This is a genomic window from Coleofasciculus sp. LEGE 07092 (assembly GCF_015207375.1).
In the GTDB taxonomy this organism is placed as follows: domain Bacteria; phylum Cyanobacteriota; class Cyanobacteriia; order Cyanobacteriales; family Coleofasciculaceae; genus LEGE-07092.
Map to the genome: position 1 here is coordinate 1 of NZ_JADEWY010000027.1, position 55,573 is coordinate 55,573.

Sequence of the window (55,573 nt, forward strand, 5' to 3'; positions counted from 1 at the left end):
GAGCAGGGGAGCGGGGGAGCGGGGGAGAGAATTTTCCCGCTTTTATTTTGTTTCCCAGATATGCAAGTTATCGCTCTTGTGTCAAACTCGGTGAGCGCAAATACTGAAACCCTGATGTGACAGGTGTTTTTTCGCTTCTGATAGAAATTCATACGCTCTCGTAGGTATTTTAAGATGGAAATCAATAATAATCCTTTCTTTTTCGTTTGATGAGCGTCAACTATGACCCTAAAGACCACAAGAATGTAGAAGCCTCGTTCCGAAGGGCTATCGAACTTAATCCCAATGAGCCAGAAGCTTACATTAACTTGGGAATTGTTCTCTACGATTGTGGCAAGCTAGAAGATGCGATCAATCACTACCAACAAGCCCTTAACCTCGACCCCAATCGAGCCAATGCTTACTATCAGTTAGGAATAATCTTTGCAGAGCAAGGTGATGTAGAGTCGGCAATTACTCATTACCAACAAGCAATTTCGATTAATCCTAGCGAGGCACAGCCTCATACTGGCATGGCGGCGGTTTTAACCCAACTTGGCGATCGCGAAGCTGCTATTATCCAACTCCAGGAAGCCATTCGCCTTAACCCTAATCTAGTCCATACTCATACAAACTCCATACTAGCTCTCAAAAGACCCGACCAATTAGAATCTGAGATTTCCCAACTCAAGGAAACCATCCGCCTTAATCCTAACGATGTAGAAGCTCATCTTAATTTAGGAAAGGCACTGCGACAACACAGCAAGCTACAAGAAGCGATCTCGTCTTACCAGGAAGCGATTCGCCTTGAGGAGAATAATGCTATAGCTTACTGTAAGCTTAGTGCCATCCTGTGTGAGCAACGCCAGTTCAGGGAAGCGCTCAGTGCCTGCCGCCGCGCCATTCAACTTGATGCTACATTTGCGATTGCCCATAATAATTTGGGAATTATCCTGGACATCCAAAGAAAAAAGGACGAGGCGATCGCAGCCTACACCGAAGCCATAAGGCTCGATCCGAATCTAGCACTAGCTCACAATAATCTCGGATATATCTTATTCCAGCAGCGTCAACGTTATCTCGCTAGCATTAAGTTCAGGCAAGCAATCCGGCTCGATCCTAATCTTGCTGTTGCTTACTACAACTTAGGAACAGTTTTTTTTCTACAAAAAGAAAGCGCTCAAGCCGTTGCCAAATTTCAGCAAGCACTTTGCTTTAACCCTAATCTAAGAATCGCTCGTTGGAATTTGTGGTGGGCGCAGTTAAAGCAAAACAAAAAGGTCAAAACTGTTGTCGCGGTAGGAGTCGTTGCTTATTTCGTTTCTTTCGGTTGGGTGCTATTGGTAGAAAATTCCCAGCAAAACCCTAACTTAGCCCGTTTTTTACTCTCACTTAATCCGAATAATGCCAACATTCATTTGAACTTAGGATTAGCTCTAGAGCAGGAAGGTAAGTTAGAAGATGCGGTTTTTCACTATCAAGAATCTATGCGATTGAATCCCCAAAATGCCTTAGTCTACAATACTGTTGGTGGAGTTTTATTCAAACAAGGCAATATAGAGGATGCCATTTCACGATACAGAGAATCTATTCAACTCAATCCCAACGATCCCTCAGCTCACTTTAACTTAGGGCTAGCTTTAGAAACTCAAGGTGAAGTAAATTCAGCAATTTATGAGTATAAAGAGGCGATTCGTCTTGAACCTAAATTTACAGATGCTTACAATAATTTAGGAATTCTTTTACAAGAACAAGGTAAGCTCGAAGAATCCATCACCCAACTTAAGGAAGCGGTTCGTCGCCATCCCCATGATGCAGTTGCTAGCAATAACTTAGCCGGTCTTTCCTATAACTTCGGAATTCAGTTAAACGAGCAAGGAAAAACACAGGAGGCTATTGCTGCATATCGTGAAGCTCTTCGTCTGGCTCCCAACTACACACCACCCTACAATAATTTGGCACTAATTCTCGAATCTCAGGGCAAAAGCGCTGAAGCGATTTCACTATATAAAAAGGCAGTTAGGATTAATCCTAACCTGTGGCTAACTCAAACTAACTTGGGGGATGCTCTCTTGCGCCAAGGGAAATTAGACGAAGCGATCAAGCACTATCGAGAAGCTATTCGCAGCAATCCCAACTTTGCTAGACCTTATTATAACTTAAGCTATGTTCTATCTCAAAAAGGTCAACAAGAGGAAGCGAATGCCCTTAAGCAAAAAGCACGGGATTTGGAGGGAAAAACTCAGAGTATTCCCCAGAATCAGTAGATGAGCTTAGTCCTGTCTCAATACTGCAAGGGATAGGGGGAAAGGAAAAATTCTCCTTTAACCTTTTCCTAATGCGATGAGCCACAAAAAATCCCCAGAGGAGCGAACCATCTGGGGTATGGGAACTGTTAATTATTCTTTTCTTCGATATCAAAGCCCATTGCTCCGGAAAGAAACAGCCCCAGCGATCGCTACAACACTGCACAAATTCTTACACCTAAAACAACAACACTCAAGCATGATCAAACTGAGTGATTTCCTCTCTTGGGCGATTCTTTAAGGAGTTGCACTGAAGTCCTCAAACGATTCAGTTGCATGGCTCCCTATTTCTTAGCTGAGGAAATATCAGCAATCAAGTTGAGTGTTACTGTTGTTCGTTAGCGAGACAGATATTAGCTGAAACAGATGTTTTACCTCTTAAGTTGAACTGGACTGTTTTATCTGTCAGGGAAGCTTTACCGCTTCAATTCTCACTTTACTACTCTCAGTAAAACTTGCAAGGGGAATAGGGCAAATTTTAAAAAAGCTAAACAACCTGACACGTAAGTTCACATTACGGTTTTATATAGCGGTTCTCATTTACATGAGGTACAGCCCCATTCCCTACTCCCTACCTTCATCAGGGTGTACCTCACCAGACTGGGAAATGCTATAAGCTTTCTACAAAGGGCAACGTCGTCAAAACAAAAACTACAACAGCAACAATCGCTAACAATCCATCAATTAAGTTGCCAATCAGCGAGCCAACAACGGTTCCTACACTAGCTTTGAGTGCCGTTTTAACTTTAGATTCGCCTTCAATGTCCTGGCGAGAGAGGTATTCCCCAATAAACGCTCCGATAAAAGGACCAATCAAAATCCCCAGAATCGGTCCTCCTAGGGGTAAGGCAGGCAAAAGTCCCACCGCTCCGGCGACGAGTCCGATAATCGCTCCAAACTGCCCCCACTTACTCGCCCCAAACTGCTTGGCACCCCAATAGCTGGCTCCCAACTCGATCGCTGCACTCAAAATCAGAATGCCGAAAACGACGATAATAGACCAGCCAATGCCAGCAAACTTAGTCACAACCGCCCAAACCAAGATTGCCGCCAAAATCAAGCTAGCTCCTGGCATACCGGGAATCAGTTCGCCGATCGCACCGACTCCCATTACTGCCACCAACACCCAGTAGAGAATAGTCAAATTCATGTGTCCTCCATCGTTTCAGCGCAGTTGGGGTTGAACTATTTGAGCAAAGTCTCGTTCTCCCTCTTCTAAACTGGGAGGGATACCATTGGGATAGCTATCATTAATTAATTTTTCGAGTCGCGCAATCCGGTTGCTAGGGTTAGGATGAGTGTTCAAAAACTCCGGCGATCGCCCCCCTGATTGGGCTTCATTAAGAATTGCCATCAGTTCAACGATACCTTGCGGGTTATAGTCTGCTGCCGTCATGAACTGAAATCCTAAGCGATCGCTCTCTAACTCATCGTCACGAGAATAGTTGAGATTAACCAGTTGATTCACGGCTTGAGCAATTAAAGCAGTCTGTCGAGCATTTTGGGGATTGTCACTACTGGCAATTGCGATCGCGTTAACCAGTGCTGCACCAAGCTGCCGCCTTGCCAAATGCTCTGCACCATGACGTGCCACAACGTGTCCTACTTCGTGTCCTAACACTCCCGCCAATTGTGCTTCTGAATTGAGGCGACTCAGCAAACCCGAAGTAATAAAAATCTGTCCCCCAGGCAAAGCAAAGGCATTAACCGTCTCAGGGGCGTCAAGCAGATGAAACTCAAAGGGATAGGGAGAAGAGGAAGCCTCCGATTGATCCACGACTTGTTGTCCGACCTGATCGATATAGTTTTGTAAGGCTTCATTGGGATAAAGTCCTCCAAATTGAGCCGCCACCTCTTGACGCCCCTGTCGCCCCAAGACAATCTCTTGCTGCACAGATAGTGCAACCCGTTGTGATTCACCTGTAATCGGGTTCTCTGAAACAGTGCCACAGTAGTTCAACAGCCCAAAAACGGCAAACACTAGTCCCAGGACAAGACGAACAAGTAGCTTACTCACGTTGAGATACTTCTACAGTTTGAACCAGACAGTATCACGGATACGACAGAGTTGGCATCTAACTGAAGAATTACTCTATTATATATAGAGCTTGCTGAATAAACCGGAAACCCTTAACCATCAATGCTTTAAGCCGTATTCACAGTTGCTACTCTTCAAGGAAATCTGGTAAAAAAGGTTATCATCCGGGGACTTATTAACAACAATCACTCATCTTTTCTTCAGGATTAAATAACTAATTAATCCATCGGTTGTTTTTGCCGACTTATTCAGCAAGCCCTAATTAGGGTTAGATACCACCAGGTACGATATCCAAACAGCCCTCAATGTAATTCACTTCTGGGAGTTGACCAATAATAATCTCAGTGACTTTGTTTCCATCAGTGGCAAACTTGAGGCGCAAGTTTCTGTCTCGTTGACTTGTTGGTACAAACGTGAGGAAATGACCTTGAGCTGAATTAGGTAAGGAATTCACCTGAAGCCGCCCAGAATAAAGGGATTTAACCTGGTTTTCTGTATCACCAACCCTTGCACCACTGACGGTTTTTGGGCGAGAATCTCCAATATCTATTCTGGCAATGCGTCCGTTTCTAACCATAAACGTCGTAGCCCCCAGTCCTTCTGGAGTTTTAGCAGGCTGATAACTGGCACAAACAGGATTGGGATTGGAACTCAAGGGAACTAAATCAATACCCGCAGCCTGGGAAGCTTCGCTAACAGTCATTCCTAGCATGACGGGTCCAAAGCCATTAATCGCAACTTGGGATAGAGAAGTTAGCTTTTCAGGATTGGAACCTTTGCCCAGACAAATATTTTCGCCGCTTTCATCACCCAAACAGTTCCCGTTTTGGTCGAGGATTCTGACATAACTAACCGTAGAGAATTGCTTAAGGGTTGCCTCAAGTGCGCTCCTAGTTCGTGCTGAATCAAGAATGCCACCATGAATCATTTTTTTGCAAAATCGCAGTTCGGCAACGCCATCATTTATAGAGATGGTAAAATCTTGACCACAGTTAGAACTCCCACTAGGACGGGGAATGGCGGCGAGTCCCTGCTGTTTTTCTGAAGAGGTGGGACCGGCAATGAGTTGTGCGATCGCATATTGAGCAACCCCCGGACTAGATGTTGTTCGCCAAACGGGTCTAACTACAGTAGGAGCTTGAGATGCTGCTACTGGAAAAAAGACTTGAACTCGGCGTTGAACGGGGGATGCAGTCGCGCCTGAAGTTGGTGCAGGTGACTCCGATGGGGATATCTCAGCTTGGGATAATTCAGCGTCTGGTGAATCCGTTTCGGATAACTCAGTTTCAGATTGGAGTGCCTGAGTTGAAAGCTTACTCTGATTGATAGGTTGCCCACAAGCAGTAAGTCCTACCACAGAAACAAGTACGCATCCTACTAAGCGATGAAATCGTAGCTGGGTGTTGAGATTCAACTGATTTATGAAGGTCATTGGTGAAGGCTGTGCTAATTTAGTGGGTAAAATTGAGCGTGTTCAAAAAAAGGCTAATCCTCATCCTGGACAACCCCTAACCTCTAACTGATAAACTATCGCTCTACTGTCCATGGGGTTTGACTTTCATCAGTTGGCTATGATTTTACTTTTCCCAGAGTGACAGAAGAGCGATAGCGGTTAAGTCTGACTGAATTCAAGTTAATGTCATCAGCATCTTAATGATTCCAACCAGAGAACCTATCAGCAAAACCATCAACGATAAGCTATTAATCCCGAAACCAATAGTTCGTTTTTCAGCCGCTTGATAGTAACCCCAAGCGTAGATAATGCGTCCCACAATCCAAACTCCACCAATTCCAGCGCCCCAAATTGGGCTAACAAACAGAGAGAATAGCCACAAGCTGGGCAAAAATAATATGAGTTGTTCTGTAGTGTTTTGCTGCACGCGAAACACTCGCTCAAAATTCGGCTCTCCCGATGTTTGAGGAGGAGATACTTTATACTTTGCCCTGGCTCTGCCAACATTTAGGATGATAGCCAAGTAAACGATGAGAGTGACAACAGTTGCCAAACTGGGAAAGAGGAGGGGTTTAAGTTCAATCACGTTACAAAATTCCAATTTACACTGGCGATCCGCGTCTTTGCTAAATCGCGCCTATCGGTTAGTGTAAATCAGTTCAGGGGTTCACCGCAGGCGATCGCACGGGAGCAAGTAAGCTATTCCACATTAGATTAGTTAAATTATCCCCCCTGCCGCCTGAACCGGAAAATTAGATGTGCAATGCCCGAATTCGCTTGATTCCTAGAAAAGTCGCATGATAAGGAACCTGCCATAGGTGATCTAAACCCCAGACATATTGCAGATATCGGGTAAATTCTAAAAGTTTGAATCTTGAATTAACATTTTTGACGGCTCTTAAATATTGAAAATATCTAGGGGTTAAAGAGCCGAACATGGGTAAAGATTTAGTTGTTAAAACTTTATACTCACGCTGTTCAAATCCTGAAATATTGATGGTTTCAAGCGTTTCTAAAGTAGAAATTGGAATGGGAGCGTCGAGGCATTCTTGTAACTTAGTAAGCAGGATTTTTAAAGGCAGAACTAATTGATAAGTATGAGCCATACGAATCAACCGATGCCAATCAATCTCAGCCGAAGATGAGTTGAGAATTGTCATCGCGTCTGTTAGCCAATAAATTGGTAAGACTGGATTCCAGGGGTAGACCTGTACGCACAGAGCCAATAAGTGGTCAGTGGGGTTTAAAACATAGGTTGATACGTCCCTAACTTGAGTTAATAGTGAATCCTGCCAAAACTCATTATCAGCGTCATCTTGAAAACAACTCCAGAAAATATGCCAGTGGAGGTTGATAACTTGTCCCTCTGGGTTTTCAAATCTGAGGATATGAGAGACAGAGGTAAGATTTTCTGGTAGTTTGCCTTTAGGCTGCCAATCGAGTTGCTCTAATAAACGGATTGCTTTTAAAGCATCTGTTGTCGGAACCAGAATGTCAAACTCTGATAAATAACGGAGCCCTTTTTCTGAATAATACTGTGAAGCTAACGCTACCGCTTTGAGTAGCATTGTTTTTAGTCCTGCCTCCTGAAAGGACTTAAGAATAACGCCTAGTTTAGAAAATAGAAGTTGATTTTCACACCATTGGCGTCGGTAAACGCCTTTTAGCCTGACCAGATGAGGGTCGTCTACCTGATGAGCGGATAAATTCTGATACAGCAAAGGAAATAAATGAAATGATTCGGCATCGTGATCTTCTATATCAACGACTTCTTTCCACTGCTGCCACGCTTGGAGGGCTTTTTGTCCCTGGAGGAGAGAGGCTTGCAAAAGCAGTTGGTGTTCTGAAGTTAACTCAATCTTGTTTAAACTCTGATAAATATTCATGAAAGCTTCATTGAAATTACCGTGAACAAAGGGAGAGAAAGGCTACAATGCAATTGAGCTATATCTTTGTCGGGAAAAAATCACCTATCGGTGTGTAGAGATGGATTCAAAGCCTCTACTATGTTGATGACTCCATAAGATTCAATCAGTATCAAGAACTGCATAAATGACTCAACTCCTAGCCGAGCGGAAAATTCTAACCAAACCTTCACAAGTCGCCAAACCTCCAGAAATTGAGTTGTTGCTCTGTTGTAGCCGAACTTCTATCGATTCGGCAAGAGCCGAGCGGATCGAGAGCTTACTCCGACAAGAGATCGACTGGGACTACCTCACTAATACAGCCGCTCGACATGGAGTCATGCCGCTGCTTTATCAGAGTTTGAATGGGACTTGTCCTGGAGCAGTGCCAGAGGCAATTCTGAATCAGCTTAAAAAAGATTTCCGTACTAACGCGATACGCAATCTGCACCTGAGTAAGGAATTACTAAAACTTCTAGATTTGTTTGCGGCTCACAATATCCCGGTTCTCTGTTTCAAGGGACCCGTTTTAGCCGCCTCTATTTACGGTGATTTGTCTCTGCGACAGTTTAGTGATATCGATATCTTGGTAAGCGAGTCCAATATTCTGGAAGCACGGGATTTACTTGTTTCCCAAAATGCAAAGATGCGGTTTCATGTGATTGAACCAACTGAGGGAGAAGAGGAAGCATTTATCCAATCTCGCACTGTGCACCAGTTTGTGAGGGAAGCTGCCTATGAATTTGAATACAACCAGGGTAAAGTCATCGTAGAGTTGCACTGGGAAGTGATTCCCAAATACTTCTGTTTTCCCCTGAAGGTTAAGCATTTGCGAGAACACCTAGAGTCTGTCTCGATTCTAGATAGGACTGTACCGAATCTTGCACCGGAGGATTCATTGCTGTTGCTGTGCGGACATGGGACTAAGGATTGTTGGGATAAATTGGCACGGGTTTGTGACATAGCTGAACTGTTGCGGAGCTATCCCCAATTAGACTGGGGAAGGGTACTCAAACAAGCGAGACAACGGGGAGGGGAACGCATTCTCCTGCACGGACTGCTTTTAGCTCACAATTTATTGGGAGCAACGCTACCGGAACAGGTTTGGCAACGGATTCAGTGTGATCCTAAAATTGCAGCGATCGCTTCCCAGGCACAGGAGTGGTTATTTTGTCCCATTGATGAGCGTCCTGGACGTGTGGAACAGTTCTTTTTCCATCTCAGAACAAAGGAACGCCTGCGGGATAAAGTAGGGTTCGCTTTGAGTCTGGCGCTGACTCCCACGCCTTCAGACTGGGCATTGTTCCCTCGGTCTGCATTCCCTTCAGTCTACTACTATCTGCTCCGACCCCTACGGATGCTAGTGAATTGGGGATTGAAAAAATTCTAGGTTGTCTAAGGCATTTTGATACCGGGAATATTGACTCGAATCTTATACAGTGAAGTACGAGCAGTGATATAAAGACTCTGCCAATCTTCATCTCCCCAGGCACAATTGGCGGGTTCCTCCGGAGTGACAATGGTGCCTAAATGCTTCCCTTGGGAATCGAGTACCCACACACCACCTGCACCCGTGCAGTAGAGGTGTCCTTCTTGGTCAATCTTCATTCCGTCAGGTACACCAGGGGTTTTGATATTCATATCATAAAAGATGCGACCATTAGCCAGAGTGCCATCGGCTTGAACATCAAATGCTCGGACATGACGGCGTTGAGAATCGTCGATATAAAGGGTTGTTTCATCCGATGAAAAGGCTAAACCATTGGGTTTGTCAAAGTCATTGGCAACAACGGTTAGTTCCCTTCCATTCGGCGAAATCCGATAAACTCCTTGAATCGATTGTTCCTGCTGTTCGGGTTGGATACCATAGGGGGGGTCGGTGAAGTAGATAGCACCGTTGCTTTTCACAACGACATCATTGGGACTATTAAGCTTTTTCCCATGGAAGCGATCGGCTAAAACGGTGATTGAGCCGTCTTTTTCCGTGCGGGTAACTCGGCGATTGTGATGTTCACAGGCAATGAGCCGTCCTTGTTTGTCCCGCGTTAAACCGTTAGAGTTGCCACTGGGTTCTCTAAAGATTGTGACTTGACCGTTGAGAGTCAGCTTATAGATTTTATTGGCGGGAATGTCGCTGAAGAGGAGACACTGTTCTTCAGCCAACCAAAGCGGACCTTCTGTAAATTGAAATCCTGTAGCGACGCGCTTAACGGTTGCACTTTTAGGAAAAAGCGTTTTAAACACTGGTACTTTTTCTTCTAAGTGACCGATGGCTAAGGAAAATCTTATTTGTTCTATCTTTTGATTGAGCCAACTCCGAATGCTAATCATTTACTTTGAATTTTAATATTCCCAAATCAAGACAATTGAGGGGGGTGTTGCGCAACGCGATAGTTATACAGTGACAATCCTCCATCAATTCTCAACAGGGTTCCGGTGGTAAATTTTGAAAAATAGTCTGAAGCGAGATAAACAGCCGCTCTACCAATATAACGAGGATTGATTGAACTTCCGTACAGAGGAGCGTATTTATGATAGAGAGGATTTCCCTGTTCGTCTTCTATTACCCAACCCGGAGCAATACCGTTAACTCTGATTTGGTGGGAAGATAAGTCTATCGCTAGCTCTTTGATAATCATGTCTAATGCTGCCTTTGAAGAACTGTAACTCGGCCAACGGACAACCGTATTTTGGTGCATAGAAGTCATAAATATAATTGAGCCATGAGTCGAATTATCGATCATCATTTGAGCGATAAGTTTGGTAAGATAGATCGAACCGAATACATTGGTGTTGAATGTTTTGTGCCATTCAGATAATTCAAGATTGTTTAGACCTATTTTTGTAAACTGAATGCCAACATTATTGACTAAGACATCAATGTAAATATTATCCTGTACGAGTAAGCTATATAGGAAATCAGTATCTTCAGTATTAGATATATCTGCAACAAAACCTTTAGACTGAACTGGATAGATTGTTAATTCCTGTTCTAATTTTTCGCATCGTTCGAGAACGATATCAGTAAAAAAGACATTAGCTTCTTGTTTTGCCATTTCCAGGGCAATGCTTTTACCGATATTCTGTCCAGCGCCAGTGATGAGAACATTCTTTCCGGCTAAAAGCTGATTGTCTAGAACTTGGGAAGGTTCTGGAGCTTGGGACTGAATGACTACCTTGGGAGTTAGGTTGGGATTCAAGAAGGAATGTAAGGCAGCTTTTAGTCGAGTTTTTAAGCTCATAGTTATGTTTTAGCTTTCTCCTGAAAAGGTTCTAGGATAAGTTTATCCCTAACTACGAGCGAAATCCACTTCAGACGCCTTTCAAGATCCTAAATTAACTCAGTTGACCTATAGCGCGGCGTCGGTCGAGAGAAGCTTTAAGGATTCGGATATATTCCGTTTTATCTTGGCGTTGATTAACCCCTTTATTGGTTTTGTGTAGTCGTCGTTTTGCTACTAAGTTGGGTAACGTCATCATCTGAATTCCTAACTCAGTGGCACGTACATACCAACTAGGAAATTCTGCTAATTTCCAGTGGGTTTCAAATAAACCAACCCGGAAGAAAGATTCCCGTTTAATTACTATAGCAGAGGGTATATGTCCTGGCATTAAATCCGGCGGACAATATATCTTTGCCTTTATACTTTCATCCAATTCGGGACTGTGAAACTGTTGAACCTGTCCAGAGACAATATCTAACTCAGGATGGCTGGCAAATGCTGCCATCTGACGCTCTAATTTATCTGGCATCCAGAGGTCATCGGCATCCAGAAATGCCAAAAAGTTACCTTGGGCTAATTCTATCCCGTGATTGCGAGCAGCCGCCGTACCACTATTGGTTTGGTAACAGTAGTGTACTGCTTCCCCAAAGCGTTTGGCTACGTCTGCACTGTTATCGGTTGAACCATCATCGATTACAATAATTTCAACGGGTTGATAGGTTTGTGCTACTACACTTTCGATGGCTTGGGCTAGATAGCGATCGCTGTTATAAAATGGAATAATCACACTGACTAGGAGAGTCGTTTCCATTCTGATTACTTTGTAGTTGTCTGAGTGCGTTGACGTTTAATGGATTGTCTTAGGACTTTCAGCAAGTTCTGATTATTGTTCGTCGAATTTAAGGAAAGATTGCTTGTATGGATGCGCTTACATAACAACACTTGAGCCACTACCGCCATTGGAATGCCAGCATCTTTAGCACGGGCAAACCAATCAACATCTTCAGCCGTAGTTAAGTCATGATTAAACGTGCCAATCACTTCAAATAACGGCTTGCGTACCACCAATGTTCCAGGAATAGGCGCAACCGCAGCTTTCTCTAAAAGTTCCTTGCGGAACCCCGCAGGCATTTCGCATCCGGGTTCTAGAAACGACTTCATCTTGGCAATTGTGTACTGAATATCTGGATGACTGATGAGATAATTAACTTGAACTGTTAGTTTATCAGTTGTCCAAAAGTCATCATGGTCTAAAAAGGCAATCAATTCTCCCTTAGCCGCCTCAATACCAGAATTATATGCCGCTGCACTGCCTTGACCTTTAGCGCGAATATATCGCACCTGTGGATAAGATTTAGCAATCAGTTCGGTGTTATCCGTGGAGCGGTCATCAACTATAATAATTTCATATAGGCTATAGGTTTGAGAGAGAACGCTTTCAATGGCATTTGCCAAATAGGGTTCTCCATTGTTGACAGGGATAATCACACTAACTAGAGGACTATTCATCGCTTTAAACCTTATAGCTCTCCGGCGGCATACCAATATACTCAGAAATACTGAGCATACTTGGGGAAAGAGTAGCGGCTAACTTGCCATTCTTACGGCAGCGATCAAGATGCTTCTTAAAAATTCTGACAAAACCAACTTCAACTAGGTTTTTACCCGATGTCATGTTGGCTTGGTGCTTGCGATAATAAAGGTTCACTTGGTCAAGGACAACCTTTGACACTCCATTTTCCCAAGCCCGGAAAAACCAATCAACATCCTCACCGTAACTCATGGTTTCATCAAATAGACCGACTTTATCAAACACCAATTTGCGGTAAATGGCACTGCCTATATTAATATAGGAGTAAGGGGAATGGACTTCTTTAAATATCGCCTTACCCTCCCTTGTCCAAGTGGATAACTGCATCTGTTGGATCGAACCTTGTACGATTTCTACAGACGGATGTTCGGCTAAGTAAGTAAGCTGAAGTTTCAGTTTGTCATTTGACCAGAGATCGTCAGTGTCTAAAAAGGCAATAACATTTCCTGAAGCTAGCGTGATTCCTAGATTACGTGCGACTGCGGGTCCTTTGTTAGACTGATAAACGTAGCGAATCTCATCTTTGAATTGAGCCGCAATATCTGCCGTACCATCCGTTGAACCGTCATCAACCACAATAATTTCTAACGGATAATGACCTTGCTGTTGCACATTTTCAATGGCTTCAGCTAAAAATTTTTCTCCGTTGTAAACTGGAATAATGACGCTGACAAAAAATTGGTTGAGTTCCATGGGCTAGCCTTGAGATAGGAGTTTTAAAATCACGTCAGGAATTTGTCCGATATCCGTGCCAAGATTGAGAGAATAACACGGAATCTGCTTAACAATTCTCATCATCATTTGACACGCCTCTTTCCCTGCTCCTGGCAATTGTGCGATCGTGCTGGGAACTAATGCTGCTAATCCTACTGTTGAGGAAGTTGGTGTCAATGAAGTATCAGTTTTGCCAGTAATGCGGGGAATTAAAAGAGCCTTTAGGGGAAAACTGGATATGATTTTTTCAGGAAAATGCTCGTACAAAAAATAAAGTGCTTTTTCGGTATCCAAGCGATCGCTATTACTAATCACGGACTTGAGAAACGGCAACCGCTCCACATCATCTGACTTCTTTTTCCCCGTGTTGTAGATACTCAATGCGGTCGGACTAGGCTCAGACGCCAGCAGCGTATAATCATCGCTCGCATAAAACAGCTCAGAATTCAAGCAGCACAACGCTGTTGTTGATTTACCCGAACCTCCCCTACCCACTAGCAATACTCCACCACTAGGAAGTCCCACCGCACCCGCGTGTACCATTTGGATACCTCGCTGTCTCATCCAAACGTGAAAAATGATCCGCAGTGGCGAACCTGTTTCCCAGTAAGGAATCTGTTCGCTGGTATTCACCCAGTAAACGCCCAAATTGCGATCGCGATCTAAAAGACTTAACGCACTCACTCCCCATTGAAACGTCGTATGAATCCGCTCATCATTAAATCCATAAATTTCCCCGCGCTTGAGATGATGCTGTCCTTGCCAAGGAGGTGGCGGCATTTTAGTGTTTGTAGACTGACTATCCCACAAACAAATAGTCAGCGCCGGCTCGGGTACGGGTTCTATCGCTAAATGAGCCAAAGCAGGAGTTAGATAGGGTACTAATGCTGAACCTGCAAAGCGCAAACGAATAACATACCCACCGATGCGATAAAAACAATCTACCGACCCGCCAACGGCATTTTCAGCATTTTCATAAGCGTCATAAATCTCGTTAAAAAAAGCCAACGGTTCTTTAGCAACCGTTTTGGTTAAGACACTAGACTGCACGGATTGGTCTGTACTCACTGAATTTCTTTTACCCAAAAAACGCCAGATTGTTTAGGGAATTCCCAAAGATATCCATCGCTCAGGACGAGTTACCCTAGATTATCGGTTGTACTATTTTTTTGAATGATAACTGCTCCGGCATTGGCTATTTTTTGATTTAAAACTTTCTTAGAATACCTCTGCTTTGGCATTGGGCCAGCCCATTTCATCCACATCATGGATGGGGTCTAAGGCTAACAATTCTTCCATATCCGTATATTTTCCCAACGCAGGCGGCTCAAAGTTAGGCTTTTCTCCACTGGTATTTATAGTTGGTGCGTTGGATTTTGCTGTACCGTTCGAGGAATGAACGTTGTCAACGATAATAAGTTCTTCTTGCTGTAATTGCTCAATTAGAGTAGTCACCCCTTTTTCAATATCTTCGCGACTTCCTTCATAACGTTCAACCATTTCTTTAATAATCTTGTCTCTGGCAAGCCCTCGTTCTATCCCATTCCAAATATCAGCACCAGAGTTTAATAAACTATAATAATCTCCTTTTTCGAGATGCACAATGACCACTTCACCATCAATGGTTTCCTGGACAACAGTGGGACTGTTAATTCTAAACGTTGTGGACTGATTCATAAATGCCTAGAACAGATAGGTTAAACAAGCCGCAAAAAAATGCCGCTGAATTATTGTCGGGTTAATTTATTATTAATTTTTTCTTGACCTGCGCCATCTATCATATCCATCCCTAGAAGCAAATGTCATCTCCTTTCATGAAAACTTCACAGTATCAACAAAAAAAATAAATTTATGCATAAGCCCGTCAGCCCTCAGAAATAGAAATGGACAATCTAGCGATCGCTTGCCTGATAGCAACCCATGTCTGAAGCCCCAATGCGGAAAGTCCCTCTCTATAAGGCTTTCAGATTTTGATTTGGCGAAAATGACACAAGAGCGTTATAGGAACATCTGACATCAGTTAAATTCTTCCCCCTGCACTCCCGTTCCCCTGAGAACCTCATCGATCGCTTGCAGCAAATCCTGTGCTGTGTAGGGTTTCGACAAAAAGGCTTGGACACTAGACTTAGGAGATTGAGCTAATTGATTGTTAGAAACAAGTCCGCTGACTGCAATAATTTTGACTTGGGGATTAATTTTTTCTAGGGTGCGGATTGTAGTAGCGCCATCCATCAATGGCATCATCATATCCACTAAAACTAGCCCAACTTCCTCCTTGTGCTGGACGTAAAGCGCGATCGCTTCAATCCCATCATTAGCGGTTAGTACCCGATAATTGTAAGCCTCCAAAGAAGTCTTATTGGTTTCGCGAATAGCGGCTTCATCATCCACCACTAAAATTAACTCCCCTTGTCCTAAAGGCAATGCGCTCTCCTCAGTCTGGGGAGATTGCTCTGCCTCTATTGCTGGTAAGTATGCAGAAATTTGCGTTCCTTCGTCTACTGCACTCGTCACCTCCAAAAAACCGCCGTGACTTTTAACAATAGTCAGAACCGTCGAAAGTCCCAAACCCGTACCTTTACCCAACTCTTTGGTTGTGAAAAATGGCTCGAAAATTCGCTCCACGACTTCTGCCGACATTCCCATTCCTGTATCTGAGACAGTTATCGCCACATAAGAACCCACACGGGCATCAAGATTCATCCTCGCATAACTGTCATCAATCAGTCTATTCGTAGCACTTAACGTTAACGTTCCACCGTGAGGCATGGCATCACGAGCATTAACACACAAATTCATTAAAACCTGATGCAACTGTGTCGCATCTCCAGAAACCATCCACAGGTTTTGCGAGATATCGCTATGAAATTCAATAAATTTGGGAAATGTCTCATACACAATTTGCCGAATTTCTAGAACTAAATGCCGCATTTGAAGAGCAGTATGCTTGCCTTCAACACCCCGTGCAAAGGATAAAACTTGCTTGACTAAAGCTGCACCACGTCTGGCACTACTTTCAATTGTCTCAAGTAACATCGGCTTTTTATCCACCGGAACTTGTGCCTGTAACAGCAGTTGCGCTGATGCCAGAATGGGCGTTAAAATATTGTTAAGGTCGTGGGTAATACCACTAGCTAGAGTTCCGATACTCTCTAAGCGTTGGGCGCGGAGAAACTGAGCTTCGAGTTGTTTTTGTTCTGTAATGTCAGTATTAACCACTAGAATAGATGTGGGATTTTCCTTCTCATCAAGCATCAACGTCCAGCGGCTTTCAACCAAGATTGTCTTACCATTTTTTGTGACTTGAGGCAACTCACCCTGCCATTTACCGTTTAAAACAACAGTCTTGAAGGCTTCTGCCAATTGAGGCGTTTTTCGTTGATACAGGAGTTGTAAAGCATTTTTGCCCAGACTTTCCTCGGCTTGCCAACCGTATAGCCGACTAGCTCCTTGGTTCCAAAATAAAATTAGACCTTCTAAATCTCGAACCAGAATAGCGTCTGTTGTGATATCCAGTAAAGCCGCTTGGAAGCGAATCTTTTGTTCGGCTTGCTTGCGCTGGCTGATGTCTTGAAAATAAACAGACAAACCCTCTTTAGAAGGATAAGCATGGACGGCAAACCAGGTATTGAGAGGTGGATAGAATTCTTCAAATTCAACACTAATTTGTTGGGATACCGCTTTGTGATACTCAGGGTAAAATTTATACCCCACGGCTTCGGAAAACTTATCCCAAACAGTCTGCCCAAGCAGTTCCGCTCGCGTGCTTTGCAAAAGCCGCTCGGCTTGCAGGTTCAGGTAAGTAAATCGCCACTCCTTATCGAGGGCAAAGAATCCATCGGTAATGCTTTCAAGAATATTGATAATGCGTGTATTCGACTCCCGCAGCGCCACTTCAGCTTGTTTGCGTTCAGTGACATCAGTCTGAATGCCGACAAAGTAAAGTAAATCACCTTCGTCTGAAAAGACGGGCGAGATTTTCAGCTCGTTCCAGAAAGGCTGACCGTCTTTGCGGTAGTTTAGCAGCGTGACTGTTACTTCTTGACGATGAGCAGCAGCGTCACGAAGTTGAGCAACCGTTTGCTGATCGCTTCCTGCTCCTTGCAAAAAACGGCAGTTACGACCGATGATTTCCTCGGGACTGTATCCTGTCATCCGCGAGAAGGCGGAGTTGGAGTAGATAATAGGATTATCGGGTTGGTTTGGGTCGGTAATCAGAACTCCATCAGAGACGGAAGCTATGGCTAACGATAGGCGCAGATTCTCTGCCGCCGCTTCCTGTAAGGCTTGCTCGTGGCGCTGGCGTTCTGCCCGTGCTGCCAACTGTTCCGCCCATGTGAGCTGTTCCTGCCTGACTCTGGAATAGTAGTTTCGGAAGAAATATGCCAAATCTGGCTCGGACTCAACCAAGGCATCAAAATGGTCAATCACCCGCTTGTCGGCTTCCCACGCTACTTCTGGGTGAGCTTCCATCCAGGTATGACACATTTTGACATAAGCTATCAATATAACTAAGTGCTGGTAGTTAGCACTACCTAACACACGGCGCAGTTGTCTACGGCAATCTTCAGCCCGTTTTTGTTGGAGGGCGATCGCAATTGCACACCCCAGTACACTCGTTTCTAGTACTGAGTTAGACTTTGACCACACCCTCAGACTATTAGGCTGCCCTGCTAGAACCTTGAGGTATTCATCAATGTCATCTGCGGTTGGAGGAGGTAATTCAAGGAACTCCAACACCTCTTTCGCCTGCATCCCCAGAGAATACAGGGAACAACTGTGGCAAATCAGGCAATAGGGAACGGCACAGAAACGCGAGAGGTAGGCAGAAAGCTTTTCCTTAAATAGAACAGGCAGGGGATTGTTGATATAGGCATTCAGCGTCTGATTCCATAGGTTTTCTAGCACCTGGGGTGTCTGTACTGCTGGACTGAAGAAGGGTGGGAAAAAACCTAATTTTTCCTCTATTTTTACTTTAACTCGTTCCCTAGTCTGCATAAATTCTGTAGGCTTTTTTTAAACGTCGCTGTAAATTGCAAGTCTATTAAGGGGGCTGGAATTTCGCTGGGCTAACTTAGATGGTAGCTCCAGCTTTTTAAGAAGTTTAGAGGATTAAACTTTTAAGCACCTGTACTCGTTTTGGTTTGCAAGGGAATGACACCAATCGTTTCGATAGTGTCTTCTGGAGCGGCAGTAGAACCGTGCTTGTATTAAATTGAACCTACCGTTGATTAACCTCTCGAAAACGACAGTAACCTTGTGTTTTTCTATATAGGGTTGCTCTCGTGTGAATCAAAAGATAAAATCACCGCAGGTGCGGCTGTAGCCAGTTAGGAGCTAGGTTCAAATGCTTTACACCTATAACTGGGGAATGCAATCTGAGAATTTTTATCAGGTCAAACTGACAATCGCCTTACTCAGGGGTTATGATTTGATGTAAAGCAAACGGATTAGTAAAAGGAATTGGTAAAACTATCCTATAATATTACAATCCGTTCTTTCATCGGCTTAAGGTAAAAGCGATCGATATTAAAGGTCTACAATCCTACGTCTCTTAATTATTATAGCTCCTTAAGAAAGAGAGTTGCGGAGTGATCCCCGTAGCCTTCAAAAAACAAATTTTTAGGACTGGATTAAAAATTAAATCGTCCAGTCCGGATGAGTTGCAACCCAGCAAAGACTGAAGCAAAGGATAAAAAGAAATACCAGAGGCTAGTAGGTTTTAAAATCACGCTGCCACTTATAAAAACTAGCACAATACCCAATATCACTAAAATCCAGCCAAATCCACCCGTTTCCCGCCGAAAAAATAGAAGCGATACCAGTCCGGCTAAAATTGCCAGCACCGAGCCAGTCGCAGAGATATCACGCCACCAGTAGGGAGAGATTTGCGTCGTAAAGAAAATGTTCTGCCCCAAAAAGTAAATTCCGGCAAAAACTAAAGCCAAACCAACAAGCTTGATTAAAAGCCGCATGATAAATTCTCAGTCAATAACTCTCCCTATTCTGGCTTTATTCTGACTGAGACACCAGTGCTTCTGCCTGATACCGGATACCCGCTTGCTTGAATCGACGCAGCGCCTCACCCAAGCGATCGCACTCCGCAATCAAACTCACCCGCACGTATCCCTCACCCCCAACGCCAAAAGCATTCCCCGGCGTCACCACTACACCAGTTTGTTGTAAAAGATCCAGGGCAAAATCGGTAGAACCCACACCAAGGGGACAAGGCACCCAGAGATACATGGTTGCCTTCGATTTGGGAATCTTCCAACCTAATTCTCCTAACCCCTGAATCAGAAAATCCCGACGACGGCGGTAACGCGCTTGCACCTCATGGACGTAGACATCCGGTAATTCCAAGGCGGTTTCAGCAGCGGTTTGTAATGCGGCAAAAATGCCGTAATCCAGATTCGTCTTTAAGGTACGCAACCCTTGAATGATGTGGCGATTCCCAACAACAAAGCCGACTCGCCAGCCAGCCATATTGTAAGTCTTAGATAAGGTATGGAACTCGACGCCTATCTCCTTCGCACCGGGAATTTCTAATAAGCTAGTGGGTTGATAGCCATCAAAGGCAAGTTCGGCATAACATAGGTCGTGAACGAGTAAAATTTCGTACTTACGAGCAAAAGTAACAATTTCCTCAAAAAACTCGCGGGGGGCAGTGGCAGTAGTAGGATTACTGGGATAGTTGAAATAGAGAATTTTGGCGCGTTCGGCTATCTTATCGGGAATAGCCCCTAAATCAATGAGCCAATCCTTTTCAGGTTTGAGAATCAGGCTGTGAATTTCTCCACCCGCAATCAAGGGACCCCGGAAATGAGCCGGATATGCCGGACTTGGAACTAATACCAAGTCCCCTGGATTGACGTAGGCTAGCGCCAGGTGAGTCAACCCTTCCTTAGAACCCAACAAAGGTAGGGCTTCGCTATCCGGGTCTAAGTTTACATCGTAGCGGCGGCGATACCAACTAGTGATGGCGCGGCGGAAATTAGCGGTGCCTTCAAAGGGAGGATAACCGTGGTTGGCGGGATTTTGCAAGGCTGCGATCGCGGCTTCAATCACGGGTGCAGGTGCAGAACCGTCGGGATTGCCCATTCCCAAGTCAATCAAATCCAGTCCCTGTTCTCTGGCACGCGCCTTGAGTTCATCTAAACGGGCAAACACATAAGGAGGTAAGGCACTCAGGCGATCAGCAGGGGTAATCCAATCCAAGTTCATTAGAAAGCGGCGCTCTCCTTGTTAATTCAAGACCACCAAGACACAATTCTACAACTGCCGATGCACGCCTATACAGCCTGATGGTTGGTTTAGATGTCTTAGCAGTTTTCAACTGTATCAACCCTGTTCTCACTCGTCAATCGCTGGTGTTAAACTCAATGAGCTGCGATTTTTTTCTACAGGCGCTGTTGTAGATACCATTGCCGCCATAAGTTGCTCCGGCATCACCTCAAAGGGTAATCTGTGGATATCAGAATGTGGGGTGCAAGCAATTTCAGCCGCCTGTCGCAACTGTGCCAGGGTAATCGTCCCTAACCCCAAATCCTCAAGGGTTTTAGGCAAACCTATTTCAGTATAAAACTTCAACAACTGCTGCCGTGCCGATGCTGCTAGTTGATTGCCTTGCACCATTTCTTCTAAGCGCAGTTGCACGAGAATGCCATACGCTACTTTCTCACCATGTAGGGCATCATGAGCTTCTAGGAGATGAGTTAAACCATTATGAACTGCATGGGCGGCAACAGTTCGGCATTGGGCACCCCCCAATCCGCCGATGACACCCGCCAACAAGACGGTAGCATCAACAACTTCCCGCCAAACCTGACTACCTGGTTCGTTTAAAGCCGTAGCTGACTTTTGGAAGAGGATATCTCGCAGAACTCTTGCCTGTTGAACAGCGGCAATAATTAGGGTGTACTCCGAATGCCCACTGCTAACTGATGCTTCGTACCACTTCGCTAGGGCGTCGCCGATTCCTGCGACTAGGGTGCGTGGGGGTGCGGTTTGAATCAGGCTGTAATCAAGGATGAGCAAGTCGGGACACTGATCCAGACTAACATCGTATAGGAAAGCCCCTTGATCAGAATAGATATTGGAGAGGGCAGTCCAAGCGGCACAGGTTGCCCCAGATGTGGGGATGGTAACAACAGGGAACTGGCACTGATGCGCCAGGAGTTTAGCGGTGTCTAGGGCTTTACCGCCACCGATACCGATAATGAAGTCTGCCTGATGGGAGGTAGCGGTTTTTCGCAGGGATGCTAAGGATGCTTCGCTACAGTCTGGAGAGTAAAATGCTGTGGCAAAGTTGAGCTGTTGTTGTTCGAGTGCTGGTTCCAGGTGTGCTGCTAGGGTAGCCAGCGTATGTTTGCCGCCAACAATTAAGGGGCGATGCCCCAAACGAGCGATCGCTTTTCCGGATTCTGGCAATGCCTGGGAACCACGCAGCACCTGTGCTGGTGCTACGGTTAGAGATAGGAGGGGAGTTGGGTTGATTGTGGATTGAGCGGACAATTTGGGTGAGGATTGGTTAGGCATTCAATACCACTAGGCTGAGAACGAAATTTTTGTCAATAGATACAGGTATAAAATTGTACTACAAAATGCAAGCCCTGATCCCCTAACCCCTTTTCCCAAGCTTGGGAGAAGGAAAACTAAAACCTGCATTCGCTTAATGACTGGCTTTCCTCTCCCTTTCCCCCCCAGTTCTGGGGGGACTAAGGGGGGAACAAGAGAGACATCTAGTAAGCTTTAGGTTGAAGAATCAGGTAACTGGGCGAAGCTTTCCGGGTAAATATCAATTGCCATTTGCTCATCATCACGCCTAGCGAGCGATCGCTTTACCTGTCCCAAGAATAGGGGTTTAGAAACCCCAGGTTCTGGATGGATGACGGTGCGGACGCGAATAGTCATCTTGTTATCTGAACCCCCCAAGCGTCCGAATGAAAAAAAGTCACCGGCGGCTTGGCGCATAGTCGCCTCCAATTCAGATTCAGTGATGGTTGGTGGTACGGCAATGACCGTTTGATTGCCGCCGTTGTCGTAAACCAATGAGGAATGGATAGCACCGGGAATTGCTGTGCGGGTTAAGGGGACAAGACTCAGGGCAAATAAGCCGCCCGTTATAACAGCCATAAAGCCGGTTATTCCGACCAGTCGAAAGCGGATGCCCCATTTCAAAATGAAACCCAGTAGGGACAAAAGTCCACAGACTAGGGTAAGAATGCCTACCCATTGGGTATAAGTGAGAAAATTAGCGGTTGTCGGCATAGTTTGGAATAGCGTGTGGCTGCTTTAGAAGACGCCAACGGTTAATCTATCGAGAATTGTTAACTTTTTCCATCCTATCAGCGTCGTTACCCACCGCTTCTCCTTCTCCATCTGACTCGAATGCCCTAGAGTTACCCCCCAGGGCTTCTACAATGGTGCGGGTATTGACAATCAGCATTTTGACATAGGTATCCCCCTCACTCCCCGATGCGCCGATTGAGTCAGAATAGAGTTCTGTCGGTGCTAATGTCACCCCAGCTTCTTCAGCCACAGTTTTAATTAACGCTGGATTAATCGTAGTTTCGGCAAAAATGGTGGGGACACCGATTTTTTGGATGGAATCTGAGAGAGTTTTTACGGTTCGGGCGCTGGGCTGTTCCTCGGTGCTGATGCCAATGAGAGTGCCAGCAACATTTAATCCATAGGCACGGGCGTAGTATTGAAAAGCATCGTGGGTCGTGACAAGTTGGCGCTGGTTTCCTGGAATGGTTTGAATCTGTTCGGCAATCCAGGTATCGAGTTGCTGCAATTCTTGGGTTAACTGTGCGGCATTCTGGGTGAATTTCTCTTTGTCTTCGGGTGAGAGTTCGATCAATTCGTCTCGAATCGCATTAACCATAGCGATCGCATTTTTGGCATCACCCCACACATGAGGGTCGGGTTCTTTTTTCCCTTGATACTCAAAATCCAAAGGCTGCACCACTTCGCCAACTGCCAATTTCTTGGCGTTAACCCCAGCCGACTGCATCAGCTTAATCAGCCCTGGCTCTAAGTTATAGCCATTGTAGAAAATCAGGTCGGCTTCTTCCAATGCTTGAGAGTCGGCGGGTACGGGTTCGTAAACGTGAGGGTCAGCCCCTGGTTCTAGGATACCTGTCAACTCAATCTCATCTCCTCCGACCTGTTCAGTCCAGTCGGCAATGATGGTGCTAGTCGCTACAACATTAGGCTTGTCGTCAGCGCCTACACTCGTCCCATTGGTACTGGTCGTATCGCAGCCGCTGATCCAAAATCCTAGAATAACCCCAGCAATCGCCCTGCACAGGCGGTTTCTACCTTGGGGCTGAGGGTTCGCTTTCATAGAGTTGTTACATTGGTTTTCATATTGTTTTCATTTTTGAGCGTACAATATTTTCATATTCGTTTCATTTTTTCAGTCCCCCAACATTTCACCATGACAACTGTTACATTCTGCAACCTTGGTTCGAGCGACTATCCACTCAGCCACTCTACGACTCAGACCGGAATTATTAACATTGAACACCTTGGCGTGCAATACCGCCTGGTAGAAGCACTCCGGGATGTTACCTGCCCAGTCGAACCGGGACGGTTAACGGGAATCATCGGTCCAAATGGGGCGGGAAAAAGTACGCTGATGAAAGCGATGCTGGGATTGGTTTCCCCGACTAGCGGCACGGCAGTGTATCAGGGAAAACCCTTGATGGAACAATTGGACAGGGTGGCTTACGTGCCGCAGCGATCGCAAATTGACTGGACATACCCGGCAACGGTATGGGATGTGGTGTTGATGGGACGAGTGCGGAAAACCGGTTGGTTTCGTCGCTTTTCGACAGTATCGCGTCGGGTAGCAGCAGATGCCTTGGAACGGGTTGGCATGAGTGAGTATCGCAACCGTCCCATCGGTCAGCTATCGGGAGGACAGCAGCAACGGGTTTTTTTAGCCAAAGCGTTAACCGAAGAGGCAGAAATTTTCTGTTTCGATGAGCCGATGGCTGGGATTGATAAAAAGACTGAGGCGGTAGTGTTTGGGATTTTACACGAATTGGCTGACGCTGGCAAGATGGTGCTGGTGGTTCACCATGATTTAGGGGAAGCGGTAACTAATTTTGACGATTTGATTTTGCTGAATCGGGAGTTAATTGCTAGGGGTTCGCGCCAAGAGGTTTTGACGGGTGATAATTTGCAACGCGCTTATGGGGGGCAAGTAGTATTTTTCTCGGAAGCAGCGTAAGCCGATGTCTCCTGACTTCTCTCTACTTATCTCCTAAATTCTCATGCTTGACGTTTTAATTGAACCCCTGCAATACAGTTTCATGCAGCGATCGCTCATTGTTGCCGTTTTGGTAGGTATTGTATGCGCTTCGGTGGGGAGTTATTTGATGGTGCAGCGGTTGGCGTTGTTGGGGGATGCTATTAGTCACTCGGTTTTGCCTGGGTTAGCGATCGCTTATATTATCGGTGCGGATATTTTTGTGGGGGCGTTTATTGCTGGGGTTGTCAGTACGATGGTGATTACCTGGATCAGGACGCGATCGCAAATTAAAGAAGATGCAGCAATGGGCATTGTCTTTTCGGCTTTCTTTGCCCTCGGTATTACCTTAATCACAGTTATTCAAAAAGACAATAAGATTGACCTGAATCACTTTCTCTTTGGCAATATTCTGAGTGTTACGAGGGAGGAAGTTCTTAATACAGCCGTTATTACAGCAGTTGTGCTAGCGGTGGTTGTGTTGCTGTATAAAGAGTTGATGTTTTATACCTTTGACCCTATAGGGGCAAAAGCGGCTGGATTGCCAACGAATTTACTTAACTTTGGTTTGATGATTTTGATTGCCTTGACAATTGTTGCCAGTCTCAAGGCGGTTGGGGTAATTTTGGTGTTGGCGATGCTGATTACTCCCGGCGCAACGGCTTATTTATTAGTGACTCGGTTGCATCATATGATGATTTTGGGTTCGGTGATTGGGGTAGTTGCTAGTATTAGTGGGATGTATTTGAGCTATTTTTTCAATTTGCCATCGGGACCGGCAATTGTGTTAGTGACGTTTGGCTTTTTTATGTTGGCGTTTTTGTTGAGTCCGAGTCAGGGAGTGTTGACGCATCCGGTTTCTAAGTCAGGGCAGTCGCAGATTTGGCGGGAAATTAAGGGGTTGCTACGGTGAGCATGATGAGTATAATGTTTGATTGATTCAGAAGATTCTCAGATGCCTTACCTTTACGATGTTGTATTGATCGAAATCGGCAATTGTAATGGCAAGTGAACAGTAAAGGTAGTTCCTGCATCCACATCACTTTCTACAGAAATTTGACCGCCGTGGCGTTCTACACACTTTTTGACAATCGATAATCCTAACCCAGTTCCAGCAATTGCGCCAACATTCTTCGCTCGGCTAAAGGATTCAAATAGTATCGTTAGGTCTTCAGATGGGATACCAATTCCCTCATCAGAAACTTGGAGTCTAACCTGAGTGTTTTCACAAACGAGCCGGATCGAAACCTTACCTCCATTAGGAGAATATTTAATAGCATTAGATAAAAGATTCGTAATAATTTGCCGTAAAAGTTTGGCATCACCATAAAATTGTTGACATTCACCAATGCTTGTAAAGCTCAACTGATGGGCTTCACCGACTCCGAGTTTTAGCTCATCTACTAATTCTTCAAAATAACTGACTAAATCTAAAACTTCGGGTTGAAACTCTAATTTATCAAATTCAGCACGTGACAGGAACAGCACATCACTGACTAAAGCCGTTAGGTGGTTAACCGACGTTTGGATACGCTCATAATGTTTGAGTTGTTTTGCTTCATCTAGCTTGTGACGGTACGATTGAAGAATTTGTGCTGATGAAGAAATAGTTGTCAAGGGTGTACGATACTCATGGGAAATGGTGGAGATAATTCTAGATTTCAGTTCGCTGAGTTCTTTTTCTTGAGCCAATGCTTCCTTTAGCTCAGTCTGCAATTTGAGCAACTCCTCCTCTACCTGTTTGCGATCGCTGATTTCCTGTTCTAGGCGGGTATTCTTTTCTTGGAGTCTTTTATTGAGGTGTCGAATCGTGAGGTGAGTATTAACCCGCGCTAAAACTTCTTCATGCTGAACTGGTTTAGAGATGTAATCAACCGCCCCCAATTGAAACCCTCTCACCTTATCTACCGTTTCAGAAAGGGCAGTCATAAAAATTACAGGAATATCTTGCATCGAAGCATTGCTTTTCAACCGACGGCAGGTTTCAAACCCATCAATTCCCGGCATCAACACATCCAAAAGTATGAGATCTGGATGAGCGTATTCAACCCGTTCAATGGCGCTTTCACCATCTCGAGCCACTAAAATTTCAAATCCAAAGTCACTGAAACAATCGGATAATACACTTAAATTAGTGGAATTATCATCAACAATTAAAATGATCCCTTTTTCCGAAGTTCCCATGTTCATTAATGCTTCTCCCTATAGCTTTTGATCAACTCACGGATTCTTCTTTCCTGAAACCCTTTGGCAAGTTGGTGCAGCTCTGTAGCAAAGGGTGCAAATTTAGCATCCAACTGCTCCAGTTTCGCGACTTGCTCTATAATACCTTTCATATTACCCCTCATCGCTAAGTCGAACAGGGCAGCAAGTTCCTTCTCAGGGGGAGCAATTAGTTGGGAATGGGTCAATTCTTCGCCGTCAGTTATTAATGGCTCTTTAGAAATGACATCGGACTGTTGAGTTCTGACACTTGACTCCTCATATATCCATTCCAGCTCTAAATGAGTCTCTAGCTGTTCTAAAAGCTCCTGTATCTGTATCGGTTTGGAGAGAAAATCATTGCAACCCACTTCGTGACTTGACCAGCGATTGAAATCGAAAACGCTGGCAGAGGTAGCAATGATTACAATATCTTTAAATTTTGGTTCTTCCCGAAGCCGCGTGGTAGCTTCAAAGCCGTTCATAATCGGCATCACCAAATCCATAAAAATTAAATCTGGATTGAACTCACTGGCTTTATTTAACGCATCTAGACCATCCGTTGCTTCAAAGATTTTAAACCCTAGGGGTTTAAGCAGATTGACCAGAACTGAACGGTTTTCCCAGCGGTCATCTACAACCAAAATCTTGGATAGATAACCTTTAAAACCAATGATATTGCGGGCTATCGTTTTATTAATTTCCGTCCATTCTAAAACTTCAGAGAGTTCTAAATCGAGCCAGAAAACGCTTCCTTGACCTAACGTACTTTTTACCTGGAGTTCTCCACCCATCATTTGAACTAATTTATGACTGATGGCTAATCCCAATCCCGTTCCTTCTGCCCGACGGTAACTGTCACCCACTTGATGAAATGGTAAAAAGATTTCGTCTAATTGAGCCAGCTCTATGCCAATACCAGTGTCTTCAATCTGAAAGCGAATTTTGGCAATGGATGGGGTAGGGGATGTAGCGGATGAGTTATTTATATCGTTTAAGGGGAAATCAAAATCTACAACTCGACCGACTCTAAATACAACTCCACCCATTTCAGTAAATTTGACGGCATTGCCCAGTAAGTTGATTAACACCTGACGCAGCCGTTTTTCATCGCCCCGGACACCTGTGGGTAGGGGAGAAAGAGAGTGGTAAGTAAAGGAAATACCTTTTTGTTGGGCACGAATTGAGATCATGTCGGTAATGCCCTGGAGAAATTCAGGAAAAGGAAACTCGCTTAACTGAAGTTCCATTTTCCTAGCTTCAATTTTGGAAAGGTCTAAAATATCCTTGATTAGGTCTAGCAGGTGTTCGCCACACTTTTGAATGATGCCCAGCCCCTCTTGTTGTTCGGAGTTCAGCTTTTTGTCTCGTTTGAGAATTTGAGCATAACCTAAAATACCATTCAACGGCGTTCTCAGTTCGTGGCTCATATTTGCCAAAAAGTCGCTCTTGGCTCGATTGGCGACTTCAGCCACTTCTTTGGCTTCTGTTAACTCCAGCGTTCGCTCGTCTACTTTTACTTCTAAGGTACGAGAATACTCTTCTAACTGCTGCTTGGCAGTTTCTAAATGGGTATTGGTTGCCAGTAACGCTTGCTCGTTTTCGCTGAGAGCGTTTACGAGCTTGTTTAAGGATTTGGAGAGCTTTGCTACCTCATTATTGCCAGGGAGTACTGGGATTTTTACATTAGGTTCACCCTGACGGATACGATCAGCAACGGTAGCAATCGCTAATAGAGGGCGAGTGATACGTTCGACAAAAATCCAGCTCATACCTGCAAAGAGTATGCCCAAAATCAATCCCCACCAGAAGATTTGCCGTTGAAGTTGCCTTGCCGGAGCAAATGCGATCGCAGTAGGTTGCCGCACGACTACCATCCACCCCAATCCGGGATAGTCATTGTATCCTTGAGTGTGAGCCAATGCAGTTAGATAGGTGCCACCCTGAGTCCACCTCTCGACTTGATACGTTGGCAATTGGGTAAGATTTGTGGGCAGACTCTGAAGATTTAACCGTTGAAACACCAACGAAGGAGGACCAAGCAATACGGTGCCATCTTGTGAGAGAATTAATACCTCCACTTGAGAATGCTTTGGTACGGGTTGCAAGAGAGAGGCTTGTACCTTTTTTGCCCAATCCCATGACAGATGCGCTCCCAAAACTCCCTGAAATATGCCATTTTTATCAATGACTGGGGCGGCTACATCAACAAATCGTAACGGTTCGCCAGTGGGATTCGGCAAAAGTTTGGCTAAGAGTACGGCTTCGTGAACATCCCCAACGTAGGGATTAGCTGGAGCATTTTGAAACCAGGGTCTAGTTGAAACATCTTGACCTTCCAGGATAGAATTTGTACTAGCGATAACGCGACCCGTCGGGTTGGTTAATCCAATCCAAGCGTAGTCGGGATAGGTACTTTGTAATTTTTCTAAAATGTTGCGCTTTTCAGAGATAGGGGCGTTAGGCTCGTGAATGCTTTCCAGCGTCGTCACTATTTGGATCTCGCGGTAGCGCTCGAACATACTTCGATCCAACTGCTGGCTCAGAAGATAGGATAGTTCTGCTAGGGATTGTCCCCTGTCGCTTTTGAGTTGCTGTGCAGTGTTTTGAGCGATCGCTAAACTGATTAAAGTAGAGAAAATCAGAGCGAGTAAGGCTATACCCAATCCTATCTGGGTTGACAGACTGTTCCGGGGATTGAGATAGGCGATTTTTCGACGCAAACCCCTGGTAATTAACTTGTTGGTAGAGAAGGAACGAGATTTGATTGGGAGACTCAACGCTTACTCCATGGCGTAGTGCTTGAGCTGTTATGGAATAAACGCTAACTTTTGAATAACTTCAGTGCAAACGGAAAATTTACGGAAATTCTTCTCTAAAACTTAATGCTAGTACCGAATAATTACGGTTGACAATTTTTAGGGTTTATTGTTAGTGGCGATGAACCACCTAGCTTACTTGTGCGAAGCAGTCCATCTAAATTCCCAACTCTCTGGAGTGGCAGAATGCTTCAGAACTCTTGGCTAACTCACCTCTTGCACCACCCCCCTAACCCCCCTTACCAAGGGGGGGAAAAGATTTATAAAGATGCCTTCCCCTTTGATAAGGGGGGACTTGAGGGGGGTAAACAACAATTGAGAACATCAGGTGCAAGATGTCAGCTAACTAATTAATACCAAAGATAGATTACATTATGACTTATTTATAGAATGTACAGGGGTACTCATACTGATGAAGTACAGCCCCTCTCCCAAGCTTGGAAGAGGGGGAAATGTACCTCAGTAGATTGAGAAACGCTATAGACGCCCCGATGCCACATCTAGTAAGGACACAATATATCCTACTCCTACGATCACTAACAAGCATTAGTGCTTGAGTTGACATCAATTGGTTGGCCTTAGCCCTGACAAGTTACGTCTCTTACAATCCAGCTTCTTTTGCCCGATCGCCTCGGATTGTCGGCTGACCTTCCACATCAATTTCTAATTCTTCACGACGCAGGGTTTCTTTCGCGTCTACGGTGTCGCGCTCAACTTCTTTCTTAACACCAACTTCTTCACGCACAAACGCTTTTTTCTGGATATCGGCTGACTCCTCGTAGAGTTCCACACGAGCAACTTCGCCTTCCTCAAAGTTCACAGAACCGGGTTCCACTTCTCTTAATTCAGAGGTGCCAGTCCGCTCAATAATCACGCGCTCTTTTTCAATCGGCACTGAAACCTGAGCCGTTTCAGATTCGACCCGCTTGCCAACACTAACTTCACCCGCCTTGTGACGTTCTTTGTTCGTCAACAAGCGCTCTTCATAAAGTTTAAGGGTTTTTTGTTCCTGCCCCTCTATTCCATACAGACCGGGTTCATGGTCATAGCGGTAAGTATCAGTCGTGTAGGTAGACTGATTCACCTCAGCAGCCGTTCTACCCGCTCGAATCGCAACAGGTCGATAGGCATTTCTGACCTGTTCTTCATAGTTGTAGTCGATGGTCATATTGTTGCGGTACTCAGGTAATTTTTTCGCTTCGTTCTCTGTCATTCCCCGAGCGTAGACCCGATTGTGATCATAATCCATCTGTGCCAAGCCAACAGGTAGCAAGACTTTCTTCCCAAACACCCAAAATCCCATATCAATGGCCAGATACCGGAAACGCCCCGCTTCATCTAGCAGCACATCGTAGACGGAACCAATTTTTTCATCCTTCTCACTATAGACATCAAACCCTTTGATATCTTCGCCACCAAAAATTTCCTCTTTGTAGTTCGGCGAAAAGTTTTCGATTGTGACAAGAGCCATACAACAATCCTCTTTAATTTATTTCATGTTTTCACATATCCACCTCAACTCTACGCAAACTCTGCTTTTCATCTCTATTACTTTAGACAGATTAAGCACCTATGAAAATAGGCATATTTTGGAGTTGGTTTCCCTGACATCTTGCACCATTGTCAGTAAACCCGAAAATCCGCCAGTGGTTCAAACTCCGGGCTAATAGCTTAAGTGGACTTAAACTCTTATGCAGTCCTCTTAAGAGGACTTTAGCTATGAGCCAGTGGTTTAAACCACTGGCGGTTAGTGAGACGGGTGCAAGATGTGAGTTTCCCCAATTTTCAAAGAAGTTTGAAGGGGAGACAAGGGAGACAAGGAAGACAAGGAAGATAAAGGGATTTGCGAGATGTTACTCTTCTCCCCCACTCCCCACTCCCTTCCCCAAACTTCCTCAAAGAGCACACTGATGATTTGCCCCGTTACCATCCATAGGCACTGCCATAGGGGTAAGGCGCATAGCAAAGGATTCGGGTGTCTCTTCTACATCAGAAACCACACCATTCAGACGCCGCACCAGCGCCATAATTTTGTTGCCGTACTCAGGATCGGGACTCCAGCGCCGACTCAAGTCATAGACTGAAGGAGCAATACCTCGTGCAACCAAATGAAAACGAGGACTGAAGATCGGCGGGTGTTCGATGGGAGCAGTCGTGGCATAGGCTTTAAGGTGCTGAATGTGAGCTTTTACCCCCGTTCGGACATCGGCGAAGGTAGCACCAGCCGGATCACCAGTTGCCGTACCTAGACCCCCGAAATTATTCTGTTCAGGTTTTAATTGACCCCCAAAGCGCAAAAAATTCGTAGTCAGACACATCTGACAAAAAGCAATGTCGTGATTGACATCTTCTTTTTGAGCTTCTTCAATGTAAATCTTAGGAAGGTCTGAAAACTGGTTTAAATCCTCTTCATTATTACTGGTTAAAAATGCTTTCAGATCGTTTTCTGTGGCATTACCAAACCAGATAATTTTGTCAGATTGGTCTAGGTCGGTTTGAGGCGTTGTACTAATTAATACTGTTTTTGTCTCGTTGTCCCAACCTACTGATATATTAAATTGCTGAAGATCGACGGCTTTGACATACACAATATTGCCGTAACTGAGTTGGCGAATATCAGATGCAACAGCCAAGTTAACGCCCAAGTTCTCAACTAGGTCAGCGGGAATAAAGGAATTTCCATTAACGAGAAGTCCTTTCTCTTCATGCTCTATATTTTGGATTTTGATAGTAATGGGTTGAAAATTCGTTGAGGGTTGGTCTGATTTTGCGGTTTGACCACTCCATTGAATCAACCCATCCGCTAAACCTTGGGCAAAGCGATCGCGATGGTCTTGCAGTAATTTTAAGTCTTCGGGATTGTCGAGAAAACAGAGATTGATGATGATAGAGGAAGCTGCAAGCTCACGGCAAAAAGGAAGCTGATTTTTGGCACTTAAGGTGTCGGGTTTAACCCCACGAGAGGGAAGTTCTGGAACTTTTTTGACTAATGCCTCTAACAGTAATTGGGCATCCTGCTTACGCGCAGAATTTCCATCAATGTAATAGGCTTCTACCCCTCTGACAGAACCATTAAACGCATTGCCGCCTAATTCTACAGCCACATCACCAGGCAGGACGCGATCGCTAATCCACTTGATCGTACCGTTCAAGTCCAAATCGTCAGGCACAGTCAGAAATTCTACTCCCCGTGACTGGAGTTCCTTCACCAGTGCGTTACGGGTGAGAATCATTTCCGCCGCTTCAGTGGTTCCCAAGGCAACAACTCCGGAGTCTTTGAGATCATGACCCGCAGAAATAAAAATTCGTTTGACTGAGGTGGGCGTTGGAGTCGGTTCTGGAGTCGGCTCTGGGGTCGGTTCTGGAGTCGGTTCTGGAATAATGATTGGAGTCGGCACACTCACAAACCCTAGCTTGACTAACGTGGCAGGTCCGACAATACCATCGACGAGCAAACCCTTAGCCTTTTGAAACAGCTTAACTGCTGCTTGAGTTCCCGCTCCAAACACACCATCCACCCCAACCTTTATTTTTGCATCAGCTAACGCCTGCTGTAGCTTGTGGACATCTTTTCCATGCATATAGGGATTCGTTAACTGTAAGATTTCAAAGCCCAGCCAAACTTCCCCAAAACCACCGATAGGACTCCGATTGAGTCGTTTTTCCGTGGTTGGTCCATAACCCCCATCTTCGGCAATACGATCCTGGGGATTGTATCGGTTCCAAACCCGCTGAAAAGCCAGAACTGCCGTATTGTTAATGTCGCGTCCTCCCCAGATATAGTCGAAGTGGGGAAAATCCCAAGCACCGAGCCATTTCCAGCCATACTGTTCTAGGTAAGGTTTCCAGCCCATGGTATCTTGGATATCAATCGCTAGACCGCTTTGGTGGTTGCTGCGAGGTGGACGGGCAGCCGCTTGAATTCCACACCGACCTGCTTTGTAGTGGTTGAATAATATAAGCTGCTGGGCAATGGTTCGATATGCCGAATTAACAACCAGGGGAATGCCACGGGCTCGAATTGCCCGCTCTAACCCGGCTTTGGCGGCTGGCTGTAGGAAGGGCCACACCGCTTTTCCCAGACGCGCATTCAAGTCTGCAAAGCTGACTAGGGTATTTGGAGAGATGAAGTTCATCTCATCAATCATCTGCTGGTCGAATCCCCGCAGCACATGGGTTGAGCAAGAACCAACATCAAAAAGTTTTTGGATGGAACCCGGTGGAGAAGGCTTTGGTAGTAAAACGGTGTTGCCATCCCAAATCTGGATGTGGTTGGTGAAAACGTACCAGGTATTCTTGTTGTTAAATCTGTCTTTCGCAAAAGCCACCCGGATATGGTGAGGCGGCCCGTCGTTAGGGTCCCAACTGTGCAGGTCTAACTCTATCCCTTTTTGAAGACTATAGAGGTCTTCGGGGTTAGAGATTGAGGTGCTGTCTATTGGCTGCTGTTTGAAAATGGTATCTTCAAGAATTTTGAGCGTTAACGCCATCCGTTACTCCTTTAGGATGTGAGGTAAGTATTGAGCGATCGCTTCTACAATGTTTCTAATTCAACCGAGCTGTAGGAGCGAATGTCAATCCTAACCTCTCGTATGCAGGCGGTGCAGTCGCCACTAATTCCCATTATTGGGGAACTCATTCGCAGCCATCCTGGAACAATCTCCTTGGGGCAGGGTGTTGTTTATTACAATCCACCCCCAGAAGCAACGGCGCGTTTATCACAATTCCTGACCGATTCTGAAAATCACAAATATAAAGCGGTTCGGGGAATTGCCCCCTTACTCCAAGCAATTGAGGCAAAATTACAAGGGGATAACGGCATTGAGATTAATGAGCAAAATTGCATCGCGGTGACAGCAGGCAGCAATATGGGGTTTATGAATGCAGTTCTGGCGATTACCAATCCCGGTGACGAGATTATTATTCAGACGCCCTACTATTTCAATCACGAGATGGCAATTGTGATGGCGAGTTGTCATCCGGTACTCGTGGCAACGGATAACGATTACCAACTCCGTCCTGATGCGATCGCTCGCTCCATCACAGAACGAACGAAAGCAGTAGTGACAATTTCTCCCAACAATCCCACGGGTGTCGTGTATTCAGAGGCGGCGTTGCGGGAGGTTAATCAACTCTGTAGCGATAGCGGTATCTATCATATCAGTGATGAAGCCTACGAATACTTTACCTACAACGGGGTAAAGCACGTTTCACCGGGAGCGTTTCCCAATAGTCGCGAGCATACGATTTCTCTGTACAGCCTTTCCAAAGCCTATGGGTTTGCCAGTTGGCGCATTGGGTACATGGTGATGCCAAACCACCTGCTTGATTCAGTTAATAAAGTTCAAGATACTATTTTGATTTGTCCGCCAGTGATCTCCCAGTATGCAGCGTTGGGAGCGTTACAGGCAGGAGTCGGCTACTGTAAGGAGCATATACAGGCGATCGCTGCTGTGCGACAGTTAGCGCTAGAATCTCTGAAAGGTCTAGATGGGTTGTGTGCGATCGCACCAGCCGATGGAGCGTTTTATTTTTTCCTGAAGGTTCACACCCCCATGGATGCATTTGAGTTGGTGGAACGGCTGATTCGGGAACATCGGGTGGCAGTGATGCCAGGTACAACCTTTGGGATGGATGATGGATGCTATCTGCGGATTGCCTATGGCGCATTGCAAAAAGAGACAGTCGTAGCGGGAATTAAGCGATTGGTAGGGGGGCTACAAACTATTCTCAAATCAGGGAATTAAGACTATCCGGATGATTTCCTCACGAGTCGTATATAGGCTTGAGGTGATCGCTTTTCTGTTGTCTCTTGTTTGCCCGACTCTCATTACAAGAGATTGTCCTCATGCCCTTCCAAGAGAAGCGATCGCCTTTTAGTAAAGCTACTGGGTTGTGGTAATTCTTATACCTTGTACTCACATCTTGCACCACCCCCTGCCAAGGGGGGAAAGATTTAAAATATGGTATCTCTCCTTGATAGGCGGGAACTCAGAGGGGTATACGACAATTGAGAACATCAGATGCAAGATGTCAGTTGTACCTGTATCAATTTTTAAGAAAATTAAACTACCCTGTAATTCAGAAATAAACTGCCGTTAGTGATACCATTAACCTAAATCATTGTGACCTATCAGGAGAACGAATGAATAAACAGCAACTTCGCAATGTACTTGTCGGTACGGGTATCGCTGCCGTTGGTGGAATTGGCACTAAACTCGCTGTCGATTATTTCCGCAATCGTGATAAAGAAGAAGTAGTCGATGAAACCCAAGAAGATGCTCAACCAACCTCTACAGCCGAGGTAGCCTATGCCACGGTACAAACAGATTCCGTCCAGGGTTTTCTTGATAGCAGTTTTGGCGAAGCCGGTCGTTACGTTCCCAATCGTCCACCCAAAGTTTTCGAGTATCAAGGAGAGCAATATATGGTGATTTGGGCGCGAGACAACAAGCAGAATAAAAACCAAATGCTGGCTTTTCTCTATGCCCCTGAAGGTCGAAAAATGATTGCTAGTGTTGGTTATACATCAGAGAAAACAGATTATAATATTAATCTAGAAAACACACCCTTGGCTGTAGAGGTGAATGGCAATCAAATTCGATCGGGGCAGTCGGAAACTGAAGGAACTAACGAAGTTGATCTGGTTCCAGTCGATGCTTAATTTAGATTTTGAATTGTAAGTTTTGGTAATAGGGGTGGTTCAAAAAACCACCTTATTTTTATAGTGAAGTGAACGAGAACTAGAAAAACAATGACAATTGATTTACAACCAACTATAAACTTGAAAACGGCGATTAAGCAGCGTCGGGCGGCTCGTTCGTTTCGTCCCGATCCGGTTCCAGAGGCGATTTTAGAAGAAATTTTCCGCTTGGGTGTGCGATCGCCCTCCGGTTACAATTTGCAGCCTTGGCGGTTTATAGTAGTCAGAGAGCAAGGGAATAAGGACAAGTTAAAAGCCTGTGCCTTCGATCAGCGTCAAGTGAGCGAAGCACCTGTCATGGTGATTTGTTGCGGCGATCGCCGGATCAATCAAGCTGATTATATTGAATCGGTGATTCAGCTAGGGATTGATGCAGGTGGGATGACTGATGCCTATGCAGATGTGATGCGATCGGCAATTCCCCAACTTTTTGAGAACAAGCCTTCGTTTGATTCAATAGAAGCTTGGACAAATCGCCATACAATGTTAGCCGTTGCTCACATGATGATTGTGGCAAATAGTTTTGGAGTCGATACCTGTCCGATGGAAGGATTTTCATCTGAACAGGTAAAAGAAGGCTTTAACATCCCCTGTGAGGTAGATGTTTGCTGTTTGTTAGCAATAGGGTATGCGTCTGAACCCTTTAAACAGTATGGTGGACGTTTTGGTTTTGATCGCGTCTTTTATGGCGAGAGTTTTGGGGAATCCTTCCAACTGTAGCTAGTTAAGTTTTACGAATATTTGAGCTGGAATTTCCCCCACCCCTCTCGTCTCGCCTTGTAAGGGTTAGGGGGGCAAAATTTAACCTTTTCAGGTTGATGGAGAGATATGTGTAGACGGTAGATTTTTAACGGACACGGGGGGATCTATAGCGTTTCTCTATCTAGTGAGGTACACCCTCATGAAGGCAGGGAGTGGGGAGTGGGGAATGGGGAGTGGGACTGTAGCTCATGTAAGTGAGAAGCGCTATATACAAGAAATCGTTTCTCAGTTTTCAGGCATTATCTAGCAAAACGCGATCGCTCTGGAGTACTCTGTTGGCTAGTTGAAATAAATTTCAAGGTATCTTTAGTAGTGTAAACATTTTATAATGTCATCCGAGACGGGGTGGCTCTATTTTGGGCTTAGAGTATTTTAATAAAAATGTCCAGCGAGAAACTCGACAATTTAATCGAGGAGCGCACTACCCAGTTGGAGAGAGCCAATAGAGAAAGACACGAAGAGCTTGCGGAATCTCACCGACTGCCAGAGGCACCGCGAGAACCTGAAGGGGAACGCTGTCAACTGGCATTAGAGGGAACTGGGGACAGTATTTGGGATTGGAATATCGTAACGGGGGCAATAGACCTAGATGGCTACTGGACAGTCATGCTGGGATATGAGCCGGCAGAAATTGATTTTAATTTCGATTGGTGGTTCAACCGTATTCATAAAGAAGACATTCCTGCATTTGAAGCCGCTCTCAATGCCTATCTAGAAGGCAGAGAAAAATGGTATGAGTTAGAGTACAGAATGCAGACTAAGACTGGCGAGTGGAAATGGATTTGGGCTCGCGGTCAATGCGTGGCGCGTGACGAGCAAAATCAGCCTCTCAGACTGCTTGGCACGCACAGGGACATTACCGCCCGCAAAATTGCCGAAGACAAACTGCGTCAGGAACGGGATTTGCTCAATGGAATTATGCAAACCAGTGTGGCGGCAATTACTGTCGTTGATGCTGGGGGAAAGATTATCTTTGCCAATGAGCGATCGCAGGAGGTACTCGGTCTGACTCAAGGGGAACTAGTCGATTGTCTGTACAATGCCCCGGAGTGGAAGATTACCGATTTTGAGGGAGGACCTTTTCCAGAGGAGCAACTTCCGTTTAGGCAAGTGATGGCAACAGGCACGCCCATTTTCGATGTGCAGCACGCCATCGAGTGGGGCGACGGCACCCGGAAGTATCTATCGATTAATGGAGCGCCCCTAATAGACTCATCAGGAGCGATCGCCCGTGTTGTATTGTCTATCACTGATATTACCGACCGTTTGCGGGTTGAGGAGCAGTTACTCCACGATGCCTTGCACGATGCCCTGACTGGATTGCCCAACCGCATCTTGTTTGTCGAGCGAGTTGAACACGCTCTCAAACTCTCAAAGCGACACCAGGATTATTTATTTGCCGTCTTATTTCTGGATCTCGATCGCTTCAAAGTTGTCAATGATAGTCTGGGACACAGGATTGGCGATCAACTGCTCGTAGCGATCGCTCGTGAGCTAGAGCGGTGTCTGCGTAATACTGATACAGTAGCCCGTTTGGGAGGAGATGAATTCACTATCCTGCTAGAGGATATCAATGATCTCAAAGACGCCACTAAGGTAGCCGAGCGCATACAAAAGATACTGAAATCTCCCTTTATCGTAGAGGGTCATGAAGTTTTTACCTCTGCCAGTATTGGTATTGCTCTGAGTTCAACGGGGTATGATTGCGCTGAAGACCTGCTGCGGGATGCTGACATTGCCATGTATCGTGCCAAAGAACTAGGCAAAGCACGCCACGAAGTCTTCGATAAGGTGATGCACGCCAGTGCCTTAAAGCTATTGCAGTTAGAAAATGACTTGCGTCGAGCGCTCGAACGGCAGGAATTTGAGGTGTATTACCAACCCATTACCTCATTGTTTACTGGCACTCTGACCGGTTTTGAGGCACTTCTACGCTGGCATCATCCTACCCAAGGGTTAGTTTCTCCCCTAGAATTTATTCCTGTTGCCGAAGAAACGGGGTTGATTTTACCCCTTGGTCGATGGGTACTGCACGAAGCTTGTCGGCAACTCCACACTTGGCACACCCAATTTCCCATGACTGAACCCTTGAAAATCAGCGTGAACTTATCAGGCAAACAACTGAAAGAACTGGAGTTTATTGAGCAAATTGACCAAATTCTGGAGAAAACAGGTTTAGATGGTCGCTTTCTGAAGCTGGAAATTACCGAAAGTGTACTCATGGACAATGCTGACACGGCTACTAAGATGCTTTTACAATTGAGAGCTAGAAATATTCAGCTCTCAGTCGATGACTTTGGCACGGGGTATTCGTCCTTGAGCTACTTGCACCGTTTTCCGGTAAATACCTTAAAAATTGACCGCTCCTTTGTGAGCCAAATGAATCCTAACGATCGCAACTGTGAAATTGTCCGAACTATCGTTACCCTTGCCCACAGTTTGAGAATGGATGTAATCGCCGAAGGCGTGGAAACGCTAGAACAACTCAGCGAACTTAAGCTGCTCAAATGCGAACAAGGACAGGGCTATTTTTTCTCAAAGCCCTTGACTAAGGAAGCGGCAGGAAAACTACTAACCCAAGTCCCGCAATGGTAGGGGCTATAGGACGCTTTTGTTGAGGAAGGTCTTGCAAGATTTGTCAGGAGCGATTATCTTAATAAGGGTTCCAGCGATTGCCTTGGCTTTTACCTTTGATACCGTCAGGCGTTGAGCACTATCCCATAAGGCTCGAAAGTCGCAAGTTCAGCGGGTAGTTAGATTCATTCATATCTTGCTGCCCTTGCCCCCTCAGATGCCGTCAGGCGTTTAGCAATTGTCAAGGGTTCTTCCCAGCATAAACTAGGCTGTACTCTTGACTAAGATTTTTATTTATGTATCTCATAAGTGAAGTGTTAATACCCCAGGGTCTTAAACAAAGGTCAAAACTGTTGAATCTACAGTGAAGAAAATTGACCGACGACTTAAAATTTCTGGCGCACAGTGGAACTCGGCAAATATCCCTCAAGTCCTTTGTGAAACGTCTGCCATATCTCAAACTTATCCCTTCGGTTTGAGATCGGTATGATTGGTCTACAGATCGTTCGGATATTATTATAAATAATTCTTGCAGCGACTTGAATCTATCTATTTTGACTATTTTGAAAATAGAAGGACACCATCATGAATAGCATGAATAAGACAAAGGCAAAACCATCCACAGGCGAAGGGTGGGCAGTCCATGTTTACGATAGCGATCGCCACCTGCGGTTTACTCTAGAGTCTTCGCATATTTGGGCGTTCAGTTGGGGCATTGGGGTGGGTCTTCTAGTGGCCATTGTGTGGTATGCGCTCTATAGCGCGTCCCATAGCTTCTCAAGCAATACCAACCATTTAACAAACCTTTCGCCAACTCCTGAAACCAGCTCTAGAGAAGGCTTACGCCCTGAATCTACCAGTTCATTCCCCTTCGGGATAGATTGAATATTGGTCACATTTAGATATGATTCGAGCTTAAACTATAAGCCTAGACTATCCATAGGATAGAATAATACGTCTCAAATTCTTGGAATTTGGTCAGCTTTTGAGAAGCTAATGGTATAGAGTTATATGAATGAGAGATGAGATGGTGATTGATTTACTCCCCAATTACTTTGAACAGCTCTCGTGAGATTTCGAAGTTCTTCAACAATCTCCTATCCACGTTTTAAAAACCTAATTAGCGACTGTTCAGCGTTTTTTAAGCTGCGCTGCAAGGAGCTGAAATGACTAGTTTTTCAAAGGCGTGGAGCCAGCTACCCAGGATTAGAGGCCACGCTTGCCTACTGTCCTGACCCCTAATATCTGAATCTAAGGAGGAATTATCAAGTGGATTTTTTGTCCGAATTCTTGACGAAATTTGGGGAGCAGTTGCAGTCCCCAACCCTCGGCTTTCTGATTGGTGGTATAGTCATTGCCGCCCTCGGTAGCAAACTGGCAATTCCAGATCCAATCTATAAGTTCATCGTCTTCATGCTGCTTATCAAAGTCGGTCTGAAGGGCGGCATTGCGATCCGCGAGTCCAATCTGGTGGAGATGCTGTTACCCGCGCTGTTCGCCGTGGTAATAGGGATACTTATCGTGTTCATCGCAAAGTACACGTTAGCCAAGCTGCCGAACATCAGAACCGTGGATGCCCTTGCGACCGGGGGCTTGTTTGGTGCCGTGAGTGGCTCTACCCTCGCCGCCGGCATAACGGTACTGGAAGCGCAAGGCATCCAATACGAACCCTGGGCCGGCGCACTCTATCCCTTTATGGACATCCCAGCGCTCGTGACGGCGATCGTCTTGGCCAGCATTCATACCAGCAAGAAGAAGTCTCTCAGAAAGCAGGAGTCTCTCAGAAAGCAGGAGTCTTTCAGCAAGCAGCCAGTTGCCGCAGGCGGGCATCCCAGCGATCAGGAGTATCCCACCACCAGACAGGAATATCTCAGCCAGCAGCGCGATACCGCAGACGAGCGGGTCAAGATATGGCCCATCGTGCAGGAGAGCCTCGAGGGATCTGCCCTATCAGCACTGCTGCTCGGCCTCGCTCTAGGCCTGCTAACCCGGCCGGAAAGTGTTGTTGAAAGCTTCTACGAGCCCCTCTTCCGCGGTCTGCTTTCGATACTGATGCTGGTAATGGGTATGGAGGCTTGGTCAAGGATCGGTGAGCTGCGCAAGGTTGGCCAGTGGTATGGCCTATATGCCGTTGTAGGACCGCTGCTGCATGGGTTTATCGCCTTCGGTCTCGGCATGATTGCCCACTACGCCACGGGCTTCAGCCCTGGCGGTGTCGCGCTCCTGGCCGTCATCGCCGCCTCCAGTTCAGACATCTCAGGGCCGCCAACTTTACGAGCCGGTATCCCGTCTGCCAATCCCTCTGCCTACATCGGCGCGTCCACAGCCGTCGGTACGCCAGTTGCGATCGCCATAGGAATACCGCTCTACATCGGGTTGGCCCAGGCGCTGGCGGGCGGATAATCCCAGACGGGTCGTGGTCTGCCGGTGCTCCCCTGGTCCGGCAACCAACACGGCGGCTGATTAGCGCTATAGCGCCCGGTGTTGCTGTTTCCCTAAGTTTCTATGTATGTAGTTTAATGAATATACGCGTAAGGAGGTAATCTACATGGCTAAGCCAGCCAAAAAGCTCGTTATCATCACAGAGAAATTGCTGCTGCAAAAGATCGGCAAGCTCATCGACGAATCCGGGGCTACCGGTTATACGGTGTTGGAAACTGGCGGTAAAGGCAGTCGCAACGTGCGCTCGTCGGGACAACCCAACGTTTCCGACACTACCTCGAATATAAAGTTCGAGGTGCTCACCGACACTCGGGATCTGGCCCTGGAGATTTCGGATAAGATCGCAGCGAAGTTTTTCGACGATTATGCGGGCATCGCCTATATCTGTGACGCGGAGGTACTCTACGCGCACCAGTTCTGTGGGCCAGACGGCTGTTGAATGGAGACGACGAAGGGAATACCATCGCGTTCGTATACACGTTGCGTGATAGCGCGCTCACCATGGCAAGCGCGCTAGCGCCATACCATCGATCAGTCAAGAGGAGACGCACTGATGATCAGAGGTGAGCGCCACGTTAAGTAGTTACACAAAATTAATTACATACTTTTCTCCAAATTCTTTGAGAATATTTTCCACAGATGTAACAAAACTTTTCCAATCTTTGTAAGCATCTATCTCAATCCAGTTGAGCACTATCCCATAAGGCTCGAAAGTCGCAAGTTCAGAGGGTAGTTAGATTATTCATATCTTGCTGCCCTTGTCCCCTCAGATGCCGTCAGGCGTTTAGCAATTGTTAAGGGTTCTTCCCAGCATAAACTAGACTGTACTCTTGACTCAGATTTTTTCTGAATGTATCCTATAAGTGAAGTGTTAATGCCCCAGGGTGTTAAACAAAGGTCAAAACTTACCCATAGCCTCTATCTGTAGGTGTGTTAGCGTAGCGTAACGCACATTAGCGCTATCGATGGTGTATCTGAGTAAGTCGTAAGGTGCTAGACACCTGTAAAATCCCTAAGGCGTTGATTGCAAGCCAAATAATAGGTATGAGTTAACTCTTGCCACTCATCCCCATCTCTGATTGCCGTAAGGCGCTGAAAACACCTAGTTCAAGCTAGGTTTATGACTTCGACAACAATAGAAAGGCAACCCGGAGCGTCCCCGATTGAGCTGTTTGTCAACTTAAGCTTCAGCGTTAAAGGGCAGATGCTTCCGGCAGACCATGGCTATGGGCTTTTTGCGGCTCTATCTAAGCTTTGTCCATCTGTCCACGAAGATTCCGAAATTCAGATTTTGACCATTCCCGGTATTCCAGACCGGAAAGGGAAAATTGCTCTAACAGACAGGTCGCGTTTGCTTGTTCGCTTGCCTGTTACTAAGATTCCCTTAGTTTATGCGATCGCGGGAAAGCGACTTCTCATTGGCAACCATCCGATACAGATTGGCATTCCGAACGTTGAGCCGCTACGACCGAAGGCAAAGTTGCGATCGCGTATCGTGGTGATTAAACCTTATACAGAACCAGAGTCATTTCTAGGGGCAGCCCAGCGTCAACTAGAGACTTTGGAGGTATCTGCACAGTTACGAATCCCGCTCAATATCGATAAAACGCCCAAGCGGAAGACGATAAAAATTCAGCGCTATACAGTGGTTGGATTTACCACCGAAGTCACAGGCTTGAGTGCCGAAGATTCTCTGAAATTGCAACAGTGGGGATTAGGGGGTAAGCGGCGGATGGGTTGCGGGGTGTTTTTATGAACTTCAAACGACTCCTCGCTAAATCCCTGTCTGATTCAAACTCAAAGCAGAGTCAACAAGCCGCTACTTACATCAGCCACATTGCATTAGTGAGGCAAGCGGCTGACGTATTGATTGAGCGCTTAGGTTCGAGGATTTTTCAACAACTCGGTCAACAGGTTCCTTCATCCATTCCCTTACTGATTTATCACAGTCGCTACCGCTATTTTGACCGAGTGGATAAGCATAAATCAGTCGTTGATTCCTTTGGATGTGAGGGTGCTGTTTTAGCGATTACGACTCAAGTTTGTGAGATGTCCTTGGACTTGAGTGCTGATTTATTGGTAACGGCAATGGCACCTGCATCGGCTTTGATTCAACGCTTGGGCAGGTTAAATCGTAAGGTAATTACTACGTCTAAAGGTAAGGTAAAGCTAGCTTCTGGTCGGATTGGTAAAGCACTGGTTTATCCGTGGGATAATAAAAAACCTTACGAAAAGGAGGCATTAGACACTGGACGACAGTTAGTTAAGCAGCTAGCAGGAAAGGAGATTTGCCAACAGGATTTATCCGAAATTACCGCACAAGGTTCTGCTACAGAACAAAAGCCATGTCAATCTGAATGGCTGGAAGGGTGTTGGTGTACTCGCCCGGATTTTTTAAGGGAATCGGGTTACACCATTACGGTTTTGTTGAAGGAAGATTTAGCCGATATCAAAAAAGCCGCTAACGAACGCCCAGATAAATCCTTTAAAAAAGAACGACAAGGTTGGACTGTACCGATTCGGATTATCCCTGGTTTTCAGCAGTGGCGGACAAATGGATTTTACCCAGTGGCACCACCTGACAAAGTGGAATACAGTGCGGAAACGGGGGCAAAAGAATTATGAAGCTAACATTTAATCTGAGCAATCCGCATTTTACCTTGCTACATCGTGCGGGTTTAGCTGGATTGTGGATGAGTTTAAAGCAACTAGAAGAAGAAACACAAGTTAGCAACCGTCCCGGTCAATTGAGTTGGGAATTGACGCCCCGTGAGGTAATTATTCAGTGGAATGGTAATGATTTTGAGGTATTAGACTGGCTGTTGAAAGAGTCATTTCAGTTAGAAGATGGGCGAATTTGTCTTAGAGGATTAGACTCCAAAACCATGCCCATTCAATCTCAGTTAATCCTTCATCAAGGTATTCTGGGAACACTGTTGCAGCACAACAAGACTCACAAGTCAAGTGGAATTGTTTCTAAATCGTTCTCGATTGAACCGGAAAAACCGGAGTTTGTCGCTAAGTACAAGTCTTTAACTTGGTACGTCTACCAAGATGCCAAGAACCTCTGTGATAAGAAAGGACAATTACTAACTAAACCCGTTAAAGTGCCGGGATGGTTAAATCCTGGAACGACAGTGCGACACACTGCATTTAGTGCAGATACGAGTTTTGAAGAACCACCGGAAGCGGCATTTGTCTTGTTATTTGCGGCTGTTGCTTGCTGTTACTATACCATCCGGTCTAAATTGCGAGACAAACGTGCTCAATATGCGTTAGTTGTGCCAGAAATTACTGACTTGGAAACTTATGCCAATTGGAGAAGAAATCCTAAATGGCGAGAGGAGGGATATAAGGACTTCTTTGCTTCTGGTTTAGGGGATGCGGGTTTAAAGTTTTTGACCTATATTACTGAGGACGTTATTCAATATCGTCCTATCCAGCGCTGTCAGGTTTTAACCCTAGGTACTGTAGCATGGGCAACGCAGCAGAAAACGCGCACAGATTTGCATTTGGTTGAGTCAGGTGAGCGAATTGAAAAAAATTATAAGGTTTGTGATAATCTCTTAGGCGATCGCGTCATTGCAGGCAAAGAAAGCGCGTTTATCTCCAATAGTTTTGCCAGAGAATTAGTGACTGAAAACTTAGCTAGAGGGAAACATTGGTATTCAGGTATTGCTGATAACGTTACTAGCAATGAATTATTTCAAAAATTAACCTACGAAAGAGGAGGACTGAATCAGATGATTCAAGAGGTTGAGTGGGATAGAGAAAGCGAAAAGTTATTTGTCAAAGCTTGTCACGAGGCGATTGGGTATAACCACAGAGAACTTTACAAACGAGCTAAGGATAAGGGTGAAGTTCCCAATTATGAACGGGAGGATACAAAATTTAGGACAGGACTAGCAAGGTGTAAAACGGCTGTTTCGTTCCGGGAATTTATTACCGATTACTTATCGAGGGCGAGGTTTATGCCCACCCTTGAGGAAAATTGGGAACAGTTTATGGATTTAATTATGGGGGCGAAAGATTGGAAAAAAGGACGGGATTTAGCACTGTTGGCGTTAGCTAGTTACAAGCGGAGTAATCGGAGTGAAAAGGTAGCAGCAGAGGAACCGGAAGATGAGGATGAAATTGATTTTGGGGTTTGAACGACAACCCGCCAGTGGTTAAAACCACTGTCTCATAGCTAAAGTCGTCTTTAGACGACTGGACAACAGTTTTAGTCCATTTTAATGAACTTGGTGCTATAAGAGCTGGGAATTTATTCCCTGGCGGGTGAATGCTTGCATATTCATAAACGTTTGGAGGAAAACTATGACATTTCATCTGTTTGGCAATATCTTGACGGGTTACGGTACGGCTGCTAATAATCGTGGGGAGAATGAAGGCAATATAACCACTCTGCAAAAACTATTGTGGAAAGGTGAAGTTCACACAACTGTCTCGGCTGAAGCTATTCGCTGGGCGTTGCGTTACTACTGGCAGACTTCTGGCGGTGACTATCAAGTGAATCGGTGTTGGGATGATGAAAGGAACGATAATGTACTGCAAGGGATTTTCGACGAAAACGTGTATATTGATGACGATGTACTAGGTTACATGAAAGCCGAGGGTGCTAAACAAGAAAAACAAGAAAGTGATAATGAGGAAAAAAAGAAGGGGAAGAAAGCGAAAGGGACGAATACAGCAAGGCGGGGAGTATTAGAAGTAAGTCGCGCAGTTTCGACGACGCCCTATGCAGGGGATATTACTTTTAATTCGGCTAGTGGACAAAAGGGACGTACTTCTCTTTACGGTACTGAAGTCCATGCTACTCGCTATCAATATGGCTTTGCGGTAACGCCCGATCGCTTGAAAGACAAATCTCGCGTTATCGCAGTTTTAGACGGGTTAGTCTCTTTGGGTGAAGTCGCGGGAAATCATGCCCGATTTCTTTATGACTTTTCTCCTGAAAGTCTAGTATTGCGTTGGACGCACGACTTCTCACCTCGGATTTTGTACTGCTTCCAAGAGGATGAAAGCGGCGATGTTTCCCTTCCTTTATTAATCCATCGCGTGGAGGTGGGAGATATCGATCCTCAAGAACTCTGGGTTGCAGGTGCGATCGCCAAAACACCAGAAGGCGATCGCTTAGAAGAGTTAGGCGTTAATGTGCTTGCTGGTACAAAAGTAGCACTTTCAGTCCTAAAACAAGCGATCGCCCGTGATTTGCAGTTACCGCAATTGGAGTTAGTGTAGTGATTTCCCTTGAAGTTGAAGTTCCCATTGCCTGTTTTCGTGTGTCTCGCGCTAGGGAATATGCCGAAACCTATCCCGTGCCACCACCAGCCACCGTGTATGGTATGCTCTTATCGATGGTGGGAGAGTTAGACCGATATCAGCATTGCGGCGTAAAGTTAGCGATCGCTCTTTTGAGTGAACCGGAAAAGTCAACGGTAATCAGAACCTTTCGGCGATTTAAAAACAAAGAGATATTTCACCCTACCAATGCCCGACCGGATTACCAAGAGTTACTGAGTGATATTCGGTTTGTGGTGTGGGTAGCATCTGGTACGGATGCAGCACAACCAAGATTATCCGAACGATTGAGAGATGCGATCGCTAATCCAGAAACAGTTAACCGATTTGGAGGGTTAAGTCTGGGTGAAAGTCGGGATTTGATTAATGCTATCAATCTGTTGCCAGAAAACTATCACGGTGAATCGCTGCAATGGTTAGTGCAGCAGGAGGATGGACTATTAACCTTACCGTCTTGGGTGGATCACGTTGGTTCACAGGGTACTCGTTGGGCAAGATTTCAGTTACTTTCCCCTTCAGATGTGTCTGAACCTCCTGAAAATGCGTGGATAGAGATTCAATCAAGCTGTTAAAAATGCAAGGATCTGTGGTTGTGAAGTCTTCTACCCCCTTGCAATTGGGTTCAATGCCTCGGCTTCGCTCGGCATTGAACCTGAGCGAAGCCGAAGGTTCAAATCTATACAGGGCTTGGGTTTGCTGCCTATTCAATGGGTCGAGAGATGCTTGCAAAATGCTTGGATTCCTGTCATAGTAAGGGTTGTAGCGTCTTGGATTTTGAGAAAATTACCCCGATTTGACCCCATTTTTGACGTTAGGAGACTATTGTTTAGGAGGTGCTTGCAAAATCTGTCAGGAGCTATTACCCTATAAGGGTTCCAGCGATCGCCGTGCTATTCCTCTGATTGCCGTAAGGCGTTGAGCACTTAAGCCTCACTTAACTAAGATTGGCTGTTTCGTGTGCTATTCCTCTGATTGCCGTAAGGCGTTGAGCACAAATATATTCAGCATCGCTACAGTGAAAAGTTTCGAGGCTAATTTTAAGTATTAGAGAATAGGAGAATCTTCTATCAAAAATAATGTACGTTAAATTAGGCTTGAGGAATTCCCTCAAAATACCCTATGCTACAGTCAAAAACTCACTTAACCGTCACAGAATTTCTGAACCAACCAGAAACAGATATCACCTATGAACTAGTCAATGGAGAAGCGATACCCAAAATGTCCCCCAAACGCTTTCATTCCAGACTCACTGGAGCGTTATATACCCTGCTAACTCAGTGGTGCCAAGAGCAAGGTGAAGTTGGGATTGAATGGGCTGTTACCCTGACTCGCACAGAGCAAGATTGGGTGCCAGTACCCGATTTACTCTATATTTCTTATACCCGTCTCTCCCGCGATCGCGTTTTGGATGAAGCTTGCCCGATTCCACCAGAACTAGTGATCGAAATCATCTCACCAGGACAATCCTTTGGGGATTTAGCTGAAAAAGCCGTAGATTACCTACAAGCCGGAGTATTAAGGGTGTGGGTTGTTGATAGTCACGCTAGTACAATTACCGTATTTTATCCCGATGCTCCACCTCAGACGAAACGAGGGGATGCAATGTTAACGGACACCCTTTTAGCAGGACTCCAACTGACTCCTCAAAACATTTTCCAACAAGCAGGACTACCTGATTAACCAGTCAGTTTTTTACCTCAGATTTCGCTCGGCATTGAACCTGAGCGAAGCCGAAGGTTCAAATCTATACAGGGCTTGGGTTTGCTGCCTGTTTAATTGGTTGAGAGATGCTTGCAAAATCTCTCAGGAGCGATTACCCCATAAGGGTTCCAGCGATCGCCGTGCTATTACCTTTGATGCCGTCAGGCGTTGAGTACGCAACTCCAGCGGAAATAAAAAGTCTCTTTAACTGATAACTTGCACCTTTGTCGATAAGCCCGAAAATCAGCCCGGAGTTCAAACTCCGGGCTAATAGCTTAAGTCCACGCTTTGTGGACTAAAACTCTTATCCAGTCCTCTTAAGAGGACTTTAGCTATAAGACAGTGGTTTTAACCACTGGCGAGTTGTTGCCACTGGTGCAAGATCTGAGTTACCAAAAACCGCGCTTGCCACTAGGTAACACTGTCGCCCAATTTGTCTTCGCATGGGACAGTTGCTCCTCCGTGATTTTGGCATTTGAGAGATTAGCTCCACACAGATTTGCCCCTTTGAGATTCGCATTATTGAGATAGGCAAAGCTGAGATCTGCGCCCCGCAAATCTGCCCCTTCCAAATCAGCATTGCTTAAATAAGCCCGACCTAAATTCGTATCTCGCAAGTTGGTACGGTTGAGGCTGGCTTGACCAAAATCAGCATTCGATAAATCCGCACCTTGGAAATTAGTTCTTGCCAATTTTGCCTGGTAAAAAATTCCTCCCGATAAGTTAGCTTTGGTCAGTTCCAATCCACTCAAATCCTGAGACGCAAAATCTCGACGACCCTTCAGATACGCCTTAAGAAGACCGTTTGCATCGAGTTTCTTCGGTTTGCTTGTTGTAAAGCTCTGGCTGTTCATTAAACCTGTAGAGGGACCTTGAGGCGTTAGACTCCGACTACGAGAACTGCCTGAGTTGTAGGAACCCGGAGTAGTGCGTTCTCGCCGCTCTCGCCGACGGCGAATGGCGGCAGCTAGCTTTTCAGTGGCAGAGGAGGGAGATGACGGAGAACTTGGCACCTCTAAGTCCGGCGAGTACAAATTGCTGCCGTTGGAGCTGGGATTAGCAGAGGTTGGCGTTGCCATACCCTTAGCTAATTGGTCGAGATAAGGCTCCAAATCTAGCGCTCTTAGAATTTCCTCTGACGACTGGTAGCGATGACGGACAGAAGCCTCCAGCATTTTTTTCAACACCTCGGCGAAATGGTCGCTGACATGGACGCACTTTCGCCAAACCATTTCACCAGTTGACGGATTGTAATCTAAATCTTTAGGAGATTTACCCGTCAGTAAATAAATGCAAGTGACTCCCAAGGCATAAATGTCACTGGCATAGACCGGTCGCAGTGCCATTTGTTCTGGGGGGGCAAAGCCGGGAGTGCCAATCGCAAAATTGGTTAGCGCTGTCTGATCAGAGGTACTGGTAACGGCGGCTTGGTTAACTTCATCTTTTACGGCACCGAAATCAATCAGCACCAACTTCCGGTCTTGTTCCCGCCGAATTAAGTTAGCCGGTTTAATATCTCGATGAATGACCTCTTGGCTGTGGATGTATTGGATCAGTGGCAGGACTTCACTCAAAAATTGCTTGACTCCAGCTTCCGGCAAGGGTCCACACTGTTTGATTTCTTGTTGTAGGTTTGAGCCACAAATATACTCCTGCACCAAGTAAAAGTGGCAATGGTCTTCAAAATAATCAAGCAGCCTGGGCACTTGGGGATGATTACCAATTTTACCCAGGGTTCTGGCTTCTCGTTCAAACAACTTCTCAGCCATTTCTAGAACCTGAGGTGCAGTTGTTGCCGGACGGAGTTGCTTGATGACACAACTCGGGTTCCCAGGAAGAGATTCATCTTGAGCTAAAAACGTAGCTCCAAATCCTCCTTGACCCAATGTTCTAAAGACACGGTAGCGATCGCGCAACAATAACGGGAAACCGCACGCCTGACAGAGATCGACGTGGGGGGGATTTTTAGGTTGAGGACAGTCAGGATTTAGGCAGTAGCTCATTCAGCATTACCGATGGGGCGTCGTCCGTGCTGGGACTAAAGCTTTTTTACTGGAAGCACCCGGCATAATAAAACATTGGCTTAGTTTGGGAACGCACCGCCGGATGCACCCTCGCTATTGCAAGCCTTTGCAAGTATTCTTATCTATCTACAGGATATCCTACTTTTCATCTTTATTTGGGGATAGAGTAAGCAATTTTGAGCAAAAATAAGCCGATTTTGTGTGAAGTCTTGGTAAAGCTCGCCAAACTTTTCATGAAGCTTTTATGAAATTACTTTCATAAATGGGATACTTCTACGCTTTTGCTTTGATAATGCTCCCGATTGCAAAGGGATGGGGATCAGGGAAATTACGGAGATAGCGAGAGAAACAGTATTTCAAACCCGCCCTCCTGAAGTAGAAATTGATTATTCCACATTCTATTATTCCTGATTCCATCGAACATATCAGGAGTCTGCCCACTTTTTTTGTCAAAATCCCCAATCTTCCAAAGCTAGGGATAAAATAATCAAGCTAAGGTAGGTCAAAGCTAAGAGTTGATGCGTATTTCTTTGAATTGGCTGCGAGAACTGGTGGATATCAATCTAACTCCCCAGGAGTTAGCCGAACTCTTAACAAATGCTGGGTTTGAGGTAGAAGATATTGAAGATCAGCGAACCCTGGCAGATGGGGTTGTCGTGGGCAAAGTTCTGGACGTGCAGCCCCACCCCAATGCGGATAAGCTCAGAGTCACTCAGGTGGATGTTGGGGACGCCAACAACCCCCTGACGATTGTTTGCGGCGCGGCGAACGTCCGGGCAGACACTTACGTCCCCGTGGCAACGACAGGCACGTACCTGCCAACCGTTGATTTGAAAATTCGCCCCTCCAAACTGCGGGGCGTCCGCTCAGAAGGGATGATTTGTTCCCTCTCGGAACTCGGATTAGCCAAAGAATCAGAAGGCATTTACATCTTTGAACAGGAGAATCTGGACGTGGGCAGCGATGTCCGTCCCCTTCTCGGCTTGGATGATGTCATTCTTGACCTGACTGCTACAGCAAATCGTGCGGACGCATTAAGTATGGTCGGGGTGGCACGGGAAGTGGCGGCGTTGACAGGAGCCTCCCTACGGCTTCCCGAAGCCCCTGAACTATCCGTCCCTGTAGGAGCAGGAGGGTTGAGCTTAAGACTCGCTGAACCCCAAGCTTGCCCCGCTTATATTGGCACGGTACTCACAGGTGTTAAGATTGCTTCTTCCCCAGAGTGGCTGCAACAGCGCTTAAAAGCGGCTGGCGTGCGACCGATTAACAATGTGGTGGATATCACAAATTATATTTTATTAGAGTGGGGTCAGCCCCTCCATGCCTTTGACCGCGATCGCCTGGTTGCAGTTGCTGGCAGTGATACCCTGGCAATTGGCGTCCGCTTTGCCAAAAACGGGGAATCCCTCAAAACCCTAGACGGTCAAACCCGCACCCTGCAACCGCAAAACTTATTAATTACCGCCAACGATAAGCCCGTTGCTTTGGCAGGGGTAATGGGTGGGGAAGAAACGGAAGTCTATGACGGCACTCAGAATTTAGTTCTGGAAGCAGCGTTGTTTGAATCGGTCGCCATTCGCCGTTCTGCCCGCGCTCAAGGCTTGCGTACCGAGGCATCAACCCGTTACGAACGCAGCGTTAACCAGGCGGAGTTGGGCATTGCCTGCACCAGAGCGATCGCTCTTATTCTAGGATTAGCTGAGGGAACGGCAACCACCCAAGAAACTGCCGACACCCGACCGGCTCCTTCTAATTGGATGCGATCCATTAAATTGCGTCTCGATCGAGTCAATCAGGTTTTAGGACCCGTTGATTTGGACGAGGACATGGGTGAAATCCTGCCGGATGATGTGGAACGAATTCTAACTGCCCTCGGCTGTCAACTCCAGCGCTCTGAATCAGAAGAGTCTGTCGAGTGGACGGTAACAGTGCCACCTTACCGCTATCGGGACTTAGAGCGTGAAATAGACTTAATTGAAGAAATTGCCCGTCTCTACGGCTATGACAACTTCTGCGAAAATCTGCCCGATAAGACCGAACCCGGTTATCTTTCCCTGGAGCAGGTGTTGGCGCGACAATTGCGAGAAGTATTTCGGGCAGCAGGACTAACGGAATTAGTCCATTACTCCTTAGTGAAGCCGGAGGAGAATGACGAACAAATTTGCCTTGCTAATCCCCTGTTTGTAGAATACTCCTGCCTGCGTACCGACTTGTTATCAGGACTAATCGATGCTGCTCAGTACAACTGGGAGCAAGGCAACGGCGTACTCAACGGTTTTGAAGTGGGTCGGGTTTTCTGGCGAGAAGAAGACGGTTTGGCAGAAACCGATGCTGTGACTGGCATTTTAGGGGGTGATCCGACCCAAGGGCACTGGGTTAGAAGTGGACGTGAGTCGCCGATGAGTTGGTATGAGGCTAAGGGCTTGCTAGAAAGCGTTTTCAAGCGTTTGGGTCTAACGGTTGAGTATCAACCCGACCGCCGCGACTCGCGCCTTCACCCAGGACGCACGGCATCCTTGTGGTTACAGGGCGAACGCTTGGGGAAATTTGGGCAACTCCATCCCCAGTTGCGTGCTGAACGGGGTTTACCTGATGCCGTCTATGCCTTTGAGCTGGACTTGGAAGTGATAATAGATGCCCTGTACCGGGATGAACGCTTGATTCCCAGATTCCATCCCTATTCCACCTTTCCAGCCGCTGACCGGGATATTGCATTCTTCGCACCGGAGAAAGTCTCGGTGGGGGAAATCGAACGGACAACTCAGCAAGCCGCCGGTCAGTTATTGGAGTCGGTGGAATTATTCGATGAGTATCGAGGGGAATCGGTGCCACAAGGACAACGGAGTTTAGCATTCAGGCTAGTCTACCGTGCGGGCGATCGCACGCTCACCGATCAGGAGGTTGAGTCGGCACATCAGCAAGTGCGAGAAGCACTAGTTGAAAAATTCGGCGTCAACTTGAGAAGCTAGGCAACGGATTGGGTAACAGATGTAACGGATGGGTTAACGGTTAGCGACTTGTGTTGAATTAACGGCACGATTCACCGATAATTTATCCGTTACATCCGTTATCAAATCCGCTGTCAGTTATGCCTAAATATGTAATGTGGGGAAGCTACTGTGAAGATGTCTTGGAAAAGCGAACACCTTATCGGCAAGCGCATCTTGATGGTTTGACCAAGCAAAAAGAATCAGGGATTTTAATTACAATTGGTCCCACGAAAGATGTGACTAAAGTCTTTGGAATTTACGAAGCTGACAATGAAGCTACAGTCAGGCAGTTAATTGAGGCAGACCCTTACTGGCAAAATGGGATTTGGACAGACTATGAGGTGCGAGAGTGGATTCAAGCATTTTAAAGCACCTACACCCCATACCCTACACCCTACACCCCACACCCCCTTAAACTCAAACTCCCTCAAATCCCATATCCACATCCTGTTCCTGTGCCTGCCGAACCTGTCTGGTTTCAGCATTCTGACGCACAACACCCACTTGATTTAAGATAATGCCAACCACGATCGCAGCCCCCCCCATATACTGAGCCGCCGTCGGCACTTCTCCCAAAATTAAATAAGCTGCCAAAATCCCGGCAATCGGGCTAAACGAGTTAGCCAACGACACCTCTGAGGCTGTAGACTTCTTTAACCCCGCAAACAAACATAATTGTCCTCCCACAACAATTACAGCGCCGTAGATTAACATCCACTGCCACAAGAGCGGTGAGAAAACATCGATAAAATGGGACGGCTTAAATAGCACGAGTACAACAACAAAGAAAATAATCGTGCCGATGAGAGTTCTAATAATACTAAAGATACCTAGGGGAATATTTCGCAGCGTCACTTTACTAATCAGAGTGGCAATGGCTGAAGAGATAGCCCCTCCTGCTGCCAATAACTCCCCTAATCCCACTTGAAACCCCATCATCGGCATCATCGTTTCTCCTGACTCTTGCAGGAGTACCGTGAGGGCAACCCCCACAAACGCGACAATTGCACCCACAATAACCCAAAAATTCACCCGTTCCCCTAGTAATAAAATAGATAGAGCCAGGATTAAAGGGGGTTCAATTCGTCCAATTAATACCACATTATTGACTGCCGTTAGATCCAGAGCCATAAAAATTAAAGCCGGAGCCAAAGCGCCAGAAAGAGTTGCTACCCCAATCAAACCCAACCAATCTTTTTTAGAAAGTTGCTTCAAGGACTGAAAATTTAGCTGTCTGCCATACACTAAAATCAGTGCGGCTAAGGCACAGAGATTGCCAACAAATAAAACATTGCAAAATGAAATAGGATTCCTGCCGTTAATTGGATTCTGTTCACCGATTTCAGTTAATCGACGTGTTACGGAGTTAGCAGCCGCAAAGATAAGAACAGAGAGCAATAAATAAGCTCGCCCTGGAATTCGGGTGAATATATTGGCAGGATTAGCAAGGGGTTCTGACATGAGTTTACTGTTAAGTAGATCGGCAAAATTAAAGTTAACAGGTGAGAGTTGTCATTTGTCCTTGGTAAGGATTTAAACCATCTTTACATTTGGCAATATAGTTCGACTTATTTCCCCCGCTCCCC

General features: G+C 45.8%; 44 protein-coding genes. 20 read left to right on the top strand and 24 right to left on the bottom strand.

All coding sequences use genetic code 11. The annotated features are described in order from the left end of the window. Nucleotides 1-209 precede the first annotated feature (209 nt). On the top strand, nucleotides 210-2,246 hold the full coding sequence (locus IQ257_RS08860) for a tetratricopeptide repeat protein (protein ID WP_193873162.1): 2,037 nt from the start codon (nucleotides 210-212) through the stop codon (nucleotides 2,244-2,246). Between the two features lie 649 nt (nucleotides 2,247-2,895). Here the strand turns inward: IQ257_RS08860 and IQ257_RS08865 are convergent. The 5 genes from IQ257_RS08865 to IQ257_RS08885 form a co-directional block, all read right to left on the bottom strand. After that, on the bottom strand, nucleotides 2,896-3,435 hold the full coding sequence (locus IQ257_RS08865; RefSeq protein WP_193873161.1) for a DUF456 domain-containing protein: 540 nt from the start codon (nucleotides 3,433-3,435) through the stop codon (nucleotides 2,896-2,898). A gap of 15 nt (nucleotides 3,436-3,450) precedes the next feature. Further along, nucleotides 3,451-4,302 (bottom strand): M48 family metalloprotease, encoded by an 852-nt coding sequence (locus IQ257_RS08870; protein ID WP_193873160.1) that lies wholly within the window; start codon nucleotides 4,300-4,302, stop codon nucleotides 3,451-3,453. 289 nt (nucleotides 4,303-4,591) lie between these two features. Next, nucleotides 4,592-5,755: a GerMN domain-containing protein gene (locus tag IQ257_RS08875; RefSeq protein WP_193873159.1), complete on the bottom strand. Its 1,164-nt coding sequence runs from the start codon at nucleotides 5,753-5,755 to the stop codon at nucleotides 4,592-4,594. A gap of 196 nt (nucleotides 5,756-5,951) precedes the next feature. Beyond that, entirely contained in the window at nucleotides 5,952-6,362 is a 411-nt protein-coding gene (locus IQ257_RS08880) for an MAPEG family protein (RefSeq protein WP_193873158.1), read from the bottom strand. 166 nt (nucleotides 6,363-6,528) lie between these two features. Then, nucleotides 6,529-7,662, bottom strand: coding sequence for a nucleotidyltransferase family protein (locus IQ257_RS08885; RefSeq protein ID WP_193873157.1), 1,134 nt, complete (start codon nucleotides 7,660-7,662; stop codon nucleotides 6,529-6,531). 166 nt (nucleotides 7,663-7,828) lie between these two features. On the opposite strand from IQ257_RS08885, the gene IQ257_RS08890 reads away from it, so the two are divergent. Continuing rightward, complete coding sequence (locus IQ257_RS08890) at nucleotides 7,829-9,070, top strand: nucleotidyltransferase family protein (RefSeq protein WP_193873156.1); 1,242 nt, start codon at nucleotides 7,829-7,831, stop codon at nucleotides 9,068-9,070. Nucleotides 9,071-9,075: 5 nt separating this feature from the next. On the opposite strand, the gene IQ257_RS08895 is transcribed toward IQ257_RS08890, so the two are convergent. The 13 genes from IQ257_RS08895 to IQ257_RS08955 form a co-directional block, all read right to left on the bottom strand. Further along, nucleotides 9,076-10,011, bottom strand: coding sequence for an SMP-30/gluconolactonase/LRE family protein (locus tag IQ257_RS08895; RefSeq protein WP_193873155.1), 936 nt, complete (start codon nucleotides 10,009-10,011; stop codon nucleotides 9,076-9,078). Nucleotides 10,012-10,037: 26 nt separating this feature from the next. Continuing rightward, the gene (locus tag IQ257_RS08900; RefSeq protein ID WP_193873154.1) at nucleotides 10,038-10,922 is read right to left on the bottom strand and encodes an SDR family NAD(P)-dependent oxidoreductase; all 885 of its coding nucleotides are present in this window, start codon (nucleotides 10,920-10,922) and stop codon (nucleotides 10,038-10,040) included. A gap of 94 nt (nucleotides 10,923-11,016) precedes the next feature. Then, entirely contained in the window at nucleotides 11,017-11,715 is a 699-nt protein-coding gene (locus IQ257_RS08905; protein ID WP_193873153.1) for a glycosyltransferase family A protein, read from the bottom strand. Between the two features lie 5 nt (nucleotides 11,716-11,720). Next, nucleotides 11,721-12,413: a glycosyltransferase family 2 protein gene (locus IQ257_RS08910; RefSeq protein ID WP_193873152.1), complete on the bottom strand. Its 693-nt coding sequence runs from the start codon at nucleotides 12,411-12,413 to the stop codon at nucleotides 11,721-11,723. Between the two features lie 4 nt (nucleotides 12,414-12,417). Next, nucleotides 12,418-13,188 carry a glycosyltransferase family 2 protein gene (locus IQ257_RS08915; RefSeq protein WP_193873151.1) on the bottom strand — a complete coding sequence of 257 codons (771 nt, stop codon included), beginning with the start codon at nucleotides 13,186-13,188 and terminating at the stop codon, nucleotides 12,418-12,420. 3 nt (nucleotides 13,189-13,191) lie between these two features. Further along, the gene (locus tag IQ257_RS08920; RefSeq protein ID WP_193873150.1) at nucleotides 13,192-14,277 is read right to left on the bottom strand and encodes a serine kinase; all 1,086 of its coding nucleotides are present in this window, start codon (nucleotides 14,275-14,277) and stop codon (nucleotides 13,192-13,194) included. Nucleotides 14,278-14,427: 150 nt separating this feature from the next. Continuing rightward, the gene (locus IQ257_RS08925; protein ID WP_193873149.1) at nucleotides 14,428-14,886 is read right to left on the bottom strand and encodes a PqqD family protein; all 459 of its coding nucleotides are present in this window, start codon (nucleotides 14,884-14,886) and stop codon (nucleotides 14,428-14,430) included. 339 nt (nucleotides 14,887-15,225) lie between these two features. Beyond that, complete coding sequence (locus tag IQ257_RS29950) at nucleotides 15,226-18,207, bottom strand: PAS domain S-box protein (RefSeq protein ID WP_228060549.1); 2,982 nt, start codon at nucleotides 18,205-18,207, stop codon at nucleotides 15,226-15,228. A gap of 635 nt (nucleotides 18,208-18,842) precedes the next feature. After that, entirely contained in the window at nucleotides 18,843-19,184 is a 342-nt protein-coding gene (locus IQ257_RS08935) for a hypothetical protein (protein ID WP_193873148.1), read from the bottom strand. 37 nt (nucleotides 19,185-19,221) lie between these two features. Next, nucleotides 19,222-20,433 (bottom strand): aspartate aminotransferase, encoded by a 1,212-nt coding sequence (locus IQ257_RS08940; protein ID WP_193873147.1) that lies wholly within the window; start codon nucleotides 20,431-20,433, stop codon nucleotides 19,222-19,224. A gap of 129 nt (nucleotides 20,434-20,562) precedes the next feature. Then, nucleotides 20,563-21,747: an iron-containing alcohol dehydrogenase family protein gene (locus IQ257_RS08945; protein ID WP_193873146.1), complete on the bottom strand. Its 1,185-nt coding sequence runs from the start codon at nucleotides 21,745-21,747 to the stop codon at nucleotides 20,563-20,565. Between the two features lie 213 nt (nucleotides 21,748-21,960). Then, nucleotides 21,961-22,479, bottom strand: a complete 519-nt coding sequence (locus IQ257_RS08950) for a Ycf51 family protein (RefSeq protein ID WP_193873145.1) — start codon at nucleotides 22,477-22,479, stop codon at nucleotides 21,961-21,963. Between the two features lie 46 nt (nucleotides 22,480-22,525). Beyond that, nucleotides 22,526-23,560, bottom strand: a complete 1,035-nt coding sequence (locus IQ257_RS08955; RefSeq protein WP_193873144.1) for a metal ABC transporter substrate-binding protein — start codon at nucleotides 23,558-23,560, stop codon at nucleotides 22,526-22,528. Nucleotides 23,561-23,653: 93 nt separating this feature from the next. On the opposite strand from IQ257_RS08955, the gene IQ257_RS08960 reads away from it, so the two are divergent. Beyond that, nucleotides 23,654-24,451 carry a metal ABC transporter ATP-binding protein gene (locus IQ257_RS08960; RefSeq protein WP_193873143.1) on the top strand — a complete coding sequence of 266 codons (798 nt, stop codon included), beginning with the start codon at nucleotides 23,654-23,656 and terminating at the stop codon, nucleotides 24,449-24,451. Between the two features lie 43 nt (nucleotides 24,452-24,494). Then, nucleotides 24,495-25,382: a metal ABC transporter permease gene (locus IQ257_RS08965; RefSeq protein WP_193873142.1), complete on the top strand. Its 888-nt coding sequence runs from the start codon at nucleotides 24,495-24,497 to the stop codon at nucleotides 25,380-25,382. 53 nt (nucleotides 25,383-25,435) lie between these two features. Here the strand turns inward: IQ257_RS08965 and IQ257_RS08970 are convergent, their stop codons facing one another. The 4 genes from IQ257_RS08970 to IQ257_RS08985 all read right to left on the bottom strand — a co-directional run bounded on the left by IQ257_RS08970 (nucleotide 25,436) and on the right by IQ257_RS08985 (nucleotide 33,980). Next, the gene (locus IQ257_RS08970) at nucleotides 25,436-26,659 is read right to left on the bottom strand and encodes a hybrid sensor histidine kinase/response regulator (protein ID WP_228060550.1); all 1,224 of its coding nucleotides are present in this window, start codon (nucleotides 26,657-26,659) and stop codon (nucleotides 25,436-25,438) included. Further along, the gene (locus IQ257_RS08975; protein WP_193873141.1) at nucleotides 26,659-29,394 is read right to left on the bottom strand and encodes a hybrid sensor histidine kinase/response regulator; all 2,736 of its coding nucleotides are present in this window, start codon (nucleotides 29,392-29,394) and stop codon (nucleotides 26,659-26,661) included. The genes IQ257_RS08970 and IQ257_RS08975 overlap by 1 nt, the downstream gene beginning before the upstream one ends. A 697-nt stretch (nucleotides 29,395-30,091) precedes the next feature. Beyond that, nucleotides 30,092-30,961, bottom strand: a complete 870-nt coding sequence (locus tag IQ257_RS08980; RefSeq protein WP_193873140.1) for a DUF2382 domain-containing protein — start codon at nucleotides 30,959-30,961, stop codon at nucleotides 30,092-30,094. Between the two features lie 424 nt (nucleotides 30,962-31,385). Further along, nucleotides 31,386-33,980: an N-acetylmuramoyl-L-alanine amidase gene (locus IQ257_RS08985; RefSeq protein WP_193873139.1), complete on the bottom strand. Its 2,595-nt coding sequence runs from the start codon at nucleotides 33,978-33,980 to the stop codon at nucleotides 31,386-31,388. Nucleotides 33,981-34,061: 81 nt separating this feature from the next. Between IQ257_RS08985 and IQ257_RS08990 the strand changes: the two genes are divergently transcribed. From IQ257_RS08990 to IQ257_RS09055, 14 genes are all read left to right on the top strand, one after another. Beyond that, entirely contained in the window at nucleotides 34,062-35,237 is a 1,176-nt protein-coding gene (locus IQ257_RS08990) for a pyridoxal phosphate-dependent aminotransferase (RefSeq protein ID WP_193873138.1), read from the top strand. A gap of 398 nt (nucleotides 35,238-35,635) precedes the next feature. Continuing rightward, nucleotides 35,636-36,154, top strand: a complete 519-nt coding sequence (locus tag IQ257_RS08995; protein WP_193873137.1) for a hypothetical protein — start codon at nucleotides 35,636-35,638, stop codon at nucleotides 36,152-36,154. 90 nt (nucleotides 36,155-36,244) lie between these two features. Then, nucleotides 36,245-36,913, top strand: coding sequence for a nitroreductase family protein (locus IQ257_RS09000; protein ID WP_193873136.1), 669 nt, complete (start codon nucleotides 36,245-36,247; stop codon nucleotides 36,911-36,913). Between the two features lie 423 nt (nucleotides 36,914-37,336). Next, nucleotides 37,337-39,550, top strand: a complete 2,214-nt coding sequence (locus IQ257_RS09005) for a putative bifunctional diguanylate cyclase/phosphodiesterase (protein ID WP_193873135.1) — start codon at nucleotides 37,337-37,339, stop codon at nucleotides 39,548-39,550. Nucleotides 39,551-40,114: 564 nt separating this feature from the next. Next, the gene (locus IQ257_RS09010) at nucleotides 40,115-40,414 is read left to right on the top strand and encodes a hypothetical protein (protein WP_228060551.1); all 300 of its coding nucleotides are present in this window, start codon (nucleotides 40,115-40,117) and stop codon (nucleotides 40,412-40,414) included. A gap of 384 nt (nucleotides 40,415-40,798) precedes the next feature. After that, nucleotides 40,799-41,932 carry a sodium-dependent bicarbonate transport family permease gene (locus IQ257_RS09015; protein WP_193873134.1) on the top strand — a complete coding sequence of 378 codons (1,134 nt, stop codon included), beginning with the start codon at nucleotides 40,799-40,801 and terminating at the stop codon, nucleotides 41,930-41,932. 145 nt (nucleotides 41,933-42,077) lie between these two features. Then, nucleotides 42,078-42,410 carry a P-II family nitrogen regulator gene (locus tag IQ257_RS09020; protein ID WP_193873133.1) on the top strand — a complete coding sequence of 111 codons (333 nt, stop codon included), beginning with the start codon at nucleotides 42,078-42,080 and terminating at the stop codon, nucleotides 42,408-42,410. A gap of 681 nt (nucleotides 42,411-43,091) precedes the next feature. Further along, complete coding sequence (cas6, locus tag IQ257_RS09025; RefSeq protein ID WP_193873132.1) at nucleotides 43,092-43,727, top strand: type I-MYXAN CRISPR-associated protein Cas6/Cmx6; 636 nt, start codon at nucleotides 43,092-43,094, stop codon at nucleotides 43,725-43,727. Further along, entirely contained in the window at nucleotides 43,724-44,596 is an 873-nt protein-coding gene (locus tag IQ257_RS09030; protein ID WP_193873131.1) for a hypothetical protein, read from the top strand. Before cas6 ends, IQ257_RS09030 begins: the two co-directional genes overlap by 4 nt. Next, nucleotides 44,593-46,122 (top strand): type I-MYXAN CRISPR-associated Cas8a1/Cmx1, encoded by a 1,530-nt coding sequence (gene cas8a1, locus IQ257_RS09035; protein ID WP_193873130.1) that lies wholly within the window; start codon nucleotides 44,593-44,595, stop codon nucleotides 46,120-46,122. The genes IQ257_RS09030 and cas8a1 overlap by 4 nt, the downstream gene beginning before the upstream one ends. Before the next feature lie 166 nt (nucleotides 46,123-46,288). Beyond that, entirely contained in the window at nucleotides 46,289-47,212 is a 924-nt protein-coding gene (gene cas7i / locus IQ257_RS09040) for a type I-B CRISPR-associated protein Cas7/Cst2/DevR (protein ID WP_193873129.1), read from the top strand. After that, nucleotides 47,212-47,844, top strand: coding sequence for a type I-MYXAN CRISPR-associated protein Cas5/Cmx5/DevS (cas5, locus tag IQ257_RS09045; RefSeq protein ID WP_193873128.1), 633 nt, complete (start codon nucleotides 47,212-47,214; stop codon nucleotides 47,842-47,844). The genes cas7i and cas5 overlap by 1 nt, the downstream gene beginning before the upstream one ends. A gap of 547 nt (nucleotides 47,845-48,391) precedes the next feature. Beyond that, nucleotides 48,392-48,952: a Uma2 family endonuclease gene (locus IQ257_RS09050; protein ID WP_193873127.1), complete on the top strand. Its 561-nt coding sequence runs from the start codon at nucleotides 48,392-48,394 to the stop codon at nucleotides 48,950-48,952. A gap of 34 nt (nucleotides 48,953-48,986) precedes the next feature. Continuing rightward, complete coding sequence (locus tag IQ257_RS09055; protein ID WP_193873126.1) at nucleotides 48,987-49,145, top strand: hypothetical protein; 159 nt, start codon at nucleotides 48,987-48,989, stop codon at nucleotides 49,143-49,145. 217 nt (nucleotides 49,146-49,362) lie between these two features. Here the strand turns inward: IQ257_RS09055 and IQ257_RS09060 are convergent, their stop codons facing one another. After that, the gene (locus tag IQ257_RS09060; RefSeq protein WP_193873125.1) at nucleotides 49,363-50,976 is read right to left on the bottom strand and encodes a serine/threonine-protein kinase; all 1,614 of its coding nucleotides are present in this window, start codon (nucleotides 50,974-50,976) and stop codon (nucleotides 49,363-49,365) included. A gap of 539 nt (nucleotides 50,977-51,515) precedes the next feature. On the opposite strand from IQ257_RS09060, the gene pheT reads away from it, so the two are divergent. Both pheT and IQ257_RS09070 read left to right on the top strand, forming a co-directional pair. Beyond that, a complete protein-coding gene (pheT, locus tag IQ257_RS09065) occupies nucleotides 51,516-53,966 on the top strand; it encodes a phenylalanine--tRNA ligase subunit beta (RefSeq protein ID WP_193873124.1) in 2,451 nt (816 codons plus the stop codon). 119 nt (nucleotides 53,967-54,085) lie between these two features. Further along, a complete protein-coding gene (locus IQ257_RS09070; RefSeq protein ID WP_193873123.1) occupies nucleotides 54,086-54,355 on the top strand; it encodes a YciI family protein in 270 nt (89 codons plus the stop codon). A 49-nt stretch (nucleotides 54,356-54,404) separates the two neighbouring features. Here the strand turns inward: IQ257_RS09070 and IQ257_RS09075 are convergent, their stop codons facing one another. Then, on the bottom strand, nucleotides 54,405-55,448 hold the full coding sequence (locus tag IQ257_RS09075) for a DMT family transporter (protein WP_193873122.1): 1,044 nt from the start codon (nucleotides 55,446-55,448) through the stop codon (nucleotides 54,405-54,407). Between the last annotated feature and the right edge of the window lie 125 nt (nucleotides 55,449-55,573).

Coding starts and splice junctions, on each gene's coding strand:
- IQ257_RS08860 (WP_193873162.1), top strand. CDS start 210: ATGAGCGTCAACTATGACCCTAAAGACCACAAGAATGTAGAAGCCTCG.
- IQ257_RS08955 (WP_193873144.1), bottom strand. CDS start 23,560: ATGAAAGCGAACCCTCAGCCCCAAGGTAGAAACCGCCTGTGCAGGGCG.
- IQ257_RS08960 (WP_193873143.1), top strand. CDS start 23,654: ATGACAACTGTTACATTCTGCAACCTTGGTTCGAGCGACTATCCACTC.
- IQ257_RS08885 (WP_193873157.1), bottom strand. CDS start 7,662: ATGAATATTTATCAGAGTTTAAACAAGATTGAGTTAACTTCAGAACAC.
- IQ257_RS08945 (WP_193873146.1), bottom strand. CDS start 21,747: ATGCCTAACCAATCCTCACCCAAATTGTCCGCTCAATCCACAATCAAC.
- cas7i (WP_193873129.1), top strand. CDS start 46,289: ATGACATTTCATCTGTTTGGCAATATCTTGACGGGTTACGGTACGGCT.
- IQ257_RS09070 (WP_193873123.1), top strand. CDS start 54,086: ATGCCTAAATATGTAATGTGGGGAAGCTACTGTGAAGATGTCTTGGAA.
- IQ257_RS09060 (WP_193873125.1), bottom strand. CDS start 50,976: ATGAGCTACTGCCTAAATCCTGACTGTCCTCAACCTAAAAATCCCCCC.
- IQ257_RS08970 (WP_228060550.1), bottom strand. CDS start 26,659: ATGAACATGGGAACTTCGGAAAAAGGGATCATTTTAATTGTTGATGAT.
- IQ257_RS08935 (WP_193873148.1), bottom strand. CDS start 19,184: ATGCGGCTTTTAATCAAGCTTGTTGGTTTGGCTTTAGTTTTTGCCGGA.
- IQ257_RS08865 (WP_193873161.1), bottom strand. CDS start 3,435: ATGAATTTGACTATTCTCTACTGGGTGTTGGTGGCAGTAATGGGAGTC.
- IQ257_RS08915 (WP_193873151.1), bottom strand. CDS start 13,188: ATGGAACTCAACCAATTTTTTGTCAGCGTCATTATTCCAGTTTACAAC.
- IQ257_RS08910 (WP_193873152.1), bottom strand. CDS start 12,413: ATGAATAGTCCTCTAGTTAGTGTGATTATCCCTGTCAACAATGGAGAA.
- IQ257_RS29950 (WP_228060549.1), bottom strand. CDS start 18,207: ATGCAGACTAGGGAACGAGTTAAAGTAAAAATAGAGGAAAAATTAGGT.
- IQ257_RS08980 (WP_193873140.1), bottom strand. CDS start 30,961: ATGGCTCTTGTCACAATCGAAAACTTTTCGCCGAACTACAAAGAGGAA.
- IQ257_RS08965 (WP_193873142.1), top strand. CDS start 24,495: ATGCTTGACGTTTTAATTGAACCCCTGCAATACAGTTTCATGCAGCGA.
- IQ257_RS08890 (WP_193873156.1), top strand. CDS start 7,829: ATGACTCAACTCCTAGCCGAGCGGAAAATTCTAACCAAACCTTCACAA.
- IQ257_RS08895 (WP_193873155.1), bottom strand. CDS start 10,011: ATGATTAGCATTCGGAGTTGGCTCAATCAAAAGATAGAACAAATAAGA.
- IQ257_RS08905 (WP_193873153.1), bottom strand. CDS start 11,715: ATGGAAACGACTCTCCTAGTCAGTGTGATTATTCCATTTTATAACAGC.
- IQ257_RS08900 (WP_193873154.1), bottom strand. CDS start 10,922: ATGAGCTTAAAAACTCGACTAAAAGCTGCCTTACATTCCTTCTTGAAT.
- IQ257_RS08985 (WP_193873139.1), bottom strand. CDS start 33,980: ATGGCGTTAACGCTCAAAATTCTTGAAGATACCATTTTCAAACAGCAG.
- pheT (WP_193873124.1), top strand. CDS start 51,516: ATGCGTATTTCTTTGAATTGGCTGCGAGAACTGGTGGATATCAATCTA.
- IQ257_RS08995 (WP_193873137.1), top strand. CDS start 35,636: ATGAATAAACAGCAACTTCGCAATGTACTTGTCGGTACGGGTATCGCT.
- cas6 (WP_193873132.1), top strand. CDS start 43,092: ATGACTTCGACAACAATAGAAAGGCAACCCGGAGCGTCCCCGATTGAG.
- IQ257_RS08940 (WP_193873147.1), bottom strand. CDS start 20,433: ATGAACTTGGATTGGATTACCCCTGCTGATCGCCTGAGTGCCTTACCT.
- IQ257_RS09020 (WP_193873133.1), top strand. CDS start 42,078: ATGGCTAAGCCAGCCAAAAAGCTCGTTATCATCACAGAGAAATTGCTG.
- IQ257_RS08990 (WP_193873138.1), top strand. CDS start 34,062: ATGTCAATCCTAACCTCTCGTATGCAGGCGGTGCAGTCGCCACTAATT.
- IQ257_RS09010 (WP_228060551.1), top strand. CDS start 40,115: ATGAATAGCATGAATAAGACAAAGGCAAAACCATCCACAGGCGAAGGG.
- IQ257_RS09000 (WP_193873136.1), top strand. CDS start 36,245: ATGACAATTGATTTACAACCAACTATAAACTTGAAAACGGCGATTAAG.
- IQ257_RS09005 (WP_193873135.1), top strand. CDS start 37,337: ATGTCCAGCGAGAAACTCGACAATTTAATCGAGGAGCGCACTACCCAG.
- IQ257_RS09030 (WP_193873131.1), top strand. CDS start 43,724: ATGAACTTCAAACGACTCCTCGCTAAATCCCTGTCTGATTCAAACTCA.
- IQ257_RS09050 (WP_193873127.1), top strand. CDS start 48,392: ATGCTACAGTCAAAAACTCACTTAACCGTCACAGAATTTCTGAACCAA.
- IQ257_RS08875 (WP_193873159.1), bottom strand. CDS start 5,755: ATGACCTTCATAAATCAGTTGAATCTCAACACCCAGCTACGATTTCAT.
- IQ257_RS08925 (WP_193873149.1), bottom strand. CDS start 14,886: ATGAATCAGTCCACAACGTTTAGAATTAACAGTCCCACTGTTGTCCAG.
- cas8a1 (WP_193873130.1), top strand. CDS start 44,593: ATGAAGCTAACATTTAATCTGAGCAATCCGCATTTTACCTTGCTACAT.
- IQ257_RS09075 (WP_193873122.1), bottom strand. CDS start 55,448: ATGTCAGAACCCCTTGCTAATCCTGCCAATATATTCACCCGAATTCCA.
- IQ257_RS08950 (WP_193873145.1), bottom strand. CDS start 22,479: ATGCCGACAACCGCTAATTTTCTCACTTATACCCAATGGGTAGGCATT.